The sequence below is a fragment of the Bacillus sp. C1 genome (genome assembly GCF_054570475.1).
The window spans coordinates 806,862-855,410 of the sequence record NZ_JBTMZT010000002.1 but is presented as its reverse complement, the minus strand read 5'-3'; the positions used below and the strand labels follow the sequence as shown (position 1 = coordinate 855,410).

Sequence of the window (48,549 nt, the reverse complement as noted above, 5' to 3'; positions counted from 1 at the left end):
TAGCACACCGACAATTGCTTCAATAGAGCGGTCTACCATAATCCCAACAAACGCTTCTCGCTCCACACCTTTCTCTCGTAACACACGAGCAACTTGATTTGCCCGTTCATTCAACTCTCTATAAGTTACCGTCGCTTCTTCAAACACAACAGCTAATCGATCTGGATGTTTCTCTACTTGTTCCTCAAACTGTTCATGAATTGTTTTTTCACGCGTATACTCTGTTTCTGTTTGATTGAATTCTTCTAAAAGAATCTTTTTTTCTTCTTCTGAAACAATTTGAATATCTTCTATAAAGACTTCATGATTTTCACGAAGTTGTTTTATAATTTGTACAAAATTAGCAAATAAATTTTCAACAAACGCTCTTGTAAAGAATCTCTGATTATACGTCATTTTGATAGTGTAACTCTCACTTAATATGATTGAACAAATAAAGTGAACGTTATAATCAATTGTAATATCGTCTCCAAATGCAACTAAATAATCCATAAAATTACTACATTGTTCTTGTATTACTTGAATACCTGCTTCAAAAAAATGCTCCTCAAGTTCTACATTATGCTTATATGTTCTAGCTAATACTTCAGTAAAAGGTTCATATTTATGATGTTTCACCCTTATCGGAATAATTGGCACAGTTGTTTTTCCCGAAATTTCCTTCCTTAAACTAGAACTGAAAACAATATCGTCTCTATTATGGTATTTCTGTAATAAAATACCCCAAATTACTTGGAAAACACTTTGTAATTCAACCTTCTCTTTTTTAGCTAACAAAGCTAGTGAACTTACTAAATCTTTATGTAAATGAAAATTTTCTTCTTGAAAGTCATCCTTACTACCTTCCGCTCCACATATTTGTCTAGGGATCTTAGCAACATTTTCATAGTCTTGTAAATATTCTTTTATGTATAATTTGAATTGTTCTAGTTCGACCTCTCTGAGTTTTTCCAACTTCATACAACCTTTCTCCCTAAATATTGACGGTTTGAACCGTTGTAGAAGTGCCAAAAAATAGTTTCTGGCACATAATTCTGTTTTTCTGAATATTAAAAATATTAAACAGGTATTTCACATATTCAAAACTAGTAACTTATAGTTACAGTTGTCATACTGTTCTTTTCATACAATCTATCCTTCTATTTTTATGCTTCTTATCTTTTAAACACTTTCATTTTTATTTCAGTTTCTGGAACTAGTGTTGTTAAAGCAACTGGTCTCACAGGTTCTTTGTTTAGCAACTCGAAACGATACTGTTTCCCGATCACAGCTGCAACAAGCACTAATAATACAAGAGAGAAATCTTTTCCAATACAAATCCTTGAACCTAAACCAAACGGAAAATAAGCATTCTTATCTAAATTTCTAATAAATTCATTCGTAAATCGTTCTGGGTTAAATTCATTAGGATTTGTAAAATATTTTTGGCTTCTATGCATGATATATTGGTTAAATGTAAGAACACTACCTTTAGAAATCGTATAATCTTCTAATTCTATATCTTCAATTACAGCGCGACCAATTTGATGAGAAGGTGGGTATAATCGCATTGATTCCAAGAATATCTGATTAGTATATTTTAATTTTTGGACATCTAAGAAGTCTGGTAAGTTTTCAGATAGTACGGTATCTAATTCATCCCAAAACTTATTTTCTACTTCCGGATGCTGTGCTAACAAATACCAAGTCCAAGTTAATGCTGTAGCTGTCGCCTCATAACCTGCCAAAAACATTGTTGCTACATTATTACGCATTTCTTGCTCTGTTCCTTCCGCATACTCACTTTTACTTTGCGCCTGAACCAACATAGATAAAAGATCATGAAATTGTTCTGAATTCTTTTTGCGTAGTTGAATCCCTGTGTAAACTACTTCATCAAAAGACGCAATTAGCCCTTCCACTTCTTGTTCTTCTTCTTGTGTTAATGGTCTTGGTATCACAAATATTTGCAGCAATCTGTTTAATGTTTGATTTATTAACTCAAATTGTTCTGAGTTAATTTGTTCACCAAACATATTTTTAGTGATAATCCGGATGGCTAAATCCATCATTTGATTGAAAATATTTATTTCGTCTCCATTTTTCCAATTGGAAATAAACTCTTGCGTACAATTGACAATCCCATCTGTCATCACATCAAACCTTTTTTTGTTAAATGCTGGATTGATCCATCGACGTTGATTTTTATGATCTTTTCCATTACTAACAAAAACTGAATCCCCAATAAAGCGCTCTAACACTTTATGCCCATGAGGAACTTTTATAATTTTCGACGAACTTTTGGCTAAAATCTTACCCACTAGTTCCGCATTTAATACATAATAAATATTTCCAAATTCCTTCATTGTTATTTGAAGCATATCAACATCATCACTGTGCTGTTTCATAATTTTTTCAAACAAATCAACTAAATTCCCCGCAAAATCCTTAGGAGAGCTTTCAAGATTAACAATTTTTAAGTTTGTAGTAGACTCCATTATTATCCTCCCTTAATACACATTAATAATTTTATAAAACGTTACAAACATCTAAAAATTCGGATAATTACAGATAAAACTATTCGAATGGATAAATGATAACATTTGTGTAAATTAAAGGAAAGCTTTTTTATCAAAAAAAAACAGAAAAGTGAAATTAATGTAAATTATTTCAGGGAACGCTTGTAAACTATTGCCAAATTATGAGTGTATAGTGTAACATTAACTTGTATGGTTCATATAAATCCATATCCATAATACGTCGTTTCTAAACAAAGAGCAATTACAGTATAGAACAGAATAACGTATCGAAACTTCTTTACTACACCTTGGTTTCAATTGTTAAATTTATTTACTTTCTAACAACTAGAATTGGCAAATTATTTTGTGACTACTGTAATTAATCATCTAAGTATAGGAGATTACGAAGAAATTTCATCTATAATTGGAGGTAATGCGATGACACCAAATCAAGTAATGAAATAAGTATTCCTATTTAGTATTCTTACAATAGTCATAAATGGAAATTCCTCTGCTACTCTAGACCCAAAAATCTTATATACGGGATATATGCTGCTATTAGAGCTGGACATTGTCAGAGGTATACGTACATTAGTGACTAAAAATAACTAGGTTTAATCAAACCAATCCACGGTGAAAAAATTTTCAATCCTTATTTTTTTAAAGTTTATGTTTAATACAATTAAACATAAACCATTTCAGACACTAAAAACTATGATTTATACTTAGTATTCATGAGGCACTATCAATAAATATACATTTAAAGTCATCTAAGTATACGTGCACGAAATTGCGAAGAAATTTTATCTATAATTGGAGGTAATATATTATGACACTAACTAAAGTAATGAAATGGGGAGCCCTAATTGGTATCCTTTCAGTAGGCTTGAATGCATTTCTCTATTACGTTGTAGGCCAAGAAAATGCTCAATACGCGATGTATGGTGGTCTCTTACTTTCCATTGTCTGTGCTACGCTTATGTTAGTTACTAGAAATAACTAGGTTTAATCAAACCAATCCACGATGAAAAAATTTTCAATCCTTATTTTTTTAAAGTTTATGTTTAATACAATTAAACATAAACCATTTCAGACACTAAAAACTATGATTTATACTTAGTATTCATGAGGCACTATCAATAAATATACATTTAAAGTCATCTAAGTATACGTGCACGAAATTGCGAAGAAATTTTATCTATAATTGGAGGTAATATATTATGACACTAACTAAAGTAATGAAATGGGGAGCCCTAATTGGTATCCTTTCAGTAGGCTTGAATGCATTTCTCTATTACGTTGTAGGCCAAGAAAATGCTCAATACGCGATGTATGGTGGTCTCTTACTTTCCATTGTCTGTGCTACGCTTATGTTAGTTACTAGAAATAACTAAGTTTCAATCAAACATATCCACGGTGGGAAAAAATTTCAATCCTTATTTTTTTTTTCAGTTTATGTTTAATACAATTAAACATAAACTGTTTCAAACACTAAAAATTATGATTTACATTTTGCATTCATGAGTCAATATCAATAAATATTATGAAGTATATGTTTCAGTAAACTTTTACTCTATCTGTATGAAATATACATAAATATTAATTATCCGAGGTGATAGTATGGAAAAGCAACCTGTATTACAACTGAAAAATTTAACAAAAACTATTGAAAAGAAGGTGATTGTTGACAATCTATCGCTAGATATCTATCCAGGGGAAGTTTTTGGTTTTTTAGGCCCAAATGGAGCTGGGAAAACATCCACGATCCGAATGATTGTTGGATTATCTTTGAGCACAAAAGGAGAAGTTTTCATTCAAGGTCACAATTTAAAAAGTCAATTTTCCAAGGCAATTGCTCATGTTGGTGCTATTATTGAAAACCCTGATCTTTATAAGTATCTAACTGGCTATAAAAATTTATTACATTTTGCTCGTATGCATAAAGGAGTAGATCATAATCGAATTATGGAAGTATCAAAGTTAGTCGGTCTAGAAAACAGACTTCATGAAAAAGTTGGAACCTATTCTTTAGGTATGCGCCAACGATTAGGACTAGCACAAGCACTGCTTCACTCTCCATCATTACTTATTCTAGACGAACCGACAAATGGACTTGATCCAGCAGGAATTCGTGAATTCCGTAACTATATTCGAAAACTAGCTCACAAGGAAAACATGGCTGTATTTGTTTCCTCGCATTTACTCCAAGAAATTGAACTCATGTGTGATCGAATAGGAATTATCCAAAACGGGAAACTACTTAAGGTACAAAATATAGCCGACTTAAAAGCGTCATCAGATATGGTTGCTTATTTCCAAGTGGAGCCTGCTAATGTTGCTATTTCTTACTTTAAAGAAGTTTTTCCTGACCAATCTATTCAAATTACAGATAAAGGAATTCCCATTACTACTGATAAAGAAAATATATCGACATTAATGAAAGAACTACTAAATTTAGGATGTCAAGTTTACGGAATCCAATATGAGACACAAACATTAGAAGATAAATTTTTAGAAATTACAGAAGGTAACAAAATATGAGTCTACTAAACTTAATTAAAAATGAGAACATGAAACTTTATCAACAACGTACCACTTATATATCTTTCCTTATCGCATACATTTTAACTTTTTCATTTGTATATATACAAACATTACAAGGAAAAGTAGTTGCTACATCTTTTTGGGAATTTACTGCTTATGTGGTTCAAAGTGCTAATCAGGCCTTCTTTGTTCTTACTGTTATAATCGCTTCTCAAATCATTAACAGCGAATTTTCAGGAGGAACAATTAAACTTTTATTAATTTCATCTAATTCTCGGGCAAATATCTTACTATCAAAATATCTTGCCACACTATTATTTTCACTATTAGGGTTTTTGGGAAGCATTATACTAGGATGTATAAATGCAGCTATACTATTTGGTTTTAAGGGAATTACTCAACTAGATGTAGCTCTTTCACTTTCTGGGCCTATTATGCTCAAACTATTAATTTTTCCATTCTACACATCTGTAGCTTTTGCGCTAGCTATTTTGACTCGTAATATCGGGCTTAGCCTCCTGATTAGTTTAATGATTTCTCTATTTACTAGTAATTACATCCCTATTATTCCAGGGTTTAGTATCCCTTTATCTCTAGGAATCTGGACGACATTCTATATGATTTTCACAATTATTGGATGGACACAATTCAAAAAACAAGATATATAAGTTAGGAATTAGTAGAAGGAGTTTAAAAAATGAAAAAAAATGCAAATTGGATTAGTATAATACTCGTTTTCATTGTATTAATTGGCGGAGTATTGGCTGTAAATAGTCTCTTTACAAAGGATTTCAAAACACAACAAAAATCAATTTCAGCAAGCGGAATCGACAATATAGACATCAATAGTGATCTAGTAGGAATTAAAATTCACCCTAGCCAAGATGGAAAAATCCATGCAAATATAGCAGGTAAAGCTTCGAGACTTGCTGATTATGATGCGACTATTTCTTCAAAAGGCCAGTCAATCGAAATTCATACAGTAGAAAAAAATGGGGGAGCTTCTGCTTTGAGCCTCACAAAAACGATTGCTTTACATGTTTATCTACCGGAAAAAGACTTTAAAAAAATAGCGATAAGTACGAAAATGTCGAGTTTACATGTTAATAGTAATTTACACACTAAAAAATTAGAATTTACTAGTAGTCTTGGCAATCTTGATGTACAAAGATTTACCGGAGAAAAATTTACCGTTAATACTGGTGGGCATGTTCGTATTAACAAGTTGAGTGGAGATGTTAATATCAAATCAAATTCCGGAAATATACAAATTAATGAATGGTCACATCTTCTAGCAAATAGCGAAATTTATACAAACAAGGGAAACGTTCAAATCGGTGCAAATAAATTACCAAGCTCTCTTTCCCTTGATCTACATTCAAATGGATATATCGAGACTAATCTAGATATCACAAATTCAAATACAGAAAACCATTGGAAACAATCGGGTATAAATAAAATTTCAGGGAGTATTGGGCAAAAAACGGAAAATACTCCGAAAGCTACTATAAGTAGCGATACAGGTAAAATTTCAATAAAACAATAGGAGTGGCTACACATGAGCGTTATTCATCATATTCAAAATGAAAATATGAAAATCTATAGTAAACCATCTAGTTGGGCTTTGATTGGAATTGCTTTTCTTTCTGTTTTATTTGTTCTCCTCTTAAGTGCAGTGAGTGATGACCAAAGTACTCTAGGCTTCTGGGAAACTGTTTGTTATTTATTTCAAACAGAAAATCAAATTTTTTACCTTATTATTATAATCACTGTTTCACAAATTGTAAGCAATGAATTCTCATCAGGTACTGCTAAATTACTATTCATTCGTCCGTTATCTCGTCTTCAAGTCATGGCTACAAAATTATTAGTAGCAATTTTATTTTCAATTTTGCTATTGATTATTAATCTTATATCTTGTATTGTAATGGCTACCATTTCTTCAGGATTTGAAGTGATATCAACTGCTGATTTTTATCAACTTTTGATACTTATTAAACTAAAATTTTTCACTTTAATATTTTATTCCATTCTATTTTTCTCTGTTGCTCTGTTTACTAAAACTTTAATCCTTTCAATAATCATGTGTCTAGTCATTATGAGTGGGCTACAAAGCTTACCTAGTATGATGATCATACCTCAAACTAGCTTTTATATTTCAGCTATCGGTTGGACCATTTTCTGTTTTATCATTCTAATCGGATCGCTTATCCACTTTAAAAGAAGTGATATTTAATAAAGCTATAGTGCTCTAACAAACAACGGACTATACTAAAACAGTTACTATATTAACACCAGATTAACTTTTTTGAGTTCTCTGAATATAGAAGGTAACTCCCAACTGTTATAAAGCACACCTTCGATGGGAGATTACTGTTCGATCGCACAAGAGACACAAAAAATAAAAAACATGCCAAAAAACTACATGTTAATCATCAAAAACTGTAAAAAAATATCACATTCTTTTCTCTGCTAATATATTGAGAAAAGAATGCGATATACAGTTGAAATGAATCCTCAGTAGACATTTCCTTTATTAAGCTGTTTTATTATATTCCTCTTTTTTTACTGCTGTTGAAAAACGTGGAAAGCCTATAGCAATAGAAATTATGCCACAAATCCCAACCAAAATTGGATAAAATGCATATGGTAACAATTCAATTGGAGACAGTGCCGCAAATCCCGCCGCTGTTAACATTTGCGCCCCATACGGGATTATCCCTTGAATACAACATGAAAATAGATCCAATACACTTGCTGATTTTCTTGGATCAATTTCGTATTGATCAGCAATACTTTTTGCAAGTGAACCCGTGCAAATGATAGAAATGGTGTTATTTGCTGTACACATATTTGTCAAACTGACTAAGCCAGCAATTCCAAATTCCGCACCTTTTTTCGAACGAATATTACGTGTCAACATATCCATTAAATATTGAATACCACCATTATATTGAATAATTTCAACCATTCCACCAATTAAAATGGCTAGTAGCACGAGCTCCATCATTCCACCGATTCCTGTTGTTACACTTTTAAAGAAACTTTCCAATGTATAACTTCCATCTATAAGTCCAATAACTCCAGCTAGCACTGTTCCGCCTGTTAATACAATAAGTACATTCCATCCAAGTAACGCCGTAACAAGCACACCAGCATATGGTAAGATTTTCACCCAATCAAACGTCTGAGCTTTTATTTCTGTATGATTTCCTAATGTAATGAAAACCAATAATAAAATTGTAATGATTGCAGCTGGCAATACAATTAAAAAGTTTGTTTTAAACTTATCCTTCATTTCTGTCCCTTGCGAACGAACAGCTGCAATTGTCGTATCAGAAATAAATGATAAATTGTCACCAAACATCGCTCCTCCGACAACTGTCGCCATTGTCAATGCAATCGAAATATCTGTTTGTCCACTAATCCCTACAGCAATTGGTGCTAATGCAGCAATTGTTCCCATTGAGGTCCCCATTGCTAACGAAATAAAAGCACCTATAACAAAAATTCCGGCAACGATAAATCCTTGCGGTAAAATAGACAGCGCTAAATTTACTGTAGCATCAACCCCGCCCATTCCTTTGGCCGTTTCAGAAAATGCACCTGCAAGTACAAAAATTAACACCATAATCATAATATCTGGATTGCCAGCACCCTTAGCAAATCGTTCTACTTTAGCTGTAAAGCTTTCTTTACGATTCATTACTAATGCAGTCCCTACAGCAATTAAAATCGCTACAAGTATTGGCAACTTATAAAAATCACCTGTAATAATCCCAGAGCCAATAAATAGCGCTAAAAATATTCCAAGCGGTAATAAAGCTAAGCCATTCCCCTTCGTTTGTTTCAAAATAACATCTCTCCCTATTTCTAAACCTTTTCTTTCTACAATAAAAGACCTCTTCCCAAGAGAAGAGGTCTTATACATCTATAAGAAACACTCTTCTCATCTGTCAAGCACACGCTTGCTGGATTTGGCACAGCACTCTAAAATCGAGTCCGCTGCCGAGGCATCGTAGGGCCAGTCCCTCCGCCTCTCTTTATAAGAAGGTTTCATATTTTATTTTTAATAATAATTTCTTTCCTAACTTTACTCGCTTACAAATCAAAAGTCAATTATTATTTGCATAAAAAAAGTTAGTATTTTTTGGAATTTGTACAAAAGGGCGAATAATCCAAGCATTTCACACAAATATCACTTTATTTTTTGAATTTCTGTTTTTAAAATTGTAATCCAAGAAAATTTTCCTTTTTCAATTGTTGCGATAAGCCACTTAGCTGTACTCCAAGCTACATCATACTCTTCTTTAGAAATATCTCCGGCTCTATACGCTCCTTCTAATTCATCCTCATCTAGCAAATATATATTACCATTAGGTAATAATACTACATCTAAATATAAATCATCAAAATACGGCATACCGCGTTCATCTATTTTATATTCTTTTGCCACATCAATATAATACTGAACCAATTCTTTTTTTTCATTTAACATAGCTGTAATTGCAAAGTTCTTATCGTTTATAAAATATTGCAACCACGTATAATTGTCATTTGCAATACAAAGTTTTTGATGATTATATCGCTTATAACTAGGCTCTTTCACCTTTTTCATCTGCAATGTACCTAGCATACCATTTTGTACGTGTTTCACTGAATACGATTTCTCTATTAAGCGATTCCACGACGAACCATCCCCATACTTTCGTTTCATTTTTCTTAACACCCCAGTTCTATATGAAAAGCCCCCACGTCTTACGTGAGGGCTTTCGTAACAACCATTAAGCTGCTTGTTTCTCTGAAATCTCTTTTAAATAGGCTTGTCCTTTTGCTTCATCATATTGACCTTCCCACTTAGACATAACAACAGCTGCTAAAGAGTTACCTACTACGTTAACTGCTGTACGTGCCATATCTAAAATACGGTCAATACCTGCGATAAATGCTAAACCTTCTGCTGGAATGCCTACTGTACCAAGTGTTGCTAATAATACAACGAAAGATACACCTGGTACACCCGCAATACCTTTAGATGTAACCATTAGCACAAGTAACAATGTAATTTGTTGTGTAATGGATAAATCAATACCGTACATTTGCGCTAAGAAAAGTGCCGCAATTGCTTGATATAGCGTCGATCCATCTAAGTTAAACGAATAACCAGTTGGAATAACGAAAGATGTAATTGCTTTCGGACAACCGAATTTCTCCATCTTCTCCATAATTTTCGGTAAAACCGTTTCTGAGCTCGCAGTAGAATATGCTAAAATAAGCTCGTCTTTTAAAATTTTGAAAAATTGGAAAATATTAATTCCAAATAATTTCGCCGTAAGTCCTAATACAACTACAACGAAGAAGATCATTGCTCCATATACGACAATTAGTAATTTTCCTAATGGAATTAATGAAGATAGACCAAATGTCGAAACTGTAACACCAATTAGTGCAAATACACCAAATGGAGCAAATTTCATAACTTGGTTCGTTACAAAAAACATTGCATCAGCTACGCCTTGGAAAAATTGAAGAACCGGTCTTCCTCTTTCTCCAATTGCTGCAACTCCTAAACCGAATAATACAGAGAAGAAAATAATGGCAAGCATATCGCCATCAGCCAATGATTTCATAATGTTCGTCGGAACGATATTTACAAACGTATCCGCAAACGAGTGACTTTGTACTTGCTCTGTTGTAGCTGTATATTTAGAAATATCTGTCTTTGTCAATTTATCCATATCAACGCCGTTTCCAGGTTGGAAAATGTTCGCTATCAATAAACCGACAACAATTGCAATTGTTGTAATAATTTCAAAATAAAGTATTGTTTTTCCGCCTAATCGGCCTAGTTTTTTTATATCACCAACGCCAGCAACACCAACTACGATACTGGCTACAACGATTGGTACAACAATCATTTTAATTAATCGAATGAAAATATCACCAATTGGTTGTAAATATCCTACTACCTCTTTATTGCCATAAAAGATCGCCCCAACTGCAATACCAAGTGCAAGCCCTATTAAAATTTGCCATGCAAGTCCAATTCTTTTCATACTTACTGCAACCCCCTTCTTTGATGCTATAACTCTATGTTTCTATTAAGCCAATAGACCAATAAATCAAGAGCAATACATATTATTCGACAATTCACTACATTTTGTCCCTGTTAAAAATGATAAATCAAAAAAGGAAATCTGACAACAAAATAAATTTGCACGAATACAAATAATTTTCTTGACAAGAACAAAACCCATGTCAGAAAACCTAACATGAGATCAATTCCATAGCGGATATATCCATACTTTTTCTCCTTTATCACTATCTCTATTAAGTAATATAATATACAAAATTTACCTCATTTCCGACAATTCATAGCATATTTATAATAATTTCGTTACATTATGATTACAACAATAGACAGCATTCTTGCGCTTATGATATATACATCATAGAGAAAGGAGCTAGACAGCAATGAAAAAGAAACTGACAACTTTTAGCGTTTTAGCAGTAAGCACGATTCTTGTTTCTCAATTTCTATCACCTGTATATGCAGAAACAAGTCAAGATAAATTATCTAATATTCAATCTGAACTCGAAGGCAACCAACAAGAGTTGCATAATAAATCAGCTGAAAAAGAACAAATAGAAAAAGAAATTCAAGAGCTTCAGAAAAAAGTTGATGATTTAACAACTTCTATTAATAAAAACGAAGCTGATTTAAATGATATAAAAAAAGAAATTAGTAAAACCCAGCAAACAATTGCCGAAAAAAAGAAGCTGATCGAGCAATTACAAACAAACATTGATACTCGTCAAGATGTCATTAAACAACGACTGCAATCTATGCAAGAAAAACCGCGAACAAATATCATAACTGAAGTATTAATGACTTCAAACAACTTCGCAGATCTTGTTGATAATATGTATTCTGTGAGCTTAATTTTAAACAACGATACAGATATCGTAAAAAAACAAACAACTGATCAAGAAACTGTAAAAACGGAAAAAGAGACCATTGAAAAGAAAGAACAACAACTAAAAGAATCCGAGCAAAAAGCGGAGCAAAAGCAACAAGAACTTCAAAAAAATCAACAGGAGCAACAACAACTTATTAGCGATTTGCATAGTAAAGTATCAAAAGTAGATTCCGAGATTGAAGGTTTAGAAGAATCCAAAAGCATTTTAGAAAATCAGCGCCAAGCTGTTCAAAAAGCAATTGAAGAAGAAAAACGTGCAGAAGAAGCTCGGAAAGCTGCAGAATTACAACAACAAGAAGCTGCCACTAAAGCAGGAGCGCCACCGTCCGATTCAAACAAAACTGGCTTTATAAAACCAGCCGAAGGAAGATTTAGTTCAGGGTTTAACGACCCTTCCCGCGGTCACCACGCTGGTTTAGATATCGCAAATTCTGGTACAGTACCAATTATGGCAGCTGCTGATGGTGTTGTCATTCGCTCTGATATGTCATCTAGTTACGGAAATGTTGTCTATTTATCACATCGAATGAACGGAAAAACATATACAACAGTATACGCTCATATGAGCAGCCGCTCTGTATCGGTCGGACAAACTGTAAAGCAAGGACAACAGTTAGGGGTTATGGGGAACACCGGGCAATCTACTGGTCAACATTTACATTTTGAGATCCATATTGGTGAATGGAATGTAGGTAAAACAAACGCAGTTGACCCTGCTGGTTATATCGGAGGTTAAAAAAGGCTCGGTGCATACCGAGCCTTTTTTTCAGAGTGTTAGGAGACCTCCTGTTCTTTTGTCGTTTTTTGCTGTTTAGTCGATATCCTTTGTCGAATTGCTGATATATTGTAAGAAATGATCGATATATTTGAAAAATCGTCGATAAAACTTCATTCACCATTCTATACGAACCAACCTCGCCAGATTATCATGTTTCTTTTTTTAATTTCGTAGTATTTCCCCTTCTCTACGGCCTAAAAAAGACTCGGTGCACGCCGAGTCTTTTTTTATTTTGTAAACATTTTAAAAACACCAATTACATTTAAAAATACAATTACTACCGTTATTGGAATAATATAACGTAGCAAGAAAAACCACACATTAAATAATGTTTTTCCTTTCACTTCTGTAACTTCTAGTTCCTTCATTAATAAATCTTTATTCATTTTATTCGGTACAAACAATGAAATTGCTAGTACACCTAACGGCAGCAATACATTACTTACCACAAAATCCACTAAGTCAAAAAATGTTTTCCCGAAAACTTTCACATCACTCATAACTCCAAATGAAAGTGCACATGGAATTCCAACTACAAAAATGAGTAATCCAATAATAAACGATGCTGAAGGGCGTTTTTTCTCATTATCTTTCGCGACGGATGCCACAACAATTTCAAGCATCGAGATTGCCGAAGTTAATGTTGCAAAGAAAAATAAAATTAAAAACATAATAAAGAAAAATTGTCCGAATGGTATTTTTGCAAATACAGCTGGAAGAACAATGAACAATAAACCAGGCCCTTCTGTTGGTTTAACTCCTAAAGCGAAAATCGCTGGGAAAATCGCGAGTCCTGCAAGCACTGTAATAAAAATTGTTAAGCTCACAATTGATGTTGCTGATTTCGCTAAATGCTCTTCTTTCTTTAAGTATGAGCTATAGGTTACCATTACCGAAGCCCCTACTGTTAGCGAAAAGAAAGATTGTCCCATTGCATATAAAATTGTATCCGCTGTTAACCTTGAAAAATCGGGCTTTAAGAAAAACTCTACCCCAGCCCATGCACCATCAAGTGTAAGAGAACGAATAATAATCGCAATAAACAAAATAAATAATAGCGGCATCATATACTTACTTGCCTTTTCGATCCCTTTTTCTACACCTTTACTTACAACAAAAATAGTACAAAGCATAAAGAGGAACTGCGCACCTACTGCACTAGCAGGATTCGAAATTGTTTGTTCAAACAATTTCCCATACTCAACCGCCCCATTCCAAAAGCTTCCTGTCAAACTATAATATAAATATAATAAAATCCAACCACCTACAACACTGTAAAAGGCTAGTACACTAAAGCAAGTAACAACCCCCATACGACCAATCCATGGATATAATTTACTGTTCGGTACTAACAATTTATATGCAGTAACCGCTTCTTTTTGTGTACTACGACCAATGACAAACTCCGCTAAAAGAAGAGGCATACCAATAAATAAAGTTAATAATAAGAAGACTAAGAAAAATGCTCCGCCCCCTCCATTACCTGCAACGTATGGAAACTTCCATATCGCCCCAAGCCCTACTGCGGCTCCAGCTGCTGCGAGCACAAAACCTATTTTCGATGTCCATTGCTGTGTTTCTTTCATTGTAATTTCTCCTTTTCTGAATATTTACACTTTTCCCAATTATACACTTTCATTTCATACTCGCACACCTCCTTTTAGAAAATAAAAAAGTCCCCTACACGCTTACTATGCATGTAGAGGACGATATATGTAATAAAATACCGTGGTACCACCTCGATTGGATTAAAACAATCCCACTTGTTCAGGTACAGGAAAAATTCCGATACCCTATCCTTGTAACGGCGGAACCCGGGCTGCCTACTAAAATGTTCAGCATACCTCTCGCAAGCCCATTCTGTATATTTTATCGTACTGGGCTCGCACCTTATCCCAGCTCTCTGAACGCATCAAATATACGTACTCTTCTTGCTCATCGATTTCATATGTTGAAGTTACTTGTGATTATAGAGGAGATTACTATATTTGTAAAGAAGAATTTATTATGCTATATACACTACTGCCAAGAAGGACACAAAGTTACCTCCCCTCATTTTTCCGCTTTGGAATAGGTAAAATCTAGATCTAATCACTTCTATCTAGGAACAGACACTTTATTCTTCCTAATAAAAATGATTTATTTTTTACTACAACATATACATGCTATTCTATATTTACGCTCTCATCTAATTCTTGTAAAAACTTTTCTCTTTTTTGCTGATTTTGAATATACCTATGCTTCAACACTTCTTCTAGCAAAATATTTTGTCTTCTTTTTTCTAAATACAATTTCTTTACCTTCATTCTTACCTCATATAAAAAATCAAGGTACTCTTCATACGCCTCATCGTATTTCACAGCGATATCATCTCGAATTTTTTTCGCAAGTTTTGGGCTAGCACCTCCAGTAGAAACCGCAACGTTGAGCTTTCCTCGATGTATAGTCGCTGGAAAATGAACATTTCCACTTTCTGGATTAGTAATTACATTAACGAGCTGATTAGATGGTGCATCCTTTACAATAGATTCATTTAATTTTGGATCACTTGTAGCAGCTACCACTAGAAACGCTCCTTCAATGTCGCTTTTTTCATATTGTTTCTGAAACCAACGGATCTTCTTAGCCTCTACAAGCCCTACTAGACTTTTATCTAATTCACGGCTGACCACGACTATATCTGCCCCTTCTTGTAGTAAAGGAACTATTTTAAACGCAGCTACTCTGCCACCACCAATGACAACAACGCGTTTCTTTTCAATTCGCAATGTAAGTGGATACACACTCATCTCCCCTTAATATTTCTTCTGTTTTTTGGATTAGCCTTTCTTGAAATACACGATTTTTCCCTAAATAAGGACTTACATATATATTTGAAGAACGGTATCTGTGCACTTCACTTTCAATGTGCTTCATTAATAAACCTGTAAATAATAGATAAGGAAGAACAACAATATTCCCAGGCACTTTTTTGATAACTTCGTCTAGCTTCCCTTCGAATCTAGGCTCCGCCGCAGCTAAATAACAGACTTCTACCTTTCTAACTTTCTCTTTTTGTTCAAATAAAGAAGCGATGCGCCTGATATCTTGCAGCGTTCTAGGATCACTACTTCCCCTTGCAACAAGCAATACAGTTACTTCACTTTCAAAAGCTTTCATACCACTCCCCTCATAAGCAGCTGATACAAGGGATTCTGAAACCCCAAATGGATTTCCGTAAGTAAGTGCAATGTGAGGATATTTATGTTTTATTTTTTTTAATTCATTTGGAATATCTTCTTTCACATGCCCTGCTGCTAATAGAAAAACAGGAACAACAACAATTTCTGTCGCTCCTCTTCTTACACAAGCAGCAAAACCTTCTGAAATAAAAGGTCTCGCCAACTCTAAAAAGCATACCTCTTGAATAGGAGCTGATACACGATTCATACAAGAAGAAATAAATGCTATCGCTTCCTCTTTTGCCTCTTGGAGCCTACTCCCATGGCATATATATAATACAGCTTTCATTTTATAACACTCCGCTTACTGGATACGTAATTTCAGCTTGCTTTTCAAACCAATGAATTTTTTCACGAAAACGAACAACTTCACCAATCACAATCATACTCGGGTTTTGAATCCTCTCATTTTCAGCACGCGTTACAATTGTTCCTAACGTACCTGTAATCGTTCGCTGAGATGATGTAGTTCCCCACTCCACAATAGCAACGGGCGTGTCTTCCTCTTTTCCATGTTTCAAAAGTTGTTCACATATATAAGGAAGATTACTTACCCCCATATATACAGCAAGCGTGTCGACACCTTTCGCTAAGTTTTCCCATCTTACTTCTTCTTCAGCTTCATCTTTTCGATGCCCTGTCACAACAGCAAAACTTGCGCTTACATCCCGATGTGTAACAGGAATACCTGCATACGCTGAAGCAGCAATACCTGCTGTAATACCAGGTACAATTTCAAATGGAATACCATGCTTCGCTAACACTTCCGCTTCCTCCCCACCTCTTCCAAACACAAACGGATCCCCACCTTTTAAACGTGTTACAATTTTCCCCTTTTTCGCATATTTAACAAGAAAAGCATGAATCGTCTCTTGTTTCATTGTGTGATAGTTCGGTAACTTCCCGCAATATATGAGATCTGCATCTGCTGAAGCATAAGAAAGTAATTCTTTATTAACAAGCCGATCATATAAAATGACATCTGCTCGCTCAATGCACTTGACCCCTTTTACAGAAATTAAATCCGGATCCCCCGGTCCTGCTCCAACGATATATACTTTCCCCATCATCTCTCCTCATTTCTACTATAAAGTGAAACTTCCATCCCGATTACGAATGGAAGTTACCATATATTCATTTTGATTTGTTAGCATGTAATCCGCGGTGATGAAAACAAAAGAGGACGTCCACTCATTTCCTTCCTCTATTTCCACTTAACATAAGGCTATTCTATTTATAGCTCCTCCCTTCGCCTAAAAGAAGGATTTTCTATCTATTTTTAATCCTATATTTATCTATCTTTCGTATTACAATGTTTCTTGCTCATGAATAACAAATGCTGCACCTTTTCGAATCTTCTTTTTTTCATGCAGAGAGATTTCCTTCACTTCTGGTAGTGGTAAAAAATACTTCTCTAATTCTACTTCTACAAGTCTAAATGCCTGTTCTTCACTTTCGGCAACAACCACTACAGGAACAACACCATTTGCCAACACTGCTTCAAAACGATACAAATCCATATTGCTCCCTCCTAAGATGCAATCACTTCTTCTAAAATTGTATTTAACACTGATTGTAGATCTTCTACTCCAACGCGTTCTGCAAACTCATAAAAAGTTTCAGCTGGTAGTTTCTGTTCTTTAAAGTATGTTAAAAATGATACAAGAACATTCGGAAGATCTTCTCCATCAATCTTTCCTTTTAATTTTTGATTATAAACACCACCATCTAATAACGTACCGCCTACATAAATTTCAAACGCTTCAACAATCCCTTTTTCTTTTGTTTTCAATTTCACTCCTTGTAATCCGATATCAGCAATCTGTCTTTGGCCACATGAGTTCGGGCATCCCGTCATATGAATACGGACTGGCACATCAAGTACAAGTTGCGTATCTAAATAGTCAGCAATGTTTCGTAACCTTGCTTTCGTTTCTACCAATGCCAAATTACAATACTCAATTCCCGTACAAGAAACTGCATATCCTATGAATGATTTTGGTTTTGCTGAAATCGATTCAAACAATGGTTCTTGTAAAAGTGCCTCAACGTTACCTTTCGGAACATTCGGAATAATAAAGTTTTGCGAGTTACATGTACGAATTTCACCATTTCCATACTGCTTCGCAATTCTAGCAATTTCAAATAACTCCTCAGAATGTAAACGTCCAACAGGTACATTAAAGCCCACATATGATAAATCACCTTGTTTTTGCTTATGAACACCGTAAAAATAACCTGCATTCCATCCTTTTAAAGCATCTTTTCCTTTATCGTGTAAAGGCTCTGTATATGCTAATAGTTTTTCTTTGAATTTTTCGGGACCCCAATCAGCGACTAAAAATTTCAAACGTGCTAAATGCCGCTTTTCACGATATCCGAAGTCACGGAAAACTGTAGCAATTGCAATTGCTACCGACTTCACTTGTTCAGGAAGAACGAATAAATCTAACTCCTGAGCTAAATACGGACGAGCAGATAATCCCCCGCCCACTCGTAAATGAAAGCCTTCCACTGTTTTCCCATCAATTTCTTTTGTAGCCGGAGTAAAGGCAGCGCAGTTAATTTCAGCATTTGCTGCATTATATACATTAGTACTAATTGACATTTTAAACTTTCGAGGCAAATTCGAAAATTCTTCATTATGTTGGAAGAACTCATATACCTCTTTTACAATTGGTGCTGTATCAAATAATTCATCACCATCAATACCAGCGAGAGGGTTCCCAATAATGTTTCTTGTAATATCACCACAGGCTCCAGCTGTTGATAATCCCACTTTTTCTAAGCGGTTAAAAATGTCTGGTATTTGACCAATTTCAAGCCAATGAAATTGAATCGCCTGTCTTGTAGTAATATCAAGAACATCACGACCATAATCTTCTGCAATAGAAGCTAATACTTCAACTTGTTCATTCGTTAAAATACCAGAAGGAATATTTACACGCATCATGAAATACCCTGCTTCTTTTGGACGCTGTAAATATAAACCTGCCCATTTAAAGGAATCCCACTCTTCTTTCGGAATAGAAGCAAACCCATTTTCAGCATAATACGGAATATCTTTAAAAATCTCTAATCCATCTTTTTCTAATTTCTTTTTTTCTGTAGCATTTAACTTTTCATTGTTTGCCCACACTTTTTCACAACTCATTTTTACTCCCCCTGTATAAAGCTACGTTCTTGTAAGTAACTGATAATTTGCGCTGCACATTGTTCAATTGAATACAAATGTGTTTCTACAACTACTTCTGCCCCTACAGGCTCTTCATATGGCGAATCAATACCGGTAAATTGTTTAATATCGCCTTGTCTTGCTTTTTTATAGAGTCCTTTCGGATCACGCTTCTCACATTCTTCTATTGGGCACTTGACAAACACTTCAATAAATTCATCTTTGTCAAGAATATCTCTTACTTGTTGACGATCCACTCGAAACGGAGAAATAAATGCTGTTAGTACAATACCTCCCTGGTCTACAAATAACTTCGCCACTTCACCAATACGACGAATATTTTCTGTCCGATCACTTTCAGAGAATCCTAAATCTTTATTTAAACCGTGACGAATATTATCGCCATCGAGCACGTAATTCCCAATATTTTTTTCAAACAATTTTCTAGCGACCGCATTAGCTACTGTTGATTTTCCAGAAGCAGATAATCCTGTAAACCAGAGCACAAAACTGTGATGGCCGTTTTTCTTTCGTCTTTCTTCTTTTGAAATAGATGCTGTGTGCCAAGTAATATTTCTATTCATCCTCTTTCTCCCCTTATTTCGTAACAACTTCTTTTTGCAAACCACGAATTAATACTTCTATTACTTCTTTACGACTAAATGTACTTGGCGGAATTTCTCCATTTCGTAGCATTTCTCGTACTTTTGTACCTGATAAAATAACGTGGTCTTCCTTACCATGCGGACACGTTTTCGTAGAAGCCATCGCTTCACATTTTGTACAGTAAAAACTATGTTCAAAAAAGAGCGGTGTAATTCCTAACTCCTCTACTGTAAAATACTTAAAAATTTCTTGCGCTTCGTACGTACCATAATAATTACCTACTCCAGCATGATCCCGTCCAACAATGAAGTGTGTACATCCAAAGTTTTTTCTAACTAGCGCGTGAAATATCGCTTCACGTGGTCCTGCATAACGCATTGCTGCTGGAAAAACACTTAAAAAGACACGGTCACTCGGATAATAATTTTTCAAAAGCACTTCGTAACTTTCCATCCGCACATCAGCTGGAATATCATCTGACTTCGTTTCACCAACAAGCGGATTCAAAAACAAGCCGTCTACAATTTCCAGCGCAGATTTTTGAATATATTCATGTGCACGATGAACAGGATTTCTCGTTTGAAAACCCACCACTGTTTTCCAGTCACGTTTTGCAAATTCAGCACGAGTTTCACTTGGATCTAAATGATAAGAAGCAAACTTATCATTTTTAAAACGCTTCACAAGTGTAATCGTTCCTCCCACATAAACATTGGGCCTGTCATATATTTTTTTTACACCTGGATGAGCGGCATCAGTCGTTTTATAAACAAGCAACGCTTCCTTCCCTTTATCTGGTGTGAAGATATCTTCAATTTGAATCACACCATAGGTAACCCCTTCTTTCACAAGCCTGACCTCTTCACCTATTTGAAATTGCTGCGCCTTTTCTTCTGTGATTGGTAGTGTAATAGGTATACTCCATACATCACCGCTTACTAAACGCATTGTTTCTACTACGGATTGATAGTCCTCTTTCTTTAAAAAACCAGTAAGCGGGCTATATCCCCCTACTGCAAGGAGCTCTAAATCACTTAAAGCGATTTTGTCTAATTCAATTTCTTTTGTAATTCTCTTTATTTCATATGTTTCATCAACACGATTTACTAGTGCTTTGCTCATCTTCCTGATCCCCCTCTTTCCATGCATTTAAAATTCATTCAGTCTTTATTGATAATGAAGACCACATTCCGTTTTTGTCTTGCCAGCCCATCGCCCATCCCTTGAGTCCCCCCCTTCGCCTACAGGAAACGTACACTTTTCACAGCCTATACTTGGATACCCAACATCGTGCAGAGGGTTATAAGGTAAATGATGCTTAAATACGTAACGCCACACTTCTTTCCATGTCCAATGAATGAGCGGACAAATTTTAACAGATCGGAAACGATGATCTTGATTTATAAACTTTGTATGCTTACGAGTTTCAGATTGTTCCCTTCTTAACCCCGAAATCCAAGATTTCCCACCCACTAAAGATTCTTCAAGTGGTAAAATCTTCCTTAATTTACAGCAAAGGTTTGGATTATGCTCCCATAACTTATCCCCATGCTCTTTTACTTGTTCTTCCAATGTGAGCGAAGGTTGTTTTTCGATGATTTGAAGATCAGGAAATTTTTCGCGCACCCGTTTAATTAATTCATATGTTTCTTGGAAATGAACGTTTGTATCTAAAAATACAACTTTCGCAGATGGATTTACTTGGTTTATAAGATGCAGTAAAACCATCCCCTCTACACCAAAGCTACACGCATATACAATTTCATCCTCATAATGTTTATAGGCCCACTCTAATACTTGCAACGCTCCTTTTGTTTCATCTTCTTCCGAAAAAGAAACGACATCATCTTGCCACGTTTCATACGTCAACATGTTTTTTCCCCCTGTAACGCAAAAAGACGGTTTTAACCTAATGAATAGATTAAAACCGCCTCTAGTTTTTCTAGTCAGCGCTTTTTACTTTAAGCGTACCTTTTCACTTTTCTCAAGCTGGATCACTTTTCCATCTTGCACAACAATTGTAATCGAACCATATTTCATATCAGCAAGCATCGTTTGAATCTTCTCCGCTACTTCGTCAAAATGTCCACGTACTCCCACGAACAGCCCCCCTTTTTTATTCATAAAAAAAAATCTTTTCCATTTCGAAAAGACTGTTCGGTAATATATTTTACCTTATCTTTCAAAATGGACACCATTTTGCTGGACTTAGCACCTTGCTTCCTATTAAGCAGGTTGCTGAGCTTCGTAGGGCCAGTTCCCTCCGCTTCTCTTGATAAGCTTTGTATTTGTATTTTATCATAATTCTGATTTTTTTCAATCCTAGTTTTCCGATATATTTTGTTTTTTCTTTTAAAGGAGCTACCTATCTCAAGCAACTCCTCTTTATTGACTATACAAGCTCTTTTATACGTATGCGATCGTTCCCAATTATATTGTCATATGTTTCACGCTCAACAACGACTTGCGATGTTCCATCTTTTGCAAATACTACAGCTGGTCTACGAATACGGTTATAATTATTCGCCATAGAATATCCATATGCTCCTGTACAAGAAATTGCTAACAGATCCCCTGAAGCAACTTGCGGTAACTCTATATCCCAAATAAGCATATCTCCACTCTCACAACACTTTCCAGCAATTGAAACAACTTCTTCAGCCGCCGCTTTCCCTCGGTTCGCTAACGTCGCCTCATAACGCGCTCCATATAGAGCTGGTCTTAAATTATCTGTCATTCCTCCATCAACAGACACATATTTACGAATGCCAGGAATCTCTTTTACAGCTCCTACTGTATAAATTGTTGTGCCTGTATCCCCAACGATACTACGCCCTGGTTCAATCCATATTTCAGGGAGAGGATAATGATTTCTTGTAAATTGTTCTCTCACTGCATCTGTTACAGCGTGCACATATGTCTCAAGTGTAAGTGGTGTATCAGCTTCTGTATAGCGAATACCAAAACCACCACCGACGTTTAACACCGTTACAACATAACCGGTCTGTTCTCGTATCTCTTCTAAAAATTTATGCAATACTTCAATCGCTCGAACAAACCCTGCTGTTTCAAAGATTTGTGATCCAATATGCGAATGAATACCTAACACATTATAATTTGATTTCTCTAGCGCGATTTGAATCGCCTGTCTTGCTTGACCTGTAGAAATTCCAAAACCAAATTTCGAATCATCTTGCCCTGTTGTTATATATTCATGTGTATGAGCTTCTACCCCAGGTGTAACCCGAATTAATATATTTACAATTCTTCCATATTGCTCTGCTAAGTCATGTAATATTTCCATTTCAAAGAAATTATCTACAACAAAGCAGCCAATATTCGCCTGAAGCGCCATTACCATCTCTTCTTTTGTTTTATTATTACCATGAAAATGAATACGTGAGGCAGGAAATCCTGCTTGCAAAGCAGTAAATAGTTCTCCTCCAGAAACAACATCTAATGACATCTTTTCCTCACGAGCTACGCGGCACATCTCCATGCACAAGAACGCTTTACTTGCATAAGCTACTTGGTAAGAGAACCCACTTTCACGAAAAGCACGATGAAACGCGCGGCATTTTTCCCGAATAGAAGCCTCATCGTATACATAAAGTGGTGTCCCATATTGCTTAGCTAACTGCGTTGTGTCGCATCCCCCAATTTCTAAGTGTCCTTGCTCATTGATTCGGCTTGTGCCGTGTAAATACATTTGAATTCCTCCCTTATTTCTCCTAAAACTCATAACCCCAATCTTCTATTCATTGCAGCGCGCCCTTAGTTCCCCTTGATTACTAACCTTCAGCAATTAGGCCTTATCGGCATGAATCACCTAACTTCTTACATTTGAAGGGACGGAATCTTATTTTCCATTCACGCAGGGTAAACAAAAAACGCGCGGAACAATGTTCACACGCGTTTCTTATTAGGAATCATGTATCATGAAAAAATAAACGAGTTGTTATCTTCTCAAATAAGAAACCGCATCAACATCTCCAAATAGCTCTCCATAAAATAAAATCTTATGACAGTACTACATTTATTCAATGTAGTCCCAATATATGAATGACGTGGTCAATCTTATATTTCGGCAATAGTCCCTTTCAATCTATGATCACAGATTCCACTAAATCTCCCATAGTTTACTCTTTCCTATCGCGGCCTCTACCTTTGAGAGTAGATGAGGTAAAACTATTTAATTTTCAAACAGCTTATATTGGTATTAACAATACCAAACGAATAAATTCTTTGTCAAACAATTTTTCACATTATTTTTTACAATTTAATTTCGTATCCTTTGGTAAATGCTTTATCTCTATTTTCTTTACAGTCCATTCTCCTTCATCATTATCAAACGTAATTTTTATTTTTTCAAATGGGGGAAGGACTTTCCCACCTATAGCTTCATATTTTGTTACCTCAATTACAGCTTGAAATAAGTATGTACCACTATACATTTTTTTCAAACTAACAATCTTCGGACATTCATACGGTTTTTGTTTCCCATAATGCTTTTGAATCGCTACATTTATTTGTGGAAACAACACAGAATAAAGGGCATCCTCCAATAAAGGTACATCATACCGCTCCGCGAAAACTGTATAGTTTGAAAATAATAAAAAACCGCTACACATGAAACAAAATAACCTTTTCATCATAACCTCCGTATCAAAATGCGATACGGTTATTGTCACCCAACTCCTCTTTTTCTAACCAATCCTTATGAAAACCATCCACAATTCTACTTTATTTTCGTATAATGGTACACATAGTATAATAATTATAAAAATAAAAGACAGTTCATATATAAGAAGAACACTCTTATATATGACTGTCACGTATAGTAAGAGAGGAGTATATTATGCTACAACATTTGTTTCCAAAATTACGATTTGCACTTGTTGCAGTCGTTTTATTATGGATTAAAACATATATTGTGTACAAGCTAGCCTTCGATATTAAAATTGATAGCTTCTTTGAAGAAATGATACTTTTGTTGAACCCCATTGCTTCGTTGCTTTTATTTTTTGGTCTAGCTTTATTAGCATCTAAATATCGAAATCGAATTATTATTGGCATAAGCTTTTTGCTGTCATTTATTTTATTTGGAAATGCGATGTTTTATGGTTTTTATAATGACTTTGTTACATTCCCTGTGCTATTCCAAACAAATAACATGGCTGATTTAGGAACAAGTATTAAAGAACTATTTACGTACAAGACATTACTTCTATTTGCGGATGCCATTATTCTCATATTTATTTCACGTAAGTTCCCAAGCTTTTGTGATAACACGCCGCTATCTCGCTCTGAAAAGCGAAGCTTTTTTAGTAGTGTAACAGCCTTACTAGCATTGCAAATGATCATTTCTGTCATTCATAAACCGCAGTTATTTTCACACTCTTTCGATCGTCAAACGGTTGTGAAAAATCTAGGCCTATACACATATCACCTATTTGACATTACCCTTCAGTCTAAATCGTCTACAGAGCGTGTATTTGCAAGTGGCGACGGTTTTTCTGAAATTAAAAATTATGTAAATTCAAAAGATACACAAGTTGATAAAAATTTATTCGGGATCGCAAAAGGTAAAAATGTCATTTTAATTTCAATGGAATCAACTCAAAATTTTGTTATCAACAAAAAAATAAATGGAGAAGAAATTACTCCATTTTTAAATCAATTTATAAAAGATAGTTATTACTTCGACAACTTTTATCATCAAACTGGACAAGGAAAAACATCCGATGCTGAATTTATTGTAGAAAATTCATTATATCCATTAGACCGCGGCTCTGTATTCTTTACACATGCAAACAATGAATACACCGCAACCCCTGAACAATTAAAGAAATATGGATATTATTCTGCTGTCTTCCATTCCAATGATAAAACCTTTTGGAATCGAGATGTAATGTATCCAGCACTCGGATACGATCGTTATTTTAACCTAAATGATTATACAGGAACAGAACAAATGTCTGTCGGTTGGGGACTAAAAGATAAGGAGTTCTTTGAACAATCGATCTCTAAACTTAAATCTTTACCACAACCGTTTTATACAAAATTTATTACATTAACCAATCACTTCCCATTTCTGTTAAATCCAGAAGATCGATATATTAATGAATATACTTCTGAAAGTGGTGTACTAAATCGTTATTTCCCAACAGTTCGCTATACAGATGAAGCTCTTAAAGTATTTATTAATCGATTAAAAGAAGATGGGCTATATAATAATTCAATTATTATTATTTATGGCGATCATTACGGTATTTCTGAAAACCATAATGCTGCTCTGGCTCAATTTCTCGGGAAAGAATCCATCACACCTTTTGATTCGATGCAGTTACAACGTGTACCACTTATTATTCACATTCCTGGTCAAGAGGGCAAAATGATTTCCAAAGTATCTGGACAAGTTGATATAAAACCAACACTACTCCATTTACTTGGGATCAAAACGAACCAGTCGATTGAATTTGGTACTGATTTATTCACAAAAAATGAGCAATCACTCCTGGTTATGCGTGATGGTAGTTTCGTAACAAACGATTATGCTTATACAAAAAATATGTGTTACAAAAAAAGTACAGGTGAACCTACTGATTCAGCAAATTGCCGGCCCTATATTGAAAAAGCAAAAACAGAATTGGATTATTCCGATAAACTTATTTATGGAGATTTATTAAGGTTTGATCCTAACAATAAATATAAAACAGGAACAATGATAACTAAATTTGAATAATTTTAGAAAAAACCTCAAATAACACCTTGAGGTTTTTTCTATCTTAACTAAAATGCTTTTCATAAATATAATGACTTTATTATATAAATACCAATTTAAAACCCGATATAAAACCTACCCTTTACACAGGATAGAGTATTCGACTATATATAAAAGCTATCAGATCCTTTTTTAGCCCCATGCTGGATGAAAACAAAGATAAAATGGATGTAAGTCACCTTTTGTTCGTGATAAAAGCAACTTGTATACCAAAACATCAAAATGGATTTATATAGTAGTAATCTCCGTACTTCAACTGAAGGCTCCGCAGAAATAAAAAAGTTAGGAGAAGGATACACTACTTCTGAAAACTGGCCTTACTAAACTACATTACTACATACAGTTTCACATTATGAAATCTTTCACAAAATGGGAATTTTTTCGTACGCGGAAAGAAATTTATGGTATGATAAAATGAGTAAACTTTCATACACTAATTAAGAATTCATTACAGAAAGCAAGGGATCAGATTTTGTATAGAGCAGCAATTCCAAACTTATTTACGCTCGGAAATTTATACAGTGGATTTTTATCAATCGGCTATGCATCTTTAGGGTATTATAAATCAGCTGCTATTTTAGTACTAATCGGGATGATGTTAGATAGTCTTGACGGACGGGTTGCTCGTTTACTACGTGTTGATTCACAAATGGGAAAAGAGCTCGATTCATTAGCAGATGTTGTAACATTTGGGGCTGCACCTGCAGTTTTAATGTACTATACTTCCTTTTCTAATTATGGAATTATTGGACTATACATAGCAGGCTTATTCCCTCTATTTGGAGCATATCGCTTAGCAAGATTCAACGTAACGCCTTCCTCTACTTCTATGAAGTATTTCACTGGCGTTCCTATTACTGCAGCAGGAGGACTTGTTGCCTTCTTAACATTGTTTTCACATACCATTCCAAAAATTGTCCTTATTACTGTATTTGTAACGTTTGCATTTTTAATGGTAAGTCGCATCCGTATCCCAAGTTTAAAAGATGTGCCAATTCCACGATACAGTATCATTGTTACACTATTTTTAATTGGTAGTATTTATACAATGTATAAAACAAGTTTTGGTAACATTTCAGTATTTCTATTCGTTGCTATTTCACTTTATATTTTGTTTATGTTATCTCAATTCCTTAGACAAAGACCATCTCATAAAAAACGGGCAAATAAAGAAAAATAAAAGAAATCCTTCCGATCATTCGGAAGGATTTCTTTTATTTTGTAACTACTATTTTTTGTTTCACAGGCGTTAATGGTTCTTCTCCTTCTAATACCGCTAAAATGTTACGCACTGCCATTTCAGCCATAGCATCCCGCGTTTCAAACGTTGCATTTCCAATATGCGGAGTAAGAACAACATTTTTCAGTCCTTTTAATCTTTCTGTAATTTTCGGTTCAAATTCAAATACATCAAGAGCTGCCCCTTCAATTTCATTCGCCTCTAACGCTTGAGCAAGCGCTAATTCATTCATAATTGGGCCACGCGCTGCATTTATAATGTATGATGTTTTCTTCATCATTTTAAATTGTTCTTCATCAATCATATGGTGAAGATTTGGGTTATACGCACAGTTAATCGTAACAAAGTCTGCTGTTTGTAACAATTCTTCTAACGTTACATACGTTGCTTCTAATTCTACTTCTGCCTCTAGCTTACGATTTGGGCCTGTATAAATAATATTCATTCCAAATGCTTGTGCACGTTTGGCAACTGCTTTTCCAATTTCACCAAGACCGATGATTCCAATTGTTTTCCCATACACTTCTCGTCCGAGGAAAAAGAGCGGTGCCCACCCATTAAATCCTAGTGTACGGCATAATGTATCTCCTTCTGGAACTCGTCTTGCAGCTGCTAAAAGAAGAGCAAATGTTAACTCTGCCGTTGCTTCTGTGGAAACTTTCGGTGTATTTGTAACCGCAATCCCTTTTTCATTCGCATACATGTAATCAATATTATCGTAACCCGCACCATAGTTGGCAATAATTTTTAAATTAGGCGCTGCATCAATGACTTCTTTCGTTACCTTTGTAGAAAGTAAACTTAACAGTGCATCTTTACCTTTAACCTGTGTTGCTAATTCTTCAATACTAATTAATCCTTCTTTGTCATACATTTCTATTTCATGATTTTGTAATAACTGTAATCCGATTTCTGGAATATTTCCTGCTACTAATATTTTTGCCATTACGAAGCACCTCTTCTATTAAAAATAGGAATTCCCTATATTACATTGTAAGAAATCTAACTAAAAAAAGCCAAGAAATTTGATTACAGTTCTAAAAAACAATACTTTTTTTCATAAAGTGAAACTTTAATCAACCCTCACCAATCGGGCCTTTACGGGCAACCTGCCCCCCCTTGCTTCTCTCTGAATCTTGAAAGCGGGGATCTTACTGCCCGCAAATAGCCGAATAAGAAAAAGGGAGATACATATCCCCCTTTTTCTTATTCCTCTTCATTAGATTGTTGTCCAAGCTTTGCATCAATCGTTCCTTCTGCTACCGTATCACTAATTTGTTCTTGTACTACAGAATCGACTTCTTCATTCGCTTTGGAAGTATAACTTTGATTCGTCACTTTCATGCTCTGCTTATTATTTTGCTTCGGCATTTATAACCCTCCTTTATCATTCGTTCTTATTTTGAACAAAAAGAAGGGTTTTATCACAAAATCATTTTTTACTTTGAAATCGTTACGGGCTCTTCTTCAAGTAATTGCATCTTCCTCACCCGTTTTTCAAATGTAGCAATATGAGAAATACCATGATTTCGTAATGTTTTCACATTTTCCTGGACATAATTTCCTAAATCATTTGGGTAATGCGCATCTGACGAAAGCGTAATTGGTACTTTATATTTCGTTAATACTTGTAAATAAAGCGGACTTGGACACATCTCCCGAACAGGATAACGATAATATAATCCAGCATTTACTTCCGTTGCTGTATTCGTTTCGATTAACGCCTTAGCAATTCGTTCATAATATGGAATCTGTATATTTTCATCTAATCGATAATTAAATACCTTTATATTATCAAGATGAGCTACAATATCAAATAATTGAGAATGAACTGCTTTTTCGACTGTCGCAAAAAACGTATCATATAATACAGGTAGTTCATGATTTTCAAAATATTCCTGTGTATCTGGGTTATCAAATCCCCAGCCATTAATAAAATGGACAGAACCAATTACGTAATCCCACTCACCTAATGCCAACAATTTTTGTAATTTCTGTTCCCCACCAATAAAATAATCCGCTTCAATCCCTAGACGCAGTGCTACCCCTCTTTTTCGCCAACGTTCCTTTGCCTCTTGGATTGCTTTTGTAAAATCAGAAAGCGATGCTACCCGTACTTGATCTAACCATTCTTTTTGCAAACAGCCGAGGCCTGACTCACTAATGTCTACATATTTTTCATAATACTCCTTCGCTTCATAAAAACGATAGAGATGATCAACAATCCCCACTTCTTTTATTCCTTTTCGCAGTGCTTCTTCTAAATAGAGATCGATCCATTCTACTGTAAATGGTCCGTCCTGTACTCTTTTTTGCAAACGTTCTTGCGTTTTCATCAACCATTCAATCGAATGCCGATCTTCTTTTAACGGTTGATAATATTCTATCGCTTCATTTATTCTCGCCAGCCATCTTATCGAATATGGCCCCTCTTCCAAATGAAGGTGATAATCCACTTTCATTGTCTCTCCCCCTTATAACGTATCAATTTCTTTACGCTCTCCTATTTTTGAAAGTTTTCCTTGTCTTTCTTTCACTTCTTCTAACATATCTTCTAAGGGAATATTTTTTGCAACTAATAAAACAAAGCAGTGATAGATCACATCGACCATTTCTTTTATAAGCTCTTCTTTATTATCATTTTTTGCAGCAATTACAACTTCCGTACACTCTTCCCCAATTTTTTTTAAAATTTTATCTTCACCAGTTGTAAATAAATAATTTGTATATGATTCCGAAATTGGATTTTCTTTACGTTTACCGATGGTTTCATATAAAGACTTCAGTACGTCTTCCATCTCCGTTTCCCCCTATATAATCTTATAATGAAAACATGTTTTTTCTCCTGTATGACAAGCAGGCCCCACCTGCTTTACAACGATAACAATCGAATCTTGATCACAATCTAAAAAAAGAGATTGAACATGTTGCACATGCCCTGACGTTTCTCCTTTATTCCATAAAGCTTGCCGAGAACGTGAATAAAACCATGTTTTCTTCGTTTCTAGCGTTTTTCGATACGCTTCTTCATTCATATATGCTAACATCAATATTTCTTTTGTTCCCTCTTCTACAACAACAGCTGGTAGCAGTCCTTTTGAAAAATCAGGTATCATAATCTCACCTCGATTTTTGCTTCTTGTAACTTTTGCTTCACCTCTTGCACTGTTAACTCACCATAGTGAAAAATAGAGGCCGCTAACGCTGCATTTACTGATGTCCTTTGAAACACTTCTACAATATGTTCAGCGCTTCCACATCCCCCTGATGCAATAACTGGCATAGAAACAGCTTGTGAGATTATTTCTGTCAAATGAAGATCATAACCATTCTTCGTCCCGTCTGCATCCATACTCGTAAGTAAAATTTCTCCCGCCCCTAGCTGTTCTATCCGTTTTGCCCACTCTATAGCATCGATCCCTGTATCAATCCGTCCACCGTTTACATATACGTTCCATCTGTTTTCCTGTACTTTCCTTGCATCAATTGCGACCACAATACATTGCGAACCGAAATGCTCAGCCCCTTCCTCAATCAGCTTTGGATTTCGTACTGCCGACGAGTTACATGAAATTTTATCCGCACCTGCCCTTAGCAATGTATACATGTCTTGAACAGTTGAAATTCCCCCCCCAACTGTAAGGGGAATGAACACTTTTGATGCCGTTTTCTCTACAACATCCACAATCGTCTTTCTTTCCTCATGCGTTGCTGTAATATCTAGAAAAACAATTTCATCCGCGCCTGCTTGATTGTACAAATCAGCTATTTCAACAGGATCTCCCACATCTTGCAATCCTACAAAATTCACACCCTTTACAACACGACCACCTTTTACATCTAAACATGGAATGATTCGCTTTGTTAACATGTCTTCGTCACCTGCAATACTTCTTCTAAATCAATTGTTTTTTCATATAGCGCTTTTCCGATAATAACGCCATATACGTTCATCTCGTTTAGTTTCTTTACATCTTGTAGCGAGCAAATTCCGCCTGATGCAACAATACGAATTGCTACCGCCTTCTGTAATAATTGTAATTGCTCAAAGTTTGGCCCTTCTAACGTACCGTCTTTTGCAATGTCTGTAAAAATGATCGTTTTTACCCCGGCAGTTTCCATTTCCTTCGCGAAATCGATGTAAGAAATTTCAGACATATCTAACCAACCTCTCGTTGCAACGTAACCATTTTTTGCATCAATACCAACGATAATGTTTTCGCCATATAAGCGAACTGCTTCTTCCAGAAAAAGCCGATCATATAATGCTGCTGTTCCTAAAATAACTTTTTCCACTCCTACTGCTAATAATATTTCAATCGTTTCAAGAGAACGCACTCCACCTCCCACCTGAACTGGAATTCGAATTGCTTTACATATGTCTTCAATTACAGATAAATTTACAGATCGTCCAGCAACCGCTCCATCTAAATCGACAATATGTAATCTTCTTGCTCCTAGTTTTTCAAACAATAACGCTTGTGCAACTGGATTTTCATTCATAACTGTTTCCTTTTGAAATTCTCCTTGATACAGCCTTACGCATCGTCCTTGCTTTAAATCGATTGCTGGGAAGACTTCCATGACTCTACCACTCCTTTAAAATTTCTTAATATTCGAATCCCAATATCTCCACTTTTTTCAGGGTGAAACTGCGCTCCGAAAACATTTCCTTTCGCAACAAATCCTGGAATATTAACTTCATAGTCACTACTACCGTATACAATCTCACTTGGACAATCTGCATAATAAGAATGAACGTAATACACAAATGAACCATCTTCTACTTCATTCCATAACTCAAATTCCCGCTTCTTCTTTAATTGATTCCAGCCCATATGCGGTATTTTATAAGGAACTTTCAGCTTTCGAATTATTCCTGGTAACAAACTTAACCCTTTTGTTCTCTTTATTTCTTCACTTTCTTCAAATAAAAGTTGCATCCCTAAACAAATTCCAAGGAGTGGTTTTTCTTGTAATTCAATTTCTTTAATCACCGAAACAAGGCCTTTTTTCTGCAAGGCAATCATTGCTTTTTGAAAAGCTCCAACTCCTGGTAAAATCACACCGTCACTTTGTAATATCCTCTGCTTATTATCAGTTACAATATGCTTAGCCCCAATACGAGTTAACGCTTGTTCCACACTGCGAATATTCCCCATCCCGTAATCAACAATCGCAATCAATTACAACAGTCCTTTCGTAGAGTTTACACCAACAATTTTGTCATTTTTGTCTACCGCTTCACGCAGTGCGCGGCCAAAAGCTTTAAATAACGATTCAATTTTGTGATGCGTATTACTTCCATATAAAATACGGGCATGTAGTGTTACATTCGCTGCATGGGCAAACGCTCTAAAAAACTCCTCTGTCAGTTCAGTATCAAAATCTCCTAACTTAGGGTTTTTCAATTCCCCTTGATATACAAGATACGATCTTCCACTTATATCAATCGCTACAAATCCTAACGCTTCATCCATTGGTACATATGCTGCCCCATAGCGATTCATACCTTCTTTATTTTGCAATGCTTCTTTCAAACAACTTCCAAGCACAATCCCAACATCTTCAACAGTATGGTGAGCATCGACAAACACATCACCTTCTGCTTCAACTTGCAACCCAAAGCGGCCATGCTTTGCGAACAAAGTTAGCATATGGTCAAAGAATCCAATCCCTGTTTGAATAGAAACATTTTTACTTTCATCTAATTGTAAGCAAAGTTTAATTTTCGTTTCTGCTGTTTCCCGCACTTGACTTGCCTTGCGCATTATTTCTCCTCCTCAAACCGAATTTGAATTGCTCTTGCATGCGCGTGTAGCCCTTCTTTATCCGCAAGTGTTGTAATATGATGTTGAACGCTTTGCAATGCTTCTTTCGTATACGATACAAAGCTCGATTTTTTCACAAAATCATCAACGGATAACGGTGAAAAAAAACGGGCTGTTCCACTTGTCGGCAATACATGATTGGGACCTGCTAAATAATCTCCTAACGGCTCAGGTGCATAAGGACCAACAAAAATTGAACCCGCATGCTTAATATAAGCTAAGGCCGTCATCGGTTCATGTATGTGTAACTCTACATGCTCGGGTGCTATCTCATTTGATAATTGAAAGGCCTGTTCTAGCGAAGAAACAACGAGAATGGCTCCATTTCTTTTTATTGATTCACGGGCTATTTCACTTCTTGGCAATGTTTGAAGTTGCACTTCTATTTCACTTTCTATTTCTTTACCTAGTTCGGCACAAGTGGTAATACAAATCGCTGTAGCTCTCACGTCATGCTCAGCTTGAGATAATAGGTCTGCTGCGATAAAAGATGCCCTTCCAGTTTTATCAGCAATTACAACGATTTCAGATGGTCCAGCGATCATATCAATATGAACCGCCCCAAATACCTCCCGCTTCGCAAAAGCTACATATATATTTCCAGGCCCGACAATTTTATCAACTTTCGGAATCGATTCCGTCCCATATGCTAATGCTGCTATCGCTTGTGCCCCGCCTACTGTATAAATTTCATCTACACCAGCAGTTTCAGCAGCTACTAAAATATGCGGATCTATTCTTCCTTTTCCTGGCGGAGTTACCATAACAATTTTCTGAACACCAGCAATTTTGGCAGGTAATACATTCATAAGTACTGATGACGGATAGGATGCAGTTCCTCCTGGTACGTATACTCCAATAGTTTCAAGTGGTCGAATGAGCTGTCCCCTAATAATCCCTTGTTTTTCACAGTCAAAGAAGGATTGTTTGTTTTGCTTTTCATGATAAGATAGAATATTTTTTTTTGCTTCTTGCAAAGCTTCTATAAATGAACTATCCACATATTTTTTTGCGTTTTCTATTTCTTCTTTTGTAACATGAAATTGTTGTAGTCTCCTTCCATCAAAAGTTTCTGTATAAGAAAATAGTGCCTCATCTTTTCTTTCTCTCACCTGTTCAACTATTTCTCTTACACGTAGCTGCACAGTTTCTTCTATTATATTAGCCTGTTTTCTTAACTGTTTTATTCTCTTCAACGCTTCCGCATAGTCTTCATATATTATCTCCATTACAATCCCCCATTTTTATTTATCTGAAGTAGTTGCCCACTCCATCCTATTGATAATATGAAATATTTCGTCTTTTCTTGTTTTTAAAGCAGCTTTATTTACAATCATACGGGCGGATATGGAATACATTTCTTCAAAAACAATCAAGCCATTTTCTTGTAATGTTTTCCCTGTCTCGACAATATCAACAATTGCATCTGCTAGCCCAAGGAGCGGAGCGATTTCTACAGATCCTTCTATTTTAATAATTTCTACATCTTCTCCCTTATCACGAAAATAATTGGAAGTAATGTGCGGATATTTTGTAGCAATTCTCTTTTTCCGATAACCTTTCGGGTTATACGCCGGAATAGAAGCAACACAAAACTTACAACAACCTACTTTTAAATCAACCATCTCATATATATCTTTCTCATACTCCATTAAAATATCTTTTCCAACAATACCAATGTCTGCAACACCATGTTCTACATAAGTTGCAACATCTACCGCTTTCACTAAAATAAAAGAAACATTCCTACTAGCACTTTGAAATACAAGCTTCCTTCCTTTATCCATCAACTCTGAACAATCAATTCCACTTTTTTCAAGTAGTGGAATGACATGTTTCTCAAGCCGCCCCTTTGTTAATGCAATTTGAATGTTGCGCATGAAGTTTCCCCTTCTTTCTGTATCACCCATTTATCTTTCCAGGCATATTCCACTACTGCTTTTTCGGTCGCTTCAATTACTTTTATAATTCCATTCTTCTTTGCAAACTGAAATGTATCTTGTAAACTCTCAAACATAGATAACTCCACTTTCCATCCGTCTTTTTGGAGTAAACCACATAGTCTTTCTGCTTCGACTATCATATCCAAAGAATAATGAATAATCATATCTAATTTTTTTCGTTTGAACGTTTTTTGCTGTTCTTGTAATATCCGTACAATTTGATTTACTTGTACAGCTAACCCAACTGCTGGCATTGGTCCCCTAAAATTACTAAGCAATTCATCATATCTTCCGCCACGAACAATTTCTTCTCCCACATCGTATACATAACCTCTAAAAATAACTCCAGTATAATAATACAAATGTTGAATCATCCCAAGATCAATCGATATATACGATCCATATCCTAATTTCTCCATCGTTTTATAGATTTCTTTTACTCGTAATATCGCTTGCTTCATCTCATGATTGGAAGCAAGCTTTTCTGCTTCTTCAATTACTTCAAGCTTTCCAAATAATCTTGGTAACTTTTCGAGTAACTGTACAGTTTCATCACTTCGATCTAATTTCTTTTCTTGCAAAAAACGGGATAGCTCCGCAACATTTTTACTTTCAATATACGTACGTAAGAGCGACTCCTCTTCTTCTCCAAATGACAGCTTTTTAACAATACACTTGTATAACTGAACTTGCCCTAATTCTATTGTAAAAGACTGAATCCCTACCGCTTGAAGAGCATGAATTACACTTACGATACATTCTATTTCAGCACGTATATTATCAATCCCAATAATTTCAATCCCCGTTTGAATGATTTCATTATATTTCCCAGATAGTGATTCGTTTGCCCGAAATACATTTCCACTATACGTTAGTTTCAAAGCTGAATCTTCTCGAAGCGCTCCCACTACTCTTGCTAGAGGAATTGTCATATCCGGCCTTAAAACGATAATCCGGCCTTGTTGATCAAAAAACCTATACATTTTTTCTTCATCTATCGGTCTATTACGAAAAGCAAAAACATCATAAAATTCAATTGTAGGTGTTCGAATTTCTTCATAACCTCTCTCTAAAAAAGTCCGTCGTAACTTTTGTTCAACTTCTTCCATTAATGTACACTCTTCAAATATATAATCTCTTGTTCCATCTGGATTTGCTCGTTTCCATTTTGTCATATTGCTTCACACTCCTTTCGGTTCTAATCAGTGAACTTCCCTCTTTTAGTGTATGCCCACCATAGCAATCACGATCAAAAAAAAGAGCCTTGTAGAAAAAATACCTACAAGGCTCTTTCATAGCGTGTAGGTACAACGGGAATACCCCTTGTACCTACACGTTGTTCACGCTAGGTTCAAGGGTTTATGTATGATGATGTAATTGTGTAAATATATTAATAGACTGTGATGTAAACATTATCCTTACTCCCTTTCTCCTCTTATTTTCACATAGTATATAACGGAAAATTCAGAATGTAAACACTTTTTAAGCCTTATATACATAAAATACACGTTGTTATGAAAAAAGTACCTTGCATACTTTCACTTAACACGAGGCAACCTAAGTGCTTCCTTTCACGACCTCAGAATCTCATTTGAATGTATATAAATCCAATTTGATTTTCTAACAGATACATTATGGTTATGAAGAACAAGCAGAAATCTTCACTCATTTTCTCCTTCTGTTTTCACATGGAATGGGGCTAAAAAAGGCACTGACCGCTTCTATCCATGGCCGGATGCTCTCATCCATCTGAAAAGAATGGTTTGATGTTCGTTTTTTAATTTAGGTTTATATATATAGTGAACTGTTTTTTTGTTCATACTTTTGAATTTCTTGTTCATATTGAAGTGTAACTCCGATTTCATCTACACCACTTAATAGCTTTTCTTTCCACATTTTTTCAATGGTAAAATGAAAACAATGAAGCGGGGTTGTAATCACTTCATTTTCTAAATCTACTTCTATTACATCTCTTGAGTCCACATCTACTAGTTTTTCACGCATTTCTTTTTTCATAACTATAGGAAGCATCCCATTTTTCATACAGTTCATATAAAAAATGTCTGCAAATCCTCCTGCGATAATAACACGAAATCCATAGTCAGCAAGCGCCCATGGTGCATGCTCCCTTGATGAACCACACCCGAAATTTTCACCCGTAATTAATATACTTGCCCCTTTTCGCTCTGGCGCATTTAGTGGAAAATTCGGATCCTCATTCCTGTCTTCCCCGTAACGCCATTCATCAAATAAAAATTCTCCAAATCCTGTTCGTTCAATTCTTTTTAAATATTGTTTTGGAATGATTTGATCTGTATCAATGTTATCGTTCATTAGTACCGCAACTGTACCTTTATGAATACGAAATGGCTCCATCATAACTCTCCTTTCTCACATCAATGAAATGACCATAAAGCGCTGCTGCTGCTGCCATTGCAGGACTGACTAAATGTGTTCTTGCACCTTTTCCTTGTCTCCCTTCAAAATTTCGATTTGAAGTAGATGCACAATGTTCTCCCTCAGGCACTTGATCTGGATTCATCCCTAAACACATGGAACATCCAGGCTCTCTCCATTCGAATCCCGCTTCTTCAAATATATGATGCAATCCTTTTTCCATCGCTGCTTTTCGTACACTTTTAGAACCTGGCACAACAAGCGCTCTTACTCCTTCTTTTACTTTTTTTCCTTTTACAACAGCTGCTGCAATTTCTAAATCTGATAAACGTGAATTTGTACAAGAGCCAATAAATACATGTTGAATCGGAATTTTACATACACTTTGCCTAGGCTGAAGTCCCATATATGAGAAAGCCCGTTCATCATTTTTATCACGGATTTCCGGCAACTGTTCATCGATACGTATTCCCATACTTGGGTTCGTTCCCCAAGTTACATACGGTGCTAGTTTGGCAACATCTACAGAAATACAAGTATCATATACTGCATCTGAATCTGTATAGAGTTCACGCCAATTTGCTACTGCCACATTAAATTCTTTCGGTACATACTTACGCCCTTTCACATAAGCGACTGTTTTTTCATCTGGTGCAATGATTCCCGCTTTTGCCCCACCTTCAATTGCCATATTACAAAGTGTCATACGCTCCTCTATTTCCATATTTACAATTGTTTCTCCGTAAAACTCCATTACATATCCTGTTCCAAATGCTACACCATATGTAGCTAACAGGTGTAAAATAATATCTTTTGCATATACTCCTTTTGGTATTTTCCCTTTTAATTCAATTCCCATTGCCTTTGGCTTTCGTTGCCATAATGTTTGCGTCGCTAATACATGCTCCACTTCACTTGTGCCAATTCCAAAGGCAAGTGCTCCAAACGCTCCATGTGTTGCCGTATGACTATCACCACATACAATCGTTTTCCCTGGCTGCGTTAGTCCAAGCTCAGGGCCAATCACATGAACAATCCCTTGCTTTTCATCATCAATATCCGCTAATAAGATATTAAATTGCTTACAATTTTCGCGAAGCGTATCTAATTGCTGCTTTGCAACACGATCTGTAATGTTCCAAACCTCTTTTGTCGGAATATTATGATCCATTGTTGCAAATGTTAAATCAGGCCGCCTGACACCTCTATTTGCAAGCCGCAAGCCTTCAAAGGCTTGCGGTGATGTCACTTCATGTATAAGATGAAGATCAATATATAATAAATCTAATCCATTCTCATTGGTCGTAACAACATGTCTCTCCCACAGCTTATCTAGTAACCTTTTCCCCATTATCTCCCTCTCCCTACTAACGCTTGTTCTTCCATTTCTTGAAGTACAGCCTTTGTAAACGAAGTCGTTGTTTCATTTCCGCCAATATCAGCTGTATATTTCCCAGAACGAAGAACTGCTGAAATTGCCGATTCAATTGCGTATCCTTCTTTTCTTAATTCAAATGATTGCCCAAGCATCATTGCAACCGATCTCATCATCGCAATTGGATTCACTTTATTTTTCCCCGCAATATCTGGTGCCGATCCGTGAATTGGTTCGTACAACGAAGGTCCATTCTCTGCATGACTTGCTGAAGGAAGCATTCCAAGTGATCCCGCTAATACAGATGCTTCATCACTTAAAATATCTCCAAATAAGTTCTCAGTTACAATGACATCAAACCTACCTGGATTACGAATTAATTCCATTGCAGCTGCGTCTACTAAAATATGTTCAAGTTCAATATCCGGATAGCGAAGTGCTACTTCTTCTGTGACTTCCCTCCAAAGTTTGCTCGACTCTAAAACATTTGCTTTATCAATAGAAGCAACTTTTTTACGACGCTTACTTGCCAATTGAAAAGCGTAAGAAACAATGCGCTCAATTTCATGACGATGATAAGTAAGCGTATCTGTTGCTAACTCTTCTGTTTTTTCTTTCGGAAAAGAGAAGTAAATCCCACCCGTTAATTCCCGAACGACAACAAAATCCACCTCACCTGCCGCCTTCAATGGAGATAAATGGGCAGTTGCTCCATCTACTGTGACAGGACGAACATTAGCAAACACACTAAGTCCTTTTCGAAGCGCAAGCAATCCTTTTTCTGGCCTTTCTTTTGCATCGTCCCAGCGTGGTCCACCAACCGAGCCAAGTAATACCGCATCACTCGATAAACAGGCTGCTAAAGTTCTTGGCGGCAACGGTTGCCCAACCGAGTCAATCGCCGCTCCTCCAAATTGTTCATCTTGTAAATAAAAATGGTGACCATATAACTTTTCTATCATATGCAATACTTTCTTGGCACTCTCCATAATCTCAGGTCCAACACCGTCACCTGCTAAACAAACAATACGTTTTTCCAATGATCAGCACCCCTTTTTATATTTTACTGATTATCCATAATTCTCTAAGGAGAAGTGGGAGATTCCCCCACTTCTCAAACATTACTTTGCAAGTAACAGCAAAGCCTTTAACTTTCCAGCTGCATGCACATAAGCTCTAGCCGATGCCTCTAATACATCTTGCGCAACCCCAAAACCTGCAACTTGATGAGTTCCTTCTTTCAATTCAACATGAACATGAGCGAGCGCATCCTGCCCTTGTGTAATAGATTGAATTCGATAATCAGCTAACTCACACGCAAGCCCTAGAATCCTTTGAATTGCATTATAAATCGCTTCAATACTCCCCGCTCCAGTTGCTGCGTCTTCGTACACATTCCCTTTCTCATCTGCCAGCGCAACTGTTGCACATTGTGTACTATTTGACACAAAATGCACTTGTAATTGTTTAATATTGTACTGCTGTGTTGAAAATGCTGTTTCTCCCAGTACTAATGCGCGCAAATCTTCTTCTGTAATCTCCTTTTTGCGATCGGCTAATCTCTTAAACGCGCTGAATGCTATATCTCGCTCTTCTTCAGTAAACTCATAACCGAGTTCCTTCATTTTTTCAGTAAAAGCATGACGACCAGAATGTTTCCCCAGTACAAATACATTTTGTACTTCACCAATTAGTTCTGGCTCAATAATTTCATATGTTGTTACTTCCTTTAATACACCATCTTGATGAATGCCCGATTCATGTGCAAATGCATTCGCTCCAACAATCGCCTTATTTTTCGGAACGATCATACCCGTTAAACGACTTACTAATGTACTTGTCGCTTTAATCTCTTTTAGCGTTATAGAAGATTTCGCTTCGTAATAGTCTTTTCGAATATGCAAGGCAACTGCTACTTCTTCTAAAGCAGCATTACCTGCACGCTCTCCAATCCCATTCATCGTCCCTTCTACTTGTAGTGCCCCTCCTTCAATTGCCGCCAATGAATTTGCCACTGCCATACCAAGGTCATCATGACAATGACAAGAGAAAATAGTCTTTTCATAAGAAGGAACATATTCTTGTAAGTATTTAAAAAGAGAATAATATTCTTCTGGATTTGTATAACCTACTGTATCAGGAATATTAACAACGTCTGCTCCAGCACGAATCGCAACTTCCACAGCTTCCGCTAAAAATGGCCGCTCCGTTCTCGTTGCATCTTCTGCGGAAAATTGTACAGTAGGGAATAAAGATTTCCCTAAAGTTACAGAACGATGAATACTATTTAATACATCCTCCTTTGACATACAGAGCTTATATTTCATATGAATATCACTCGTTGCCAAAAAGATGTGTAATCTTGGAGATACTGCATGTTTCAAAGCTTCATATGCTCTTCGAATATCACTTTCTTTTGCTCTTGCTAAACTCATAACAGTAGCGTTTTTAATTGTTTCCGCAATGCGTTGTACTGAACGAAAATCTCCTTCAGAAGCTGCTGCAAACCCCGCTTCCATCACATTGATCCCCAGTTTTTCTAACTGCCTTGCGATCTGTAACTTTTCCTGTTCATTTAAATTGACTCCGGGTGATTGTTCGCCATCACGAAGCGTCGTGTCCATGAACAAAATCTGTTTCATATCATTTAACCTCTGCCTTTACTTTCGGTTGCACAAACGGCATCATTTCACGTAATTTACGTCCAACAACTTCAATTTGATGCTCATTCTCCTTCTTATTTGTTGCATGAAAATGCGGTCTTCCTGCTTTATGCTCCGCAATCCAGCCTTTTGCAAATGTACCATCTTGAATCTCTTTCAACACTTCCCCCATCGCTTTCTTCGTATGTTCCGTTACAATACGTGGCCCTGATACAAAATCTCCCCACTGTGCTGTGTCCGAAACAGAATATCTCATATTTTCAAGACCACCTTCATACATAAGATCAACAATGAGCTTTAGTTCATGTAAACATTCAAAATAGGCAAGTTCTGGTTGGTAACCAGCATCTACTAATGTTTCAAATCCTGCCTTTACAAGTGCAGTAGCCCCTCCGCACAGTACCGCTTGTTCTCCAAATAGATCCGTTTCTGTTTCTTCTTTAAATGTCGTTTCTAATACACCAGCCCTTGTTGCCCCAATTCCATCTGCATAGGATAAAGCTTTTTCAGTTGCTACTCCTGTCGCGTCTTGATATACAGCAAATAAAGCTGGAACCGCGCCCCCTTCAGTAAACGTGCGGCGCACTAAATGACCTGGTCCTTTTGGAGCTACTAGAAATACATCTACCTCTTTTGGTGGTGTAATTTGATTAAAATGAACGTTAAATCCATGTGCAAACACAAGTGCATTTCCAGCTTGTAAATTTGCTTCAATTTCTGCTTCATACACTTCCGGTTGTAGTTCATCAGGAAGTAAAATCATCACTACATCCGCAAATTTTGTTGCCTCTGCCACTGAATATACAGAAAAACCATCTTCTCTCGCTTTTTCCCACGATTTCCCTTTCCTTAGTCCAATTACTACATCAAAACCGTTATCACGTAAGTTTTGTGCATGGGCATGCCCTTGCGATCCATATCCAACAATTGCTACTTTCTTGCCCTTTAGTACATTTACCGCTACATCTTTCTCATAATAAACTTTTGCCATTTTCTTTCTCCTCCTATATTTAAATGATTAATGAATTAACATAATTTGTTTATCTTGTTTTTTCATACTTCGCGTAAATGCAGTAACACCAGTTCTAGCAATTTCTTTTAAGCCATATGGTCGCATTAGCTCAATTAACGCTTCTACTTTCTCTTGTGTACCCGTTACTTGCACAACAATGGAATCCTTCCCAACATCTATTACAGCAGCTCGGAACGGTTCAATTAAACTATATAATTCTGTTCTGGATACACTTGTTGTCGCTACTTTAATAAGAGCGAGCTCTCTTGCGATCATTGCTTCTTCTGTTATATCAGAGACTTTTAACACATCAATTTGTTTATGCAGTTGTTTAATCAATTGCTCCACTTGTTGCTCACGTTCAACATGAACAACGAATGTCATTCGCGAAACATCAGATGATTCTGTATGTCCAACCGAAATACTTTCGATATTAAAGTGCCTCCTCGTCATAACACCTGTAATCCGGTTCAATACCCCACTTTGATTTCGAACGGTTGCCGTAACAATCCTTCTCATCGTTTTTTCACCCCCTCCATTTGGTGAACACCTTTTCCAGGAGCAACCATCGGCATCACTTTTTCCGACTGCAGTACCCTGCAATCAATTACAATCGCCTCTTGTAAAGTAAGCGCGTATTGTAACTGCTCTTTTGCTAACAATGGATTTTCAATGCGAATCCCTTTTAGTCCATACGCCTTCGCCAGTGCTACAAAGTCAGGTTGACAAGAAAGCAAAGAATGCGAATATCTTTTGTTATAAAATTCATCTTGCCACTGCCTTACCATCCCTAAAGCTTCATTATTTAAAATCAAAACTTTAACTGGCAAGGAATGTTCTTTCAATACACTAAGTTCTTGTAATGTCATTTGAAAACCAGCATCGCCAACAATCGCTACAACTAATTCATTCGGCTTTGCAATTTGCGCACCAATGGCAGCTGGAAATCCAAATCCCATTGTGCCAAGTCCCCCTGATGTTACCCACCTATCTGGGTCTTTCAGCGGATAATATTGTGCAGCCCACATTTGATGCTGACCAACATCTGTTGTAACAATTGCTTTTCCTTTTGTAATTTCATATAGCATATCAATTGCTGCTTGCGGTTTAATTTCATCACAATCTTGATCATATGAAAAAGGATATTGTACTTTTCTTGTTTCCAAAAGCGATAGCCATGCCCTATGATTTTTCTTCTCGCCTTTACAGGAAATTAGTGCCTTTAAAGCATGCTGAGCGTTAGCTACAATCGGAATTTCTGTCGGAACATTTTTTCCAATCTCTGCTGGATCAATATCAATATGTGCAACGGTCGCCTCTTTAGCAAAATACTCTAAATTCCCTGTAAGCCGATCATCAAACCTTGCTCCGATATTTATGAGTAAATCGCATTCGTACAAAGCCATATTCGCTGTATACGAACCGTGCATTCCCCCCATTCCTAGAAATAACGGATCATCTGGTGGAAATCCCCCTAATCCAAGAAGTGTATGAACAACAGGTATACTGTACATTCGGGAAAAACCTGTTAATTCTTGCGTGGCTTTCGCATGCAATACACCCGCTCCAGCTAAAATTAACGGCCTCTCAGCAATCTCAATCGCTTGTAATAGTTTGTTAATTTGCAATAGATTCGGCTCATAGTTTGGTTGATATCCTGGTAAATCTACTTGGACGTCACTACATCGCTCCCCTTTTTCCACTACCATATTTTTCGGAAGATCGATAACAACCGGACCTGGTCGACCCGTTGTTGCAATATGGAATGCCTCTTTAATAATTCTTGGTAAATCCGATGCTCTGCGCACTTGATAATTATGTTTTGTTACCGGCATCGTAAGCCCCATAATATCCGCTTCTTGGAAAGCATCACTCCCAATCAACGTTGTAGCTACTTGACCTGTGAAAACAACAAGAGGTAATGAATCCATCATTGCATCTGCAAGACCAGTAATTACATTTGTCGCACCAGGACCACTTGTCGCAATAACAACACCAGGCTTTCCTGTAACTCGTGCGTATCCTTCTGCTGCATGAATCGCCCCTTGTTCATGTCTTGCTAAAATATGAGGAATTTCGCAATCATAAATTGCATCATAAAGCGGTAAAACAGCACCACCTGGATAACCAAAAATAACTTCTACCTCTTCTTTTCCTAACGCTTCTAACAATAGCTGTGCACCAGTTGCCATCTTCTCTTCCGTTTTTGAAGACATTTCTTTTATGAACCTCCTTGAAAATCGTTTTTTTACAATAAAAAAATCCTACGTCCACACTCCAGCTATGTGCTGAAGGGACGAAAGATTTCGCGGTACCACCCTTCTTTGCAAGAACAACCCTTGCCTCAGTGACTCAGGGGATGAGTCTAGCTAATAACGGAGCCACCGTCTAAGCCTAGACAAATGCTTCAGCTTAGCACTCAAGGGCGATGTTCGTCGACGTGAACCATCGGTTTCCAGCAACCACCGACTCTCTGTGAGGCTTCACAATCAACTACTCCTCCCTATTAACGCTTTACAAATTTATAATGAATTACACTGCTATTATCCAACTTGATTCTCTTGGTAAATCTTCTCTCCATCTTCTACAACTAATTTACGAAACTCTTCTAATAAGCGATTTGTATGTAAACCCGTTTTCCCAGTCCCAATTGTTCTTCCATCAACTGTCGTAACCGCAATAACTTCAGCTGCAGTTCCTGTTAAAAACACTTCATCAGCTACATATACATCGTGTCTTGTAAATAATTCTTCTCTTACGTCATACCCAAGCTTTTCTCCAATTTCTAAAATAGCATTTCTTGTAATACCTTCTAATGCTCCTGCAGAACTTGGCGGTGTAATTAATTTATTACCTTTTACAATAAACACGTTATCACCAGATCCTTCTGCAACATAACCTTGTTCATTTAACATAAGCGCTTCTTGCACACCAGCAAGCTTTGCTTCAATTCGAACTAAAATATTATTTAAATAGTTTAAAGACTTTACTTGTGGCGTTAATACGTCCGGACGATTTCGACGTGTTGCAACCGTCACAACCGGTATCCCCTTTTCATAATATTCAGACGGAAATAGAGATAACTGTTCTGCAATTACAACTACATTCGGTTTCAAGCAAGAATCAGGATCTAACCCAAGATTGCCTGCCCCCCTTGATACTACTAAACGGATGTATCCGTTCGATAGCTTATTTTGACGAATCGTCTCGACAACAATTGCTGTTACTTCTTCTAACGTATATGGAATTTCTAACATAATGGATTTTGCAGACTCGTATAAACGAATAAGATGTTCCTTAAGACGGAAGACATTTCCACTATAGACACGAATTCCTTCAAACACCCCATCCCCATATAAATAACCATGATCGTATACTGAAACTTTTGCTTCATCTTTTTGAACAAATTCTCCATTTAAGAAAATCCATTGCTCATTCACTTCAAAGCGCCTCCCTATATTCTTTAAATTTTTTATTGTTTCCTAGTTTACTCTCCTTTTTAAATAAATCAAGTTAATTTTTAGAAAATTTTTAATTTTTAAATTTATGTACAACCTCTTGTACATTGACCTATCAATATTGTTACCGTTTACAAAATATCAAAAAATTTTTTCCGTCATTTTTCATCGTAAAAAATATTTGTTTAGAAGAAGGATTTTTGTCAAACGGTGCGAATCTATTGTATTCAATAAACGAACGTCCAATTTTATATATACAAGAATAAAAACGAATTTTAATGGCAAAGGAGGAAAAGTAAAATAGAATAACATTGTATAAAAGTAACAATCATATTTTTCATGTAACTTTCATAATCCTATTTAAAAAAAACAAATTGTCAAATGAAGGAGGAAAATAATATGGCGTGTGTACAAATTAAAGGAACAAGACAAGAGGTAGTAGAAATGTTACAACTATTTGATTTAATGGATACAAAAGGCCTGTGTAAATTTAGCAATTACGTAGAGGTATATCCAAATGAAGAACAAAATAACAATTTCACCGCATTGGTTGATATCCAATCGAATGAAGATTCTACTCAAGATCAATTAAATGATCAGTTTGTCAGTCAAATGCTTACTGGTGTGTATAACGACTAATATATAAATTCAAATTAAAAAAGTAACATCAAATCATTCTTTTCAGGTGGGTGAGAGAATCCGGCCATGCATAGAAGCGGTCAGTACCAGTTTTATCCCCATGCCATGTAAAAACAGAAGGAGAAAATGAGCGGAAGCCTCTGTCTATTCTTCATAGCCTCAATTTAAATGTTAAAAAATTAATTGGATTTATATATGAAATGTACTATCCAATCACAAACAGATTTAAAAAATGATACGACTACTACATGCGAAAATTTACCAAAAAGAAAAGCCTCCTTTTTATTAAGGAGACTTTTCTCTTTATATTCACCTGACGGGAAAGTAACATATACTGGATGAAAGCCCTACCTCTCTCTCATCAATACGGTTCCTCTGACCGCTCCTTGATATACTAGTATGTGTATAAGCTTACAAACACAACTTTTTGGGTTTATTCACAAAAGTTGTTAGTAAAATTACCCGATCTTTCGCAAACTTTTCACGTTACACTTGTAAGAAATATTCAATATATACTAGCTTGAACCGAGACACGAATTAAAATCTTAACACTTAAAAACAAATCCGTCAATGTTTTCTTGAAAATTAAAAACAGACATCACAATCTGTCTGTTTTAGAATGGAGCCTTTTCTTTTACTACATACACAACGAATCCGCTCACCAGCATACATAAGCCGACAGTAAAATCCTTGATATTAATCATAACTACCTCTCCCTCATTTTACAAATCATATATATTAAAGTTCAAATTTACATTTATTATCCATAAGCACACTTTTTCTAATATATCATAATTCCTAAAAAATGCAACTTTACTTTTTAACGACCACTTATAAACTTATCCACAGTACTTGGAACTGTATTCAAAGCCTTTTCAATCAAGTGTGTCCCACTATGTAAATGTAGCACTTGTACACCACTCGATCCCACTACTAAAAACGCAACCGGAGCAATTGAAACTCCTGCACCACTTCCACCGCCAAACGGATGCACTTGTTTCACCTCTTTTTGTTGTCCTTGTCCCACAACATTTTTGAACTCTCCTTTAAAATCACTTCCACCTGCCCCAAACCCAAAAGCAACTTTTGAGACAGTTAAAACGACATTTCCGTCCGCTGTTGAAACAGGACTTCCAACAATTGTATTTACATCAACCATCTCTTTTAAATTTGTCATCGCAGTTTTCATTAAATTTTCAATCGGATGTTCCATCATTTAAACCACCTTTTCCTCTTAGTTCTTTTTATACTTTCCAAAATAGAGGAACTCATACCAAGTTTTACAATTCACAAAGTCACTGTTCTACCATCAACTTTCTTATCCCTAGACTCTAAAGACAGTATAGCTATCCTTCGTTTCAGTCCAGTGCAGTATCATCGGGATCAATGGAGAATTAACCGAATT

At 36.0% G+C, this 48,549-nt stretch carries 49 protein-coding genes, 3 riboswitches and 2 other annotated features; of the genes, 10 read left to right on the top strand and 39 right to left on the bottom strand.

Features of this window, described 5'->3' with window-relative positions:
* On the bottom strand, window positions 1-960 hold a 960-nt coding region (locus tag ACX5JI_RS10895; RefSeq protein ID WP_459501042.1), incomplete at its 3' end, for a condensation domain-containing protein.
* A gap of 194 nt (window positions 961-1,154) precedes the next feature.
* Window positions 1,155-2,477: a cytochrome P450 gene (locus ACX5JI_RS10890; RefSeq protein WP_459501041.1), complete on the bottom strand. Its 1,323-nt coding sequence runs from the start codon at window positions 2,475-2,477 to the stop codon at window positions 1,155-1,157.
* 850 nt (window positions 2,478-3,327) lie between these two features.
* On the opposite strand from ACX5JI_RS10890, the gene ACX5JI_RS10885 reads away from it, so the two are divergent.
* The 6 genes from ACX5JI_RS10885 to ACX5JI_RS10860 all read left to right on the top strand — a co-directional run bounded on the left by ACX5JI_RS10885 (window position 3,328) and on the right by ACX5JI_RS10860 (window position 7,278).
* Window positions 3,328-3,501: a hypothetical protein gene (locus ACX5JI_RS10885; protein ID WP_459501040.1), complete on the top strand. Its 174-nt coding sequence runs from the start codon at window positions 3,328-3,330 to the stop codon at window positions 3,499-3,501.
* 217 nt (window positions 3,502-3,718) lie between these two features.
* Window positions 3,719-3,892, top strand: coding sequence for a hypothetical protein (locus ACX5JI_RS10880; RefSeq protein ID WP_459501040.1), 174 nt, complete (start codon window positions 3,719-3,721; stop codon window positions 3,890-3,892).
* A 226-nt stretch (window positions 3,893-4,118) separates the two neighbouring features.
* Window positions 4,119-5,039 (top strand): ABC transporter ATP-binding protein, encoded by a 921-nt coding sequence (locus ACX5JI_RS10875; protein ID WP_459501039.1) that lies wholly within the window; start codon window positions 4,119-4,121, stop codon window positions 5,037-5,039.
* A complete protein-coding gene (locus ACX5JI_RS10870; RefSeq protein ID WP_459501038.1) occupies window positions 5,036-5,710 on the top strand; it encodes an ABC transporter permease in 675 nt (224 codons plus the stop codon). Before ACX5JI_RS10875 ends, ACX5JI_RS10870 begins: the two co-directional genes overlap by 4 nt.
* A 29-nt stretch (window positions 5,711-5,739) precedes the next feature.
* On the top strand, window positions 5,740-6,588 hold the full coding sequence (locus tag ACX5JI_RS10865; protein ID WP_459501037.1) for a DUF4097 family beta strand repeat-containing protein: 849 nt from the start codon (window positions 5,740-5,742) through the stop codon (window positions 6,586-6,588).
* A 12-nt stretch (window positions 6,589-6,600) separates the two neighbouring features.
* Complete coding sequence (locus ACX5JI_RS10860) at window positions 6,601-7,278, top strand: ABC transporter permease (protein ID WP_459501036.1); 678 nt, start codon at window positions 6,601-6,603, stop codon at window positions 7,276-7,278.
* A gap of 300 nt (window positions 7,279-7,578) precedes the next feature.
* Here ACX5JI_RS10860 and ACX5JI_RS10855 read toward each other — a convergent pair whose 3' ends face one another.
* The 3 genes from ACX5JI_RS10855 to gltP all read right to left on the bottom strand — a co-directional run bounded on the left by ACX5JI_RS10855 (window position 7,579) and on the right by gltP (window position 11,098).
* Window positions 7,579-8,895 carry a Na+/H+ antiporter NhaC family protein gene (locus ACX5JI_RS10855; RefSeq protein WP_459501035.1) on the bottom strand — a complete coding sequence of 439 codons (1,317 nt, stop codon included), beginning with the start codon at window positions 8,893-8,895 and terminating at the stop codon, window positions 7,579-7,581.
* A gap of 93 nt (window positions 8,896-8,988) precedes the next feature.
* A riboswitch (SAM riboswitch) is annotated at window positions 8,989-9,094 on the bottom strand.
* A gap of 146 nt (window positions 9,095-9,240) precedes the next feature.
* Entirely contained in the window at window positions 9,241-9,759 is a 519-nt protein-coding gene (locus ACX5JI_RS10850) for a ribonuclease FAU-1 family protein (RefSeq protein WP_459501034.1), read from the bottom strand.
* Window positions 9,760-9,826: 67 nt separating this feature from the next.
* Window positions 9,827-11,098 (bottom strand): glutamate/aspartate:proton symporter GltP, encoded by a 1,272-nt coding sequence (gene gltP, locus ACX5JI_RS10845; RefSeq protein ID WP_459501033.1) that lies wholly within the window; start codon window positions 11,096-11,098, stop codon window positions 9,827-9,829.
* Between the two features lie 418 nt (window positions 11,099-11,516).
* Between gltP and ACX5JI_RS10840 the strand changes: the two genes are divergently transcribed.
* Entirely contained in the window at window positions 11,517-12,758 is a 1,242-nt protein-coding gene (locus tag ACX5JI_RS10840) for a murein hydrolase activator EnvC family protein (RefSeq protein WP_459501032.1), read from the top strand.
* Window positions 12,759-13,027: 269 nt separating this feature from the next.
* Here the strand turns inward: ACX5JI_RS10840 and ACX5JI_RS10835 are convergent, their stop codons facing one another.
* The 12 genes from ACX5JI_RS10835 to ACX5JI_RS10780 form a co-directional block, all read right to left on the bottom strand.
* Window positions 13,028-14,386, bottom strand: a complete 1,359-nt coding sequence (locus ACX5JI_RS10835) for a sodium-dependent transporter (RefSeq protein ID WP_459501031.1) — start codon at window positions 14,384-14,386, stop codon at window positions 13,028-13,030.
* 113 nt (window positions 14,387-14,499) lie between these two features.
* Window positions 14,500-14,748, bottom strand: a binding site (T-box leader).
* A 217-nt stretch (window positions 14,749-14,965) separates the two neighbouring features.
* Window positions 14,966-15,583, bottom strand: a complete 618-nt coding sequence (locus ACX5JI_RS10830) for an NAD(P)-binding protein (RefSeq protein WP_459501030.1) — start codon at window positions 15,581-15,583, stop codon at window positions 14,966-14,968.
* Window positions 15,558-16,310: a sirohydrochlorin chelatase gene (locus tag ACX5JI_RS10825; RefSeq protein WP_459501029.1), complete on the bottom strand. Its 753-nt coding sequence runs from the start codon at window positions 16,308-16,310 to the stop codon at window positions 15,558-15,560. Before ACX5JI_RS10825 ends, ACX5JI_RS10830 begins: the two co-directional genes overlap by 26 nt.
* 1 nt (window position 16,311) lies before the next feature.
* Entirely contained in the window at window positions 16,312-17,088 is a 777-nt protein-coding gene (gene cobA / locus ACX5JI_RS10820; protein WP_459501028.1) for a uroporphyrinogen-III C-methyltransferase, read from the bottom strand.
* Between the two features lie 240 nt (window positions 17,089-17,328).
* Complete coding sequence (locus ACX5JI_RS10815; RefSeq protein WP_459501027.1) at window positions 17,329-17,541, bottom strand: DUF3906 family protein; 213 nt, start codon at window positions 17,539-17,541, stop codon at window positions 17,329-17,331.
* Window positions 17,542-17,552: 11 nt separating this feature from the next.
* The gene (locus ACX5JI_RS10810; RefSeq protein ID WP_459501026.1) at window positions 17,553-19,175 is read right to left on the bottom strand and encodes a nitrite/sulfite reductase; all 1,623 of its coding nucleotides are present in this window, start codon (window positions 19,173-19,175) and stop codon (window positions 17,553-17,555) included.
* 2 nt (window positions 19,176-19,177) lie between these two features.
* Entirely contained in the window at window positions 19,178-19,780 is a 603-nt protein-coding gene (gene cysC, locus ACX5JI_RS10805; RefSeq protein WP_459501025.1) for an adenylyl-sulfate kinase, read from the bottom strand.
* Window positions 19,781-19,793: 13 nt separating this feature from the next.
* Window positions 19,794-20,924: a sulfate adenylyltransferase gene (gene sat, locus ACX5JI_RS10800; protein ID WP_459501024.1), complete on the bottom strand. Its 1,131-nt coding sequence runs from the start codon at window positions 20,922-20,924 to the stop codon at window positions 19,794-19,796.
* Between the two features lie 45 nt (window positions 20,925-20,969).
* Complete coding sequence (locus ACX5JI_RS10795) at window positions 20,970-21,674, bottom strand: phosphoadenylyl-sulfate reductase (protein ID WP_459501023.1); 705 nt, start codon at window positions 21,672-21,674, stop codon at window positions 20,970-20,972.
* 84 nt (window positions 21,675-21,758) lie between these two features.
* On the bottom strand, window positions 21,759-21,902 hold the full coding sequence (locus tag ACX5JI_RS10790) for a YezD family protein (protein WP_003196202.1): 144 nt from the start codon (window positions 21,900-21,902) through the stop codon (window positions 21,759-21,761).
* 72 nt (window positions 21,903-21,974) lie between these two features.
* Window positions 21,975-22,084, bottom strand: a riboswitch (SAM riboswitch).
* A gap of 110 nt (window positions 22,085-22,194) precedes the next feature.
* Complete coding sequence (lysA, locus tag ACX5JI_RS10785; RefSeq protein ID WP_459501022.1) at window positions 22,195-23,511, bottom strand: diaminopimelate decarboxylase; 1,317 nt, start codon at window positions 23,509-23,511, stop codon at window positions 22,195-22,197.
* 280 nt (window positions 23,512-23,791) lie between these two features.
* Window positions 23,792-23,974: riboswitch (Lysine riboswitch) on the bottom strand.
* 93 nt (window positions 23,975-24,067) lie between these two features.
* Window positions 24,068-24,454 carry a DUF3888 domain-containing protein gene (locus tag ACX5JI_RS10780; protein ID WP_459501075.1) on the bottom strand — a complete coding sequence of 129 codons (387 nt, stop codon included), beginning with the start codon at window positions 24,452-24,454 and terminating at the stop codon, window positions 24,068-24,070.
* A 206-nt stretch (window positions 24,455-24,660) separates the two neighbouring features.
* Between ACX5JI_RS10780 and ACX5JI_RS10775 the strand changes: the two genes are divergently transcribed.
* Both ACX5JI_RS10775 and pssA read left to right on the top strand, forming a co-directional pair.
* On the top strand, window positions 24,661-26,547 hold the full coding sequence (locus ACX5JI_RS10775; protein ID WP_459501021.1) for an LTA synthase family protein: 1,887 nt from the start codon (window positions 24,661-24,663) through the stop codon (window positions 26,545-26,547).
* A 511-nt stretch (window positions 26,548-27,058) separates the two neighbouring features.
* Window positions 27,059-27,766: a CDP-diacylglycerol--serine O-phosphatidyltransferase gene (gene pssA, locus ACX5JI_RS10770; protein WP_459501020.1), complete on the top strand. Its 708-nt coding sequence runs from the start codon at window positions 27,059-27,061 to the stop codon at window positions 27,764-27,766.
* 34 nt (window positions 27,767-27,800) lie between these two features.
* On the opposite strand, the gene ACX5JI_RS10765 is transcribed toward pssA, so the two are convergent.
* The 20 genes from ACX5JI_RS10765 to ilvE form a co-directional block, all read right to left on the bottom strand.
* Complete coding sequence (locus tag ACX5JI_RS10765; RefSeq protein WP_459501019.1) at window positions 27,801-28,772, bottom strand: NAD(P)-dependent oxidoreductase; 972 nt, start codon at window positions 28,770-28,772, stop codon at window positions 27,801-27,803.
* Window positions 28,773-29,032: 260 nt separating this feature from the next.
* Window positions 29,033-29,197: a DUF4025 domain-containing protein gene (locus tag ACX5JI_RS10760; RefSeq protein WP_459501018.1), complete on the bottom strand. Its 165-nt coding sequence runs from the start codon at window positions 29,195-29,197 to the stop codon at window positions 29,033-29,035.
* Between the two features lie 68 nt (window positions 29,198-29,265).
* Window positions 29,266-30,288 (bottom strand): histidinol phosphate phosphatase domain-containing protein, encoded by a 1,023-nt coding sequence (locus tag ACX5JI_RS10755; protein WP_459501017.1) that lies wholly within the window; start codon window positions 30,286-30,288, stop codon window positions 29,266-29,268.
* Between the two features lie 12 nt (window positions 30,289-30,300).
* The gene (gene hisE, locus ACX5JI_RS10750; RefSeq protein ID WP_459501016.1) at window positions 30,301-30,624 is read right to left on the bottom strand and encodes a phosphoribosyl-ATP diphosphatase; all 324 of its coding nucleotides are present in this window, start codon (window positions 30,622-30,624) and stop codon (window positions 30,301-30,303) included.
* Window positions 30,625-30,636: 12 nt separating this feature from the next.
* The gene (gene hisI / locus ACX5JI_RS10745; RefSeq protein WP_459501015.1) at window positions 30,637-30,942 is read right to left on the bottom strand and encodes a phosphoribosyl-AMP cyclohydrolase; all 306 of its coding nucleotides are present in this window, start codon (window positions 30,940-30,942) and stop codon (window positions 30,637-30,639) included.
* Window positions 30,939-31,697, bottom strand: a complete 759-nt coding sequence (gene hisF / locus ACX5JI_RS10740) for an imidazole glycerol phosphate synthase subunit HisF (protein WP_459501014.1) — start codon at window positions 31,695-31,697, stop codon at window positions 30,939-30,941. The genes hisI and hisF overlap by 4 nt, the downstream gene beginning before the upstream one ends.
* On the bottom strand, window positions 31,691-32,410 hold the full coding sequence (gene hisA, locus ACX5JI_RS10735; RefSeq protein ID WP_459501013.1) for a 1-(5-phosphoribosyl)-5-[(5-phosphoribosylamino)methylideneamino]imidazole-4-carboxamide isomerase: 720 nt from the start codon (window positions 32,408-32,410) through the stop codon (window positions 31,691-31,693). The genes hisF and hisA overlap by 7 nt, the downstream gene beginning before the upstream one ends.
* Complete coding sequence (gene hisH / locus ACX5JI_RS10730) at window positions 32,383-33,012, bottom strand: imidazole glycerol phosphate synthase subunit HisH (RefSeq protein ID WP_459501012.1); 630 nt, start codon at window positions 33,010-33,012, stop codon at window positions 32,383-32,385. The genes hisA and hisH overlap by 28 nt, the downstream gene beginning before the upstream one ends.
* Window positions 33,013-33,597, bottom strand: a complete 585-nt coding sequence (gene hisB, locus ACX5JI_RS10725; RefSeq protein ID WP_459501011.1) for an imidazoleglycerol-phosphate dehydratase HisB — start codon at window positions 33,595-33,597, stop codon at window positions 33,013-33,015. It abuts the gene before it with no gap.
* A complete protein-coding gene (gene hisD, locus ACX5JI_RS10720; protein ID WP_459501010.1) occupies window positions 33,597-34,886 on the bottom strand; it encodes a histidinol dehydrogenase in 1,290 nt (429 codons plus the stop codon). Before hisD ends, hisB begins: the two co-directional genes overlap by 1 nt.
* Before the next feature lie 15 nt (window positions 34,887-34,901).
* Entirely contained in the window at window positions 34,902-35,537 is a 636-nt protein-coding gene (hisG, locus tag ACX5JI_RS10715) for an ATP phosphoribosyltransferase (RefSeq protein WP_459501009.1), read from the bottom strand.
* On the bottom strand, window positions 35,513-36,775 hold the full coding sequence (hisZ, locus tag ACX5JI_RS10710) for an ATP phosphoribosyltransferase regulatory subunit (protein WP_459501008.1): 1,263 nt from the start codon (window positions 36,773-36,775) through the stop codon (window positions 35,513-35,515). Before hisZ ends, hisG begins: the two co-directional genes overlap by 25 nt.
* A gap of 613 nt (window positions 36,776-37,388) precedes the next feature.
* Entirely contained in the window at window positions 37,389-37,976 is a 588-nt protein-coding gene (gene leuD / locus ACX5JI_RS10705) for a 3-isopropylmalate dehydratase small subunit (RefSeq protein WP_459501007.1), read from the bottom strand.
* The gene (leuC, locus tag ACX5JI_RS10700) at window positions 37,954-39,348 is read right to left on the bottom strand and encodes a 3-isopropylmalate dehydratase large subunit (protein WP_459501006.1); all 1,395 of its coding nucleotides are present in this window, start codon (window positions 39,346-39,348) and stop codon (window positions 37,954-37,956) included. Before leuC ends, leuD begins: the two co-directional genes overlap by 23 nt.
* A complete protein-coding gene (leuB, locus tag ACX5JI_RS10695) occupies window positions 39,348-40,412 on the bottom strand; it encodes a 3-isopropylmalate dehydrogenase (protein ID WP_459501005.1) in 1,065 nt (354 codons plus the stop codon). The genes leuC and leuB overlap by 1 nt, the downstream gene beginning before the upstream one ends.
* A gap of 81 nt (window positions 40,413-40,493) precedes the next feature.
* Window positions 40,494-42,014 (bottom strand): 2-isopropylmalate synthase, encoded by a 1,521-nt coding sequence (locus ACX5JI_RS10690; RefSeq protein ID WP_459501004.1) that lies wholly within the window; start codon window positions 42,012-42,014, stop codon window positions 40,494-40,496.
* 1 nt (window position 42,015) lies between these two features.
* Window positions 42,016-43,026 (bottom strand): ketol-acid reductoisomerase, encoded by a 1,011-nt coding sequence (gene ilvC, locus ACX5JI_RS10685; protein WP_459501003.1) that lies wholly within the window; start codon window positions 43,024-43,026, stop codon window positions 42,016-42,018.
* Window positions 43,027-43,053: 27 nt separating this feature from the next.
* On the bottom strand, window positions 43,054-43,566 hold the full coding sequence (ilvN, locus tag ACX5JI_RS10680) for an acetolactate synthase small subunit (RefSeq protein WP_459501002.1): 513 nt from the start codon (window positions 43,564-43,566) through the stop codon (window positions 43,054-43,056).
* Window positions 43,563-45,263 (bottom strand): acetolactate synthase large subunit, encoded by a 1,701-nt coding sequence (gene ilvB / locus ACX5JI_RS10675; protein ID WP_459501001.1) that lies wholly within the window; start codon window positions 45,261-45,263, stop codon window positions 43,563-43,565. The genes ilvN and ilvB overlap by 4 nt, the downstream gene beginning before the upstream one ends.
* Window positions 45,264-45,336: 73 nt before the next feature.
* Window positions 45,337-45,566 (bottom strand) — a binding site (T-box leader).
* A 24-nt stretch (window positions 45,567-45,590) separates the two neighbouring features.
* Entirely contained in the window at window positions 45,591-46,487 is an 897-nt protein-coding gene (ilvE, locus tag ACX5JI_RS10670; protein WP_459501000.1) for a branched-chain-amino-acid transaminase, read from the bottom strand.
* A gap of 417 nt (window positions 46,488-46,904) precedes the next feature.
* Here ilvE and ACX5JI_RS10665 point away from each other — a divergent pair, with 417 nt between their 5' ends.
* Window positions 46,905-47,144 carry a DUF3911 family protein gene (locus ACX5JI_RS10665; RefSeq protein ID WP_459500999.1) on the top strand — a complete coding sequence of 80 codons (240 nt, stop codon included), beginning with the start codon at window positions 46,905-46,907 and terminating at the stop codon, window positions 47,142-47,144.
* Window positions 47,145-47,758: 614 nt separating this feature from the next.
* Here the strand turns inward: ACX5JI_RS10665 and ACX5JI_RS10660 are convergent.
* Window positions 47,759-47,848 carry a hypothetical protein gene (locus ACX5JI_RS10660; protein WP_017152626.1) on the bottom strand — a complete coding sequence of 30 codons (90 nt, stop codon included), beginning with the start codon at window positions 47,846-47,848 and terminating at the stop codon, window positions 47,759-47,761.
* A gap of 116 nt (window positions 47,849-47,964) precedes the next feature.
* Complete coding sequence (gene ytfJ / locus ACX5JI_RS10655; RefSeq protein WP_459500998.1) at window positions 47,965-48,357, bottom strand: GerW family sporulation protein; 393 nt, start codon at window positions 48,355-48,357, stop codon at window positions 47,965-47,967.
* Between the last annotated feature and the right edge of the window lie 192 nt (window positions 48,358-48,549).

What these genes read in the sequence shown, in the direction of transcription:
- ACX5JI_RS10870 (WP_459501038.1), top strand. Translation starts at nt 5,036, where the DNA reads ATGAGTCTACTAAACTTAATTAAAAATGAGAACATGAAACTTTATCAA.
- gltP (WP_459501033.1), bottom strand. Translation starts at nt 11,098, where the DNA reads ATGAAAAGAATTGGACTTGCATGGCAAATTTTAATAGGGCTTGCACTT.
- hisI (WP_459501015.1), bottom strand. Translation starts at nt 30,942, where the DNA reads ATGATACCTGATTTTTCAAAAGGACTGCTACCAGCTGTTGTTGTAGAA.
- ACX5JI_RS10865 (WP_459501037.1), top strand. Translation starts at nt 5,740, where the DNA reads ATGAAAAAAAATGCAAATTGGATTAGTATAATACTCGTTTTCATTGTA.
- hisA (WP_459501013.1), bottom strand. Translation starts at nt 32,410, where the DNA reads ATGGAAGTCTTCCCAGCAATCGATTTAAAGCAAGGACGATGCGTAAGG.
- ACX5JI_RS10860 (WP_459501036.1), top strand. Translation starts at nt 6,601, where the DNA reads ATGAGCGTTATTCATCATATTCAAAATGAAAATATGAAAATCTATAGT.
- ilvC (WP_459501003.1), bottom strand. Translation starts at nt 43,026, where the DNA reads ATGGCAAAAGTTTATTATGAGAAAGATGTAGCGGTAAATGTACTAAAG.
- hisF (WP_459501014.1), bottom strand. Translation starts at nt 31,697, where the DNA reads ATGTTAACAAAGCGAATCATTCCATGTTTAGATGTAAAAGGTGGTCGT.
- ACX5JI_RS10840 (WP_459501032.1), top strand. Translation starts at nt 11,517, where the DNA reads ATGAAAAAGAAACTGACAACTTTTAGCGTTTTAGCAGTAAGCACGATT.
- hisG (WP_459501009.1), bottom strand. Translation starts at nt 35,537, where the DNA reads ATGCGCAACATTCAAATTGCATTAACAAAGGGGCGGCTTGAGAAACAT.
- ACX5JI_RS10765 (WP_459501019.1), bottom strand. Translation starts at nt 28,772, where the DNA reads ATGGCAAAAATATTAGTAGCAGGAAATATTCCAGAAATCGGATTACAG.
- cysC (WP_459501025.1), bottom strand. Translation starts at nt 19,780, where the DNA reads ATGAATAGAAATATTACTTGGCACACAGCATCTATTTCAAAAGAAGAA.
- hisB (WP_459501011.1), bottom strand. Translation starts at nt 33,597, where the DNA reads ATGCGCAAGGCAAGTCAAGTGCGGGAAACAGCAGAAACGAAAATTAAA.
- ACX5JI_RS10890 (WP_459501041.1), bottom strand. Translation starts at nt 2,477, where the DNA reads ATGGAGTCTACTACAAACTTAAAAATTGTTAATCTTGAAAGCTCTCCT.
- ACX5JI_RS10835 (WP_459501031.1), bottom strand. Translation starts at nt 14,386, where the DNA reads ATGAAAGAAACACAGCAATGGACATCGAAAATAGGTTTTGTGCTCGCA.
- ACX5JI_RS10815 (WP_459501027.1), bottom strand. Translation starts at nt 17,541, where the DNA reads ATGGATTTGTATCGTTTTGAAGCAGTGTTGGCAAATGGTGTTGTTCCT.
- ACX5JI_RS10755 (WP_459501017.1), bottom strand. Translation starts at nt 30,288, where the DNA reads ATGAAAGTGGATTATCACCTTCATTTGGAAGAGGGGCCATATTCGATA.
- ilvB (WP_459501001.1), bottom strand. Translation starts at nt 45,263, where the DNA reads ATGTCTTCAAAAACGGAAGAGAAGATGGCAACTGGTGCACAGCTATTG.
- sat (WP_459501024.1), bottom strand. Translation starts at nt 20,924, where the DNA reads ATGAGCAAAGCACTAGTAAATCGTGTTGATGAAACATATGAAATAAAG.
- leuC (WP_459501006.1), bottom strand. Translation starts at nt 39,348, where the DNA reads ATGGGGAAAAGGTTACTAGATAAGCTGTGGGAGAGACATGTTGTTACG.
- ACX5JI_RS10810 (WP_459501026.1), bottom strand. Translation starts at nt 19,175, where the DNA reads ATGAGTTGTGAAAAAGTGTGGGCAAACAATGAAAAGTTAAATGCTACA.
- ACX5JI_RS10660 (WP_017152626.1), bottom strand. Translation starts at nt 47,848, where the DNA reads ATGATTAATATCAAGGATTTTACTGTCGGCTTATGTATGCTGGTGAGC.
- cobA (WP_459501028.1), bottom strand. Translation starts at nt 17,088, where the DNA reads ATGGGGAAAGTATATATCGTTGGAGCAGGACCGGGGGATCCGGATTTA.
- hisZ (WP_459501008.1), bottom strand. Translation starts at nt 36,775, where the DNA reads ATGACAAAATGGAAACGAGCAAATCCAGATGGAACAAGAGATTATATA.
- ACX5JI_RS10880 (WP_459501040.1), top strand. Translation starts at nt 3,719, where the DNA reads ATGACACTAACTAAAGTAATGAAATGGGGAGCCCTAATTGGTATCCTT.
- ACX5JI_RS10775 (WP_459501021.1), top strand. Translation starts at nt 24,661, where the DNA reads ATGCTACAACATTTGTTTCCAAAATTACGATTTGCACTTGTTGCAGTC.
- ACX5JI_RS10780 (WP_459501075.1), bottom strand. Translation starts at nt 24,454, where the DNA reads ATGAAAAGGTTATTTTGTTTCATGTGTAGCGGTTTTTTATTATTTTCA.
- ACX5JI_RS10850 (WP_459501034.1), bottom strand. Translation starts at nt 9,759, where the DNA reads ATGAAACGAAAGTATGGGGATGGTTCGTCGTGGAATCGCTTAATAGAG.
- ACX5JI_RS10760 (WP_459501018.1), bottom strand. Translation starts at nt 29,197, where the DNA reads ATGCCGAAGCAAAATAATAAGCAGAGCATGAAAGTGACGAATCAAAGT.
- ACX5JI_RS10875 (WP_459501039.1), top strand. Translation starts at nt 4,119, where the DNA reads ATGGAAAAGCAACCTGTATTACAACTGAAAAATTTAACAAAAACTATT.
- ACX5JI_RS10795 (WP_459501023.1), bottom strand. Translation starts at nt 21,674, where the DNA reads ATGTTGACGTATGAAACGTGGCAAGATGATGTCGTTTCTTTTTCGGAA.
- ACX5JI_RS10690 (WP_459501004.1), bottom strand. Translation starts at nt 42,014, where the DNA reads ATGAAACAGATTTTGTTCATGGACACGACGCTTCGTGATGGCGAACAA.
- ytfJ (WP_459500998.1), bottom strand. Translation starts at nt 48,357, where the DNA reads ATGGAACATCCGATTGAAAATTTAATGAAAACTGCGATGACAAATTTA.
- lysA (WP_459501022.1), bottom strand. Translation starts at nt 23,511, where the DNA reads ATGTATTTACACGGCACAAGCCGAATCAATGAGCAAGGACACTTAGAA.
- ACX5JI_RS10825 (WP_459501029.1), bottom strand. Translation starts at nt 16,310, where the DNA reads ATGAAAGCTGTATTATATATATGCCATGGGAGTAGGCTCCAAGAGGCA.
- ACX5JI_RS10665 (WP_459500999.1), top strand. Translation starts at nt 46,905, where the DNA reads ATGGCGTGTGTACAAATTAAAGGAACAAGACAAGAGGTAGTAGAAATG.
- leuD (WP_459501007.1), bottom strand. Translation starts at nt 37,976, where the DNA reads ATGGAGCCATTTCGTATTCATAAAGGTACAGTTGCGGTACTAATGAAC.
- ACX5JI_RS10885 (WP_459501040.1), top strand. Translation starts at nt 3,328, where the DNA reads ATGACACTAACTAAAGTAATGAAATGGGGAGCCCTAATTGGTATCCTT.
- hisE (WP_459501016.1), bottom strand. Translation starts at nt 30,624, where the DNA reads ATGGAAGACGTACTGAAGTCTTTATATGAAACCATCGGTAAACGTAAA.
- hisD (WP_459501010.1), bottom strand. Translation starts at nt 34,886, where the DNA reads ATGGAGATAATATATGAAGACTATGCGGAAGCGTTGAAGAGAATAAAA.
- ilvN (WP_459501002.1), bottom strand. Translation starts at nt 43,566, where the DNA reads ATGAGAAGGATTGTTACGGCAACCGTTCGAAATCAAAGTGGGGTATTG.